The organism is Acidihalobacter sp., assembly GCF_037381185.1.
Classification (GTDB): Bacteria; Pseudomonadota; Gammaproteobacteria; order DSM-5130; family Acidihalobacteraceae; genus Acidihalobacter_A.
This window is the reverse complement of sequence record NZ_JARRQY010000020.1, coordinates 1-57,671: the sequence shown is the minus strand read 5'-3', so window position 1 is coordinate 57,671 and position 57,671 is coordinate 1. Positions and strand designations below refer to the sequence as shown.

Genomic DNA, 57,671 nt, shown 5'->3' with positions numbered 1-57,671 from the left:
ATGCCCCGAAGTTGGTGGAGCAGGGTGCGCTATGCGTCGAGGGACTCGACGAGAACATCATCAACGACATGCGCAAGAAGGGCATGGAACTGGGCGCCATCCGTTTGCTGCCCGGTGGCGATGCCTGGCTAATGGTCGAATTCGGCGGCGAGACCCGCGAGGAGGCGCTGGACAGGGCGCAGGCCGCGCTGGCCGGTCAGCGCACGATAGGCGCGCTGACCGGCGGCGAAGTGTTCGCCGACCCGCGCGACCAGCGTGTCGTCTGGTCGATTCGCGAGAACGGCGCGGCGGCGACCAATGCGGTGCCCGGCGAGCCCGAATCCTATCCAGGATGGGAGGACGCTGCAGTCGACCCGGAACAGGTCGGCGACTATCTGCGCGACTACCGCAAGCTGCTGGAGCGCTACGGCTACCGCTCCTCGCTCTACGGCCATTTCGGCGACGGCTGCATCCATGGTCGGGTCACTTTCGATTTGCATTCGGAGCAGGGGCTCGCGCAGTGGCGGGCCTTCATGGAAGAGGCCACCGATCTGGTGGTCAAGTACGGCGGTTCGCTGTCCGGCGAACACGGTGACGGCCAGGCGCGGGCCGAACTGCTGCCGCGCATGTACAGCGCCGAGATCATGCAGGCCTTCCGCGAATTCAAGGCGATCTGGGATCCGCACAACCGTATGAATCCCGGCAAGCTCGTCGATCCATACCGGCTCGACGAGAACCTGCGTACCGGCCCCGACTACCGGCCGGCCGATCCGCCGACCGTGATGTCCTTCTACCGCGACGAGGGCAGCTTCGCGAAGGCCGCCGGGCGCTGCGTCGGCGCCGGCAAGTGTCGTCGGCACGAGGGGGGCGTGATGTGCCCGAGCTACCGCGCGACCCGCGAGGAGCGCGATTCGACGCGCGGTCGTGCACGCATGCTGTTCGAGATGGTGCAGGGCGATCCGCTGAGCGGCGGCTGGGACGATCCTCACGTCAAGGAGTCGCTGGACCTGTGCCTGTCCTGTAAGAGCTGCCGGGCGGAATGCCCGGTGCAGGTCGACATGGCCAGCTACAAGGCCGAATTCCTGCACCACTATCATCAACATCACCGGCGTCCGCCGCAGGCCTATACCATCGGCCTGATCCATCAGTGGGCGAGGATCGCCGGCCGCCTGCCGTGGCTGGTCAACGCGCTGACCCGCGCGCCCGGCATTTCCCGTCTACTCAAGGCGGTTGCGGGCATTGCGCCGCAGCGCAGCATTCCGCTGTTCCGACGCCCGTTCAACCGCAGCTTCCGCGCGCAAGTCCGGGATGCTGCGAACCGGGGCAAGGTGGTACTGTGGCCGGACACCTTCAATAACCATTTCCATCCGCAGACGCTGGATGCTGCGGTGAAGGTGCTCAATGCCGCCGGTTTCGGGGTCGAAGTGCCGCGCGGCTTCGTATGCTGCGGGCGGCCGCTATACGACTTCGGCATGCTGGACTCCGCGCGCCACCGTCTGGAACACAGCATGCGGGTGCTCGCTAACGCCATCGATGCGGATACGCCCGTAATCGGTTTGGAGCCTGCGTGCGTCGCGACCTTCCGGGACGAGTTGTTGAATTTTTTTCCGGATGACAAAAGGGCCCGGCGATTGAGCGAACTGGTGTTTCTGTTGCCGGAATTTCTCGAAAAACAGGGTGGTTATTTCAAAGGTATGCAGGGCAAAGCCCTGGTGCACGGACACTGCCACCAGAAGGCGGTTATGGGCATGGGAAGCACGGAATCCGTGCTATGCGATGCCGGACTGGATGTGACCATGCTCGATGCGGGATGCTGCGGCATGGCCGGCGCCTTCGGCTTCGATGTGGAGAAGTACGAAGTCTCCATGAGCATCGGTGAGGAGCGGCTGCTGCCGGCAGTGCGCGGTGCGGCGGACGAGACGCTGATCATCGCCGACGGCTACAGCTGTCGGGAACAGGTGTTCCAGGCTACGGGCAGACTGCCGTTGCACAGTGCGGAGGTGTTGTTGCGTGCGCTGGAAGGCAGCGGGGCGAGCGAATAGCGGCTGTGATAGTGTCAGGCGGACGGACACCCCGGAGAATGCCCGCCGCCTACTCATCTTCAAACCAGTTGTCCGCTCTGGTAGTCACGAAACGCCTGCTCGATTTCCTCGCGCGTGTTCATGACGAACGGTCCGTACTGGACGATCGGTTCGCGCAACGGTTTGCCGGCCAGAAGCAGAAAGGCCGCGCCGTGCTCGCCCGCGCTTATCTCCACGGTGTCGCCGGGCGTGAGCACGCCGGCGTCCTGCGCCTCCAGCGTATGCGCGGCTTCGGCCGGTCCGATCCGGATGGAACCTTCGAACGGATAGACGAAGACGTTGTGTCCGGCTTCCACGAGGTGGATAAACGTCCCGCCGGCGGGCAAGCGCACGTCGAGGAACAGTGGTTCCGTGCTCAGGCCCTGGATCGGCCCCGCGACCTGCTGCTCGCCCACGTTCGCGGTGCCGGCAACCACCTTGATCTGTCCACCGCCGGGCAACGGGGCGCTCGGGATCTCCTCGGGCTGAATGTCGCGGTAACTGGCCGGTTTCATCTTCTCCCGTGCGGGCAGGTTTACCCAGAGCTGAAAGCCGCGCATCCGTCCGCTTTCCTGCTGAGGCATTTCGGAGTGGATCACCCCGCGGCCGGCGGTCATCCACTGCGCTCCGCCGCTTCTGAGGTCGCCGCGGTTGCCGAGGTGGTCCTCGTGCAGCATGTGCCCGTCGAGCATGTAGGTGACCGTTTCGAAGCCGCGGTGCGGATGATCTGGAAAGCCGGCGATGTAGTCGTCGGCGTTTTCGGAGGAGAATTCGTCCAGCATCAGGAAGGGGTCGACGCGTGCGCCCTGAGTCTGTCCAAGGCTCCGCCTCAGCCTGACGCCGCCGCCATCGGTGGTCGGCATGGAGCGAATGATCTGCTGTAGTGTACGGGGTGTCATGGGGAGATCCTCCGTCAGAGGAGCGAAGATCAGGCCACCAGGTTGGCGAGGCGCTGTTCGGCTTCGGCCAGTGATGTCTGCTTGCTGGATTCGTCGATGTTGAGGCCTTCGGCGTAGACGAATTCGACGTCCGTCATGCCCAGAAAGCCGAGAAAATCGCGCATGTAGCCGGTCTGGCTGTCCAGTGCTGTGCCTGCATAGTACCCACCGCGGGCGGCGAGCACGTATACCCTCTTGCCCTGCAGTAGCCCTTCGGGCCCGTTCTCCGTGTAGCGAAAGGTCATTCCGGCGCGGGCGACGTGATCGAAGTAAGCCTTCAGCGTAGAGGGAATGCCGAAGTTGTACATTGGCAGACCGATGACGACGACATCCGCTTCGCTGAGTTCACGAATCAGCATGTCGGAGAAGTCGACCACCTCCGTCTGTTCGGGCGAACGTGCGTCCGCCGGCGTCAGAAATGCCTGGAAGCGGTCGGCGTCAAGGTGCGGAATCGGCTCGCGGGCAAAGTCGCGGGTTAGTATTTCACTGTCGGGATTGCGGTCGCGCCAGGCAGCGACGAACTGGTTGGCGAGACGGCTGGACTGGCCGTCGCTGGAAAAGAGACTGGCATTGATCTGCAAGAGCTTTTTCATGGTTTCCGTTTCGTATGGTTGAATGATGCAATCTATTAAGCTATCTACTGATAAAATAATAAAATAGAAATATCTGTTTTAATTTATCTAATTATTGGATATGTCAAGAATCCCACGCATCTCCCTGGAACATTGGCGTAGTCTGCAGGCCGTAGTGGATTCGGGGGGATACGCACAGGCCGCTGCGGCTCTGCACAAGAGCCAATCGGCCGTGACCTATGCGGTGCAGAAGATCGAGTCGCAGTTGGGCGTCAAGATTTTCGAAATCGAGGGGCGCAAAGCGGTGCTCACGCCCACGGGGCAAATGCTATACCGCCGGGCTGTGGCGTTGGTCGAGGAGGCTCGAGAGCTGGAGTGTGCGGCACAGCTGTTGTCGGCCGGCTGGGAGGCCGAAATTCGCCTGGCCACGGAGATCCTGTTTCCACCGCGGCTGTTGCTGGACAGTCTTGCGCGCTTCAGGACGGAAAGTCCAGGTACGCGTATAGAGGTCATAGAGTCGGTGTTGGGCGGCACCACCGAAGCGCTGCTACAGGGACGGACTGATATTGCGATTAGTCCACGCGTACCACCGGGGTTTCTGGGGGATCCGCTGCTGCGGATGCGTATAGTGGCGGTGGCTCATCCGGAGCACCCTCTGCATCGTGTGGGCAGGGAATTGACCTATCGGGATCTGCGCGCGCATCTTCATGTGGTGGTGCGCGATTCCGGCGTCAAACGCGATCTTCAGGAGCTGTCGGTGGAGGTCGAGCAGCGTTGGACCGTCGGGCATCTGGCGACGTCCATAGAGGCTGTGCGCTCGGGCTATGGTTTCGCCTGGCTGCCCGAAGAGCATATTCGCGACGAACTGGCAGCGGGTACGCTCAAGCGTCTTCCTCTGCGGGAAGGGGCGGAGAGCGTAGCTGAGCTGTTTCTGGTAGTGGCCGAGCCGGATCTTGCCGGTCCCGGGGTGCGTCGTCTGACGGCGATTATCCGAGAGGCTGTCGGGGCGAGTTGAAATGACCTGTGATCGCCTTTTGTAGAGGCGATGCTCCGGTGAGGTCTGGATCGGTCGGATTTACTGCATCTCCCGACCGGTAGAGGGAGCTTACAGTGATGCCGGCTGGACGAAACGTCGCTTGGTCTTCGTGGTGTGCTTTTTGATGAAGTCCGACACCAATCCGATGGTTTCGATAATGCCTACGGCCAGAGGATTGCTGACATCGACGGAAACCACGTTGCCGCGAACGCTGACGCGAATCGGACTTTCGGTATCGCAATGTGTCAATCGGCGCGCCGTTTCTTGGGCTTGCTTCTCGTCTTCCAGTGACAGCGTCAATAAGTTGTACATAGCAGTTTGTCTCAGTGAAGCGCCTGTCCCGACAGTGACGCTCTACGGTACGGGATGACAGGAGGATTGAGTCATTCCGAATTTCATTCGGGAGGGGGAAACAAAAAGGGCCTGGCGATTTACGCCAAGCCCTTATGTCATCTGGCTCCCCAGCGCGGACTCGAACCACGGACCCGGTGATTAACAGTCACCTGCTCTACCAACTGAGCTACTGGGGAATTGCGAGACCGCGAATGGTAGAGAAGCGCTCCGGTTTGGTCAAGATGCTGTAACACGTTTTTGCCGATCTCGCTTCGCACCTTCCGCAGGGTCCGGGGCGGTGGGATAGACTGGCGGTTTGTATCGGCAGCGGAAACGGTGCCCTCCTCGGGTGGATGCGAATGAGCGATCAGTTTCAGCTTGAGACGGATTATGTGCCGGCCGGCGACCAGCCGGCGGCGATCGAAGCGCTGATGGACGGTCTGGAGGCCGGGCTGGCGCACCAGACCCTGCTCGGTGTGACCGGCTCGGGAAAGACCTTCACAATCGCCAACGTCATCCAGCGTCTGAAGCGGCCCACGGTAATCTTGGCGCCGAATAAGACGCTTGCGGCACAGCTCTACGGCGAGATGCGCGAATTCTTTCCGCACAACGCCGTGGAATATTTTGTCTCCTATTACGACTATTATCAGCCGGAAGCCTACGTGCCGGCGAGCGATACCTTCATAGAGAAGGATGCCTCGGTTAACGATCATATCGAGCAGATGCGGCTGTCGGCGACCAAGGCGCTGATGGAGCGTCGCGATGCGATCATTGTCGCCACGGTGTCGGCGATCTATGGTCTGGGTGATCCTGGGTCGTATCTGCGCATGGTGTTGCACCTCGACCGCGGCGACCGTATTGATCAGCGCGAGTTGCTGCGCCGGCTGGCGGAGTTGCAGTACACGCGCAACGACGTGGAACTGCAGCGCGGCACCTACCGGGTGCGGGGCGAGGTGATCGACATACGCCCGGCGGAGTCCGGCGACGAAGCGGTGCGAGTCGAGCTGTTCGACGACGAAATCGAACAGCTGTCGTATTTCGATCCGCTGACCGGCGAGATCCTGCGTCGCGTGCCGCGACTGACGATCTATCCCAAGACGCACTATGTCACGCCGCGTTCGACGCTGTTGGAGGCGGTCGAGGAGATCAAGGTGGAGCTGAAGGAGCGGCTCGCACAGTTTCGCGACCAGGGTAGGTTGGTGGAGGCCCAACGCCTCGAACAGCGGACCCGCTTCGATATCGAGATGATCATCGAGCTGGGCTATTGCTCGGGCATCGAGAACTATTCGCGCTATCTGTCCGGGCGCGGGCCCGGTGAGCCGCCGCCGTGTCTGCTCGATTATTTGCCGGCGGACGCGTTAATGGTCATCGACGAGAGCCACGTCACCGTACCGCAGTTGGGAGCGATGTATAAAGGTGACCGCTCGCGCAAGGAAACGCTGGTCGAGTACGGTTTCCGTTTGCCCTCGGCGCTGGACAACCGGCCGCTGCGTTTCGATGAGTTCGAGCGCCTGACGCCGCAGACGATCTATGTTTCCGCCACGCCGGGGCCGTACGAACAGGAACACGCCGGCGCGGTCGTGGAGCAGGTGGTGCGGCCTACCGGCTTGGTCGATCCCGGAGTGGAGATCCGTCCGGTTGCCGGTCAGGTCGACGACGTCATGTCAGAGATCACGCAGCGAGCGGCGCGCAACGAGCGGGTGCTGGTGACGACCCTGACCAAACGGATGGCTGAAGACCTGACCGAGTACCTGCACGAGAACGGTGTGCGCGTGCGCTATCTGCATTCCGATATCGATACGGTCGAACGCGTGGAGATCATCCGTGATCTGCGCCTGGGAGAGTTCGACGCGCTGATCGGCATCAACCTGTTGCGCGAGGGGCTGGACATGCCGGAAGTGTCGCTGGTGGCCATACTCGATGCGGATAAGGAAGGCTTCCTGCGTTCCGAGCGTTCGCTGATCCAGACTATCGGCCGCGCGGCGCGCAATCTGCACGGCAAGGCGATTCTGTATGCCGATTCGGTGACCGGCTCCATGCGCCGCGCGCTGGACGAAACCGAACGCCGTCGGGACAAACAGTTGAGTTTCAATGCGGAACACGGCATCACTCCGAAAGGCGTGGAGAAACGTATCGCCGACGTCATGGAGGGCGCTTATGCGGGGAGCCCGGCGGCGAGTGCAGGGCGCTGGGCCAAGGTGGCGGAAAAGCAAGCCGGCTATGCCAACCCTGCACAGGCCTCGAAGCGCATCGAGCAGCTCGAGAAACAGATGTACGAGCACGCGCGCAATCTCGAATTCGAGCAGGCGGCCCGTTTGCGCGATGAGGTGCATCGTTTGCGCGAAGAGGCGTTCGGCGGCGACAGCTGAGGCGTCTGTCGCCGTCGGGCAACAGTGTCATCCCAATAAAAAATTAGTAAATCATAATAATCTGAACTTATTGCTTGTCAGCGCGACATGGGAGGGCATTATGAGCGGTTTGCGGGGCGGCGCTTACTCGCCGATGTATTTTTTGGCTTCGCTGGGCGCCGGAGGATTGGCGGTATCGTTTTTCATCTACCTGATGTTCATGGTGGATCATCCGGACACGCCGATGGTGACATTCGATCATCTATGGCCGCTGCTTGCGGATGGGCCGTTGGCGGTTCGTGCGCTGGTCGGTGCCGCGATGTGCGCCATCCTGGTCCTTGCGCTGGTGCACTTTCGATTGTTGCTGTGGAATCTGGGCATGCATGCGCGTTTCAGGCGCACCGAGGTGTATCGCGAGTTGCGCAATTCCAATCACGAGGTGACGCTCATGGTCATACCTCTGACGTTGGCCATGAGCATCAATCTGGCGTTCGTCCTCGGGGCGGTGTTCGTACCAGGGCTGTGGGCGGTGATCGAGTATCTGTTCCCATTTGCGATCCTTGGCTTTCTCGCGGTGGGAATCTATGCCTTGCGGGTTTTCACTGATTACCTGACGCGTCTGTTCATCCGGGGTGATTTCGACTTCGTCGACAACAACAACCTGAGTCAGATGATCGCGATCTTCGCCTTTGCCATGGTTGCCGTCGGTCTGGCGGCGCCGGGGGCGATGAGTCATCACGTTGAAATCAATGCGATCGCCATATTTCTCTCCATCTTCTTCGCCAGTGTTGCGGTGCTGTTAGGAGGGGTGAAGTTCGTGCTCGGTTTCAAGTCCATCATCAGGCACGGCTTGAACGAGTCTGCCTCGCCCAGCGTATGGCTGGTCATTCCCATTCTTACTTTGCTCGGCATTACTTTCGTACGTTTGTCGTTCGGCCTGGTGCACGGCTTTGATGGAGACATGTCGAGACATCACCTGTTCGTGATGGGCTCTGTGGTGGTCTCGCTGGAGATGTTGTTCGGTCTGCTCGGTATGGCGGTCATGCGCCGAATGGGGTATTTCCGGGACTATCTGCATGGTGAGAAACGTGATCCGGGGAGTTACTCGTTGATCTGCCCTGGTGTCGCGTTCTTCGTCTTCGGCATGTTTTTCATCTACTACGGCCTGGGGCGGCTCGAGCTTGTCGAGCGCTTCAGTCCACTGTACTTCGGTTTCCTGCTGCCGCTGGTCTACGTGCAGATCAAGACGCTGTTTACGTTCTTGCACCTCAATCGGCGGTTCTTCGGCGGTACGGGTTTGCGTCCGGGCAGAGCGGCGATCGATGCGATTTGAAAGAGGGTCTTGCCGTTTTTGAATGGCTCGGATAAGATTTGCGCTTCTTCAGGCGCGTAGCTCAGTTGGTTAGAGCACCACCTTGACATGGTGGGGGTCGTTGGTTCGAGTCCAATCGCGCCTACCAACGCTTCGAAAAGGCTGTCGGTGTCGACGGGGAGGTTTCCCGCGATGCCGCAGCCTTTTGTTTGTGGCCGATGGCCCCTCGTATAGGTCATCCATGGAGACTGCCATGCCAGTTATCACCCTGCCTGACGGCAGCGAGCGCCGTTTCGATCACCCCGTAACCGTAGGCGAAGTCGCCTCCGATATTGGTGCCGGTCTGGCCAAGGCCGCGCTGGCCGGTCGTGTCGATGGCCGTCTGGTCGATCTGTCCCGTGTTATCGGGAATGATGCGCAGGTGGCGATCGTCACCTCGAGAGACGACGACGGTCTTGAGATTCTCCGGCATTCGACCGCGCATCTGCTCGGTCAGGCGGTGAAGGATCTGTTCCCGGAAGCGCAGGTCACTATCGGCCCGGTGGTCGACAACGGTTTCTATTACGACTTTGCCTATTCGCGTTCCTTCACGCCCGAGGACGTGGCGGCCATCGAGGCCAGGATGCAGGAACTCGCCGCGCAGGATCTGCCGGTGACGCGTAGCGAAATGCCGCGCGAGGAGGCGATTGCCTTTTTCCGCGATATGGGTGAGGAGTACAAGGCGCGCATCATCGAGGACATCCCCGCCGGCGAGACCTTGTCGCTCTACAGGCAGGGCGAGTTCATCGATCTGTGCCGCGGTCCGCACGTGCCGAGCACCGGCAAGCTGGGTGCGTTCAAGCTGACCAAGCTGGCCGGTGCCTATTGGCGCGGTGACGCCAGCAACGAGATGCTGCAGCGTATCTATGGCACCGCCTGGGCGGACAAGAAGGCGCTGAAGGCCTATCTGCGCCAGCTCGAAGAGGCCGAGAAACGCGATCATCGCCGCATCGGCAAGCAGCTCGATCTGTTTCATGTCCAGGAAGAGGCGCCCGGCATGGTGTTCTGGCACGCCAAGGGCTGGAGTATCTGGAATACGGTCGAGCAGTACATGCGCCGCGTCTACGTCGAGTGCGGCTACCAGGAGGTGCGCACTCCTCAGGTTGTCGACGTGTCGCTGTGGAAGCGCTCCGGGCATTGGGGGAACTACAAGGAACATATGTTCTTCACGGAGTCGGAAAAGAGGGAATACGCCCTCAAGCCGATGAATTGCCCGGGGCATGTGCAGATTTTCAATCACGCCTTGCGCAGCTACCGCGATCTACCGCTGCGCTACGGCGAATTCGGCGCCTGCCACCGCAATGAAACCTCCGGCGCGCTGCACGGCATCATGCGCGTACGTGGCTTCACCCAGGACGACGGCCACATTTTCTGCACGGAGGGCCAGATCGAGGAGGAGGTCGCTACCTTCCACGAGCAGGCGATGAAGGTGTACGCCGACTTCGGTTTCGACGACGTTGCGGTGAAGATCGCCTTGCGTCCCGACGTGCGGCTCGGCTCGGACGAGGATTGGGACAAGGCCGAGGATACGCTGCGCAACGCCTTGCGCCGCTGTGGCGTGGAGTGGGAGGAGCTGCCGGGCGAGGGCGCCTTCTACAGTCCCAAGGTCGAGTACCATCTCAAGGATGCGATCGGGCGTGCGTGGCAGGTCGGCACCATTCAGGCCGACTATCACATGCCGCTCAAGCTGGATGCAGAGTACGTTGACGAGCATTCCGAGCGCCAGACGCCGGTGATGCTGCATCGCGCTATCCTCGGTTCGCTTGAGCGTTTCATCGGTATTCTGATCGAGCACCACGAGGGGCGTTTCCCGTTCTGGCTGGCGCCGATCCAGATCTCGGTGATGAACATCACCGACCGACAGGCAGCTTATGCGGAGGAAGTGCGTGAAATCCTGAGGAAACAGGGTCTTCGCGCCGTTTCCGACTTGAGAAACGAGAAGATTGGCTTTAAGATTCGCGAGCATACGCTTCAGCGTATCCCGTTCCTGTTGGTGGTCGGCGATCGTGAGGCGGAAGATCGTACAGTTGCCGTGCGCACACGTGCAGGGGAAGACCTCGGCTCGATGAGTTTGGAAACACTGCTCATGAGGCTATCCGAGGAGCCCGTGCCGTCTGCGTTTTGATTGTTTATTGGAGGGGTAGCGTATCAGCGCGCAGAAGAATGTACGCCTGAATGACGAGATCACGGTCAGGCAGATCCGGCTGATCGACGCCGAGGGCGAAAATCGCGGAGTCGTCTCGATTGAAGAGGCGCGGGCACTAGCCGAAGAGGCCGAGTTGGATCTGGTCGAAATCGTCCCAACGGCGCAGCCTCCGGTGTGCCGTATCATGGACTACGGCAAATTCAAGTTCGAGCAGAGCAAGAAGGCGTCCGTCGCCCGCAAGAAGCAGAAGCAAATCCAGGTGAAAGAAGTGAAGTTCCGACCTGGTACCGACGTCGGGGATTATCAGGTGAAGATGCGCAACCTGACTCGGTTTCTCGAAGATGGAGATAAAGCGAAAATCACGATCCGCTTCCGCGGCCGTGAAATGGCGCATCAGGAAAGAGGCATACAACTGCTGCAAAGAATCGAGGCGGATCTCGGCGATCTGGTCACGGTCGAGCAGCGGCCTAAAATGGAGGGGCGCCAGATGGTTATGGTCGTAGCCCCAAAAAAGAAATGAATCGTGCAGCCGCGCATTCGGCTCACGTGCTGTAGTGGAGTAGTAATTCAATGCCAAAACTGAAGACCAATCGTGGCGCGGCCAAGCGCTTTTCTAAGACGGCCTCCGGCCGTTACAAGCGTGCCCAGTCGCATCTCAACCACATTTTGACCAAGAAGAGCACCAAGCGTAAGCGCCATCTGCGTGAGCCGTCCCTCGTGGCCGAGTGCGACACGCCGGCAATCAAGCGCATGCTCCCCTACAGCTGAGCCGGATCGAGAGGATTTAGATATGCCCCGAGTAAAACGTGGTGTTACCGCGCACGCGCGCCACAAGAAAGTTCTGAAGAAGGCCAAGGGTTACTATGGTGCCCGCAAGAACGTCTACCGCGTCGCCAAGCAGGCCGTCACCCGTGCCGGTCAGTACGCCTACCGTGACCGCCGCCAGCGCAAGCGTCAGTTCCGCGGCCTGTGGATCGTGCGTATCAATGCCGCCGCACGCCAGTTCGATCTGTCGTACAGCCGCCTGATCGACGGTCTGAACAAGAGCGGCATCGAGATCGATCGCAAGGTGCTTGCCGATCTGGCCGTGTACGACATCGAAGCGTTTGGCAAGATCGCCGAGAAGGCCAAGGCTGCGCTGTCCGCCTGAGCCCTGTAGCGATGGCCTGCGGTTCGTCCGCAGGATGCGGTAAAAGGGGAAAGGCGGGCCTTTCCCCTTTTCGTTTGTGACTACCGGAAGCGTCTGTCGAGACGGTTTCCGGGCAAAGCTGGCGAGACGTTCGTGAATCTGGATGCCTTGAAGCAGGAGGCCGTCGAGGCCGTGCAGGAAGCTCCCGACCTGGGTGCGCTGGATGCGCTGCGGGTACGCTACCTGGGCAAGAAAGGGCTGTTGACCGAACAGCTCAAGTCGCTAGGTGGTCTGCCGCCCGAAGAGCGGCCGGCGGCCGGGCAGGCGATCAACGACGTAAAGCAGTTTGTCGCCGAGGCCATCACTTCGCGGCGCGAAGTGCTCGAGCGCAACGCGCTTGAAGCTCGTTTGCAGCACGACCGCGTCGATGTGACGTTGCCGGGGCGTGGCCGATTGATCGCCGGTCTGCATCCGCTGACGCGGACGATCGAGCGCATGACCGAACTGTTTGCGCAGGCCGGTTTCGAGGTTGCCGAAGGTCCGGAAATCGAAGACGAGTTCCACAATTTCGAGGCCTTGAACATCCCCGCGCATCATCCGGCCCGCGCGATGCACGACACTTTTTATTTCCCTGATGGTCAGGTGCTGCGTACGCACACCTCACCAGTGCAGGTGCGTTTCATGGAATCGCGCACGCCGCCGCTGCGCGTGATCGCGCCAGGGCGCGTGTACCGCTGCGATTCCGATCTGACGCATAGCCCGATGTTCCATCAGGTCGAAGGTTTGGCGGTGGGCGAGGGCATTACCTTTGCCGATCTAAAAGGGGTGTTGGGAGATTTTCTGCGCGCCTTCTTCGAGCAGGACGACTTGCAGACACGCTTCCGACCGTCCTATTTCCCGTTCACCGAGCCTTCGGCCGAAGTGGACATCGAATGCGTTCAGTGCCACGGCAGCGGGTGCCGCGTGTGCAGTCATACCGGCTGGCTGGAGATCCTTGGCTGCGGCATGGTGCATCCCAACGTTTTCGAGCAAGTCGGCGTTGATGCGGAGCGCTACACCGGGTACGCATTTGGTATCGGTGTGGAACGCTTGGCGATGCTGCGCTACAGCGTTCCGGATCTGCGCATGTTTTTCGACAACGATCTGCGTTTCCTCGGGCAGTTCGTCTGAAATAATCAACACTTGAGAGTTTTTCACCAGCATGCGAATCAGTCATTCCTGGCTAACAGAATGGTTGCCTGAGTCGGCGCTCGACGCCCAGGCGTTGGGCGACCGTTTGACCATGGCGGGTCTGGAACTCGATGCGCTGGAGACAGCGGCACCCGCCTGCAGCAACGTCGTGGTCGGTCGCGTGCAAAGCGTCGCGCAGCATGCCGATGCGGACCGTTTGCGTGTCTGTCAGGTCGACGACGGCAGCAGTGAGACTTTTCAGGTCGTTTGCGGCGCGCCCAACGTCGAGGCCGGCATGATCGCGCCGTTCGCGCGAGTCGGTGCAGAGCTGACTGGCGGTCTGAAGATCAAGGCGGCGCGCCTGCGGGGGGTGGAGTCCCAGGGCATGCTGTGCTCGGCCGCCGAGCTGGGCCTCGCCGAAAGCAGTGACGGGCTGATGGCGTTGCCAGCGGACGCTCCGCTCGGGCAGGACATCCGCAGCTATCTGGATCTGGACGATTCGATTCTCGAAGTCGACTTGACGCCGAATCGTGCGGATTGCCTGTGCATGCGCGGGGTGGCCAGAGAGGCCTCCATTCTGACCGGGACTCCTTTGTTGGAGTTGGCCCCGCCAGCGGTCGCGGCCCAGGCCGCGGACACATTTACGGTGACTCTCGAGGCCGAAGATGCCTGCCCTCGCTATACGGGGCGCGTCGTGCGCGGAATCCAGCCGGGTGCGTCGGCGCCATTGTGGATGCGCGAGCGTCTGCGTCGTGCGGGGGTGCGTAGCATCAGCGCCGCGGTCGATGTCACCAACTACGTCATGCTTGAGTTGGGTCAGCCGATGCATGCCTTCGATCTGGCCAAGCTGGACCGGGAGATCCGCGTGCGCCTTGCAGCCGAAGGCGAGAAGGTGGAGTTGATCGACGGCCAGACCGTTACCGTCGAGGCCGGGACGCTGCTTATCGCCGACGCCTCCGGACCGCTTGCGGTCGCCGGCGTGATGGGCGGTGCAGACAGCGCCGTTTCCGATGCAACCGTCGACGTGTTTCTGGAAAGCGCCTATTTCGATCCACAGTCGATCAGCGGCCGGGCGCGTTCGCTGGGGCTGCATACCGAGTCCTCGCACCGCTTCGAGCGCGGTGTCGACCCGCAGCTACAGATCGCCGCGTTGGAGCGCGCCACGCAGTTGTTGATGGAAATCGCAGGCGGTTCTCCTGGGCCAGTGGTCGAAGCCAGTGCGCCGGCCAAGTTGCCGCAGCGCGAGCCGATTGCGTTGCGGCGTGAACGCATAGGCCGTCTGCTTGGGCTGGAATTCGAGGATGCGCAGGTCGAGGGTATTCTCGTTGGGCTTGGTTGCATCGTCGAGGCTCAGGCTGAAGGCTGGCGCGTAACACCGCCCAGCCCGCGCTTCGATTTGTCTATTGAAGCCGATCTGATCGAAGAGCTGGCTCGCGTGCGCGGCTATGACGAGGTTCCTGAGCACCGTGCGCCAGTGCAGCCGCGCATTATGCCGAACGGCGAAGCCAAGGTCGGCGTCGCGCGCCTGCGCGAGTGTCTGCGTGCGCTCGAGTATCAGGAGGCGATCACCTACAGTTTCATCGATGCGGACTCGGCGAAGCTGTTCGCGCCCGGGGAGAAGGCCACGGCGCTGGCCAACCCGATCTCGAGCGAACTTGCCGTGATGCGTCCGTCGTTGTGGCCCGGTCTGGTGGCGGCGCTGAACTATAATCGCAAGCGGCAGCAGCCACGTGGACGCTTGTTCGAGACCGGCCTGCGCTTCGTGCGTCGTGACGGACAACTACTGCAGCAGCCGATGCTGGCCGGAGCGGCCTTCGGCAGTGTGTTTCCCGAACAATGGGGTAGCGAGGCTCGCCAGGTCGACTTCTTCGATATAAAGGGCGACGTGGAAGCGCTATTGGCGCGGATTGGCATTCGTGCCAACTATGCGGCGGATGAACATCCCGCCCTGCATCCCGGACAAAGCGCGCGAGTGGTGCTGGACGGGCATAATATCGGTTGGGTCGGAATGTTGGGGCCCGAACTGGAGCGCAAGCTCGAACTGGAGCTGCCCGTAGGCCTGTTCGAGCTGGATATCGAGGCCATGAGCCAGGGCAAGGTGCCGCACTTCGAAACCTTGTCGCGTTTCCCGGCAATGCGGCGGGACCTTGCCGTGATCGTGGAAGAGGATGTTGCCGCCGGCGATGTGCTTGCCGCGATCGAGGCTTTGAAGGTTCCGGAGGTGCGTGAAACGCAACTTTTCGACGTGTATGCGGGAAAAGGCATAGAAAACGGATATAAAAGTCTAGCTTTTGGATTGATTTTTCAGGGGTTTTCCAGCAGCCTTACAGACGACGAGGTAGAGACTATACTCAGCCGGATCATGGAAGAACTCAGCCGGCGATTCGCTGCGAAACCGAGGGGGTAGGAACAGATGGCTTTGACTAAGGCGGACATGGCCGAACGCCTGTTCGAGGAAATGGGTCTGAATAAGCGCGAGGCCAAGGATTTCGTCGAACTCTTCTTCCATGCGTTGAGCGAGGCGCTAGAGCGCGGGGAAGAAGTCAAGCTATCGGGTTTCGGCAATTTTACCCTGCGTGACAAGAAAGAACGTCCCGGACGCAATCCCAAGACGGGCGAGGAAATTCCGATTACGGCGCGGCGCGTCGTGACGTTCCGTCCGGGCCAGAAGCTCAAAGCGAGGGTCGAAGCCTATGCTGGAGGCAAGTAACAACAGCGAATTGCCGCCGATTCCCACAAAGCGTTACTTCACTATCGGTGAGGTTAGCGAATTGTGTGATGTCAAGCCGCACGTGCTGCGCTACTGGGAGCAGGAGTTTTCCGCGCTCAAGCCCGTCAAGCGCCGCGGCAACCGCCGTTATTACCAGCGCCAGGACGTCATCCTCATTCGCCAGATACGCAGCCTGCTATACGAGCAGGGCTATACTATCGGCGGCGCACGGCAAAAGCTCGAAAGCGCGGAATCGAGGGCCGACAACAGCCAGAGCCAGCAGATCGTTCGCCAGTTGCGGATCGAGCTGGAGGAATTGCTGCACGAACTCAAACGTTCTTAAGGACCTGCTCCGGTAGGCTCAGTCCGTTAACAGGCTGTTGAAATTCTACTCATGCTGCACGATAGCGCGTCGGAATCGAACTCTTGTGCTCATTTGCACTTCGTAAACAGCGCTTTCGCGACCGATTCTTCACTTCTCTCGCGCTCGCCTGAGCAACAACAACCTGTTAATTCCGCATATCGCAAGTGAATGATGCGCGGTACGTCGGCGCGTGATAGAATTCGCGCCTTTTCAAGCACAGTCGTTTTCCTTGGTGGGAGTCATAGATGTCTTTGTCCGCTGAAGACAAGTCCAATATCGTTGGCAAGTTCCAGCGTGACCCGTCCGACACGGGTTCGCCGGAGGTTCAGGTTGCGTTGTTGACCGCGCGCATTACTTACCTGACCGATCATTTCAATACCCATAAGCACGATCATCATTCGCGCCGTGGTTTGCTTAAGCTGGTCAATCAGCGCCGTAAGCTGCTTGACTACCTGCGCGGCAAGGACCAGCAGCGTTACCAGGCTCTGATCAGTGAGCTTGGCCTGCGCCGCTGATAGTCGTGTCGGTGGCCGCCGCAAGCATGGGTAGTTCCCGTCATGCGGCGAAGTGCATATCAGGTATTCGTGCGAAGGAGCGAGCACTGCGAAGCAGCGCCCGCCCTTCGCTGTCGTTTTTTTGAAGCCTGTTAAATCCGCTGCCGCCGTGTGGCGGTCAACAGTCAGGAAGTGGGAACGTGTCAGCCATAAAAAAATCCTTCCAGTACGGTGACCACACCGTAAGTTTCGAAACCGCCGAGGTCGCCCGTCAGGCCGACGGCGCCGTCATCGTAAATATGAGCGATACCGTGGTCCTGGTGACCGCCGTGGCGCAGAAACAGGCGGTGCCGGGGCGCGATTTCTTCCCCCTCACGGTCAACTACCAGGAACGCACCTACGCGGCTGGCCGCATTCCCGGCGGCTTTTTCAAGCGCGAAGGGCGCCCCAGCGAGAAGGAAACGCTGACTTCCCGCCTGATCGACCGGCCGCTGCGGCCGTTGTTCCCCAAGGGCTTCCTCAACGAAGTCCAGGTCATCGCCACGGTGATGTCCGTCAATCCCGACGTCGATCCGGACGTGCCGGCCATGCTTGGCGCCTCCGCCGCGTTGGCGATCTCCGGCGTGCCCTTCAACGGCCCCATCGGCTGCGCCCGCGTCGGCTACAGCGACGGCGCCTACCTGCTCAACCCGACGTTCTCCCAGCTCAAGGAATCGCAGCTCGACCTGGTTGTCGCCGGTACCGAACAGGCGGTGCTGATGGTCGAGTCCGAGGCCAAGGAACTGGCGGAAGACGTGATGCTCGGCGCCGTCATGTATGGACACGAGCAGATGCAGGCCGCGATCCAGGCGATTCGCGAACTGGCTGCCGAAGCCGGCAAGCCCGCTTGGGACTGGCAGCCGCCGGCGACCGACGAGTCGCTGCTCGAAGCCGTGCGTACGAGCTGCGAGGCCGAGCTGACTGCCGCCTACCAGATTCAGGACAAGCTGGCACGCCAGAGTCGAGTATCCGAGCTGCGTGAGCAGATTGTGGCCGAGTTCGCGACCCAGGCTGAGGATGCCCCCAGCGCGGATGCGGTGGCCGGCGTGTTCGGCAAGATCGAGAAGGCCTTGGTTCGCGGCCGTATCATCGCCGGTGAGCTGCGCATCGACGGCCGCGATACCCGCACCGTGCGCCCGATCACCGTACGTACCGGCGTGCTGCCGCGTACCCATGGCTCCGCGCTGTTCACCCGCGGTGAAACGCAGGCTCTGGTGGTCTCCACGCTGGGTACCGAGCGCGATTCGCAGATCATCGATGCCATCGAGGGCGAGCGCCGCGAGCGATTCCTGCTGCATTACAACTTCCCTCCGTACTGCGTCGGTGAGACCGGCATGGTCGGCTCGCCCAAGCGTCGCGAGATCGGCCACGGCCGCCTGGCCAAGCGTGGCATCCAGGCCGTGATGCCGGAGGAAGGTTCCTTCCCCTACGTGGTGCGCGTGGTTTCCGAGATCACCGAATCCAACGGCTCCAGCTCGATGGCCTCGGTCTGCGGCACCAGCCTGGCGCTGATGGACGCCGGTGTGCCGCTGAAGGCGCCGGTCGCCGGTATCGCCATGGGCCTGATCAAGGAGCAGGACGGTTTCGCCGTGCTCAGCGACATCCTCGGCGACGAGGATCACCTCGGCGACATGGACTTCAAGGTGGCGGGTACGTCCGATGGCGTGACCGCGCTGCAGATGGACATCAAGATCGATGGCATCACGCGCGAGATCATGGAACAGGCGCTTTCCCAGGCACGTGACGGCCGCATGCATATTCTGGGTAAAATGGCTGAGGTGCTTGACCAGCCGCGTACCGAGATGTCCGTCTATGCGCCGCGTTACATCACCATTCGTATCAATCCGGACAAGATACGCGACGTGATCGGCAAGGGCGGCGCGACCATCCGTGCGCTGACCGAGGAGACCGGCGCCACCATCGACATCAACGATGACGGTACCGTGCGCATTGCCTCCGTGGACAAGGCTGCCGGTGAGGAAGCACGTCGCCGCATCGAGGAAATCACCGCGGACGTCGAAGTGGGCCGGATCTACGAAGGCCGCGTCGCCAAGATCATGGATTTCGGTGCTTTCGTGACCATTCTGCCTGGCCGGGACGGTCTGGTGCACATCTCGCAGATCTCCAACGAGCGTGTCGAGAGCGTCTCCGACAAGCTCAGCGAAGGCGACAGCGTGCGCGTCAAGGTGCTGGAGGTGGACAAGCAGGGTCGTATCCGCTTGAGCATCAAGGCTGTTGAAGCCGCTTGAAGTAAGCGCTTCATCTGATTGAAAAACGGGGGCTTTTGCCCCCGTTTTTCGTTTGGCCGAAGAATTTTAGCCCAGGTTACGAGCCAGCCAATGTGCCGTGTGAGGTCCAAGCCAGTCCTCTGTGCGGCCGGGAAAGCGACCGGCGGCGAAACCGACATGCCCGCCGCTCGGCGTGAGCTGGAGTTCTACGCCGGAGGGCAGTTCGGCGTTCGAAGGAATGGCGCAGGGTTCCAGAAAGGGGTCGTCGGCGGCGTGCACGATCAGCGTCGGCCGCCGGATGTACGGCAGCCAGGGGCGACAACTGGAGCGCCGGTAATAGTCCTCGGCGCTGTGGAAGCCGTGCAGGGGAGCCGTGAAGCGGTCGTCGAAAGCGCGCAGGCTGGGCGCGGAGTCAACGATGTGCCGCGGTATGGGCATGTCGCGCTGGGCGTATTTGCGCGCGACGCTGCGACGCAGGGAACGCAGCAGAGAGCGTTGATAGACTCGCGAGAATCCTCCCTCCAGTCTCTTGGCGGCGGCTTCGAGTTCGAACGGCACGGAGACGGCGGCGGCGCAGCGCAAGGGGTTGCGTTCGGCGCTTTCTCCTAGCCATTTGAGCAATACGTTGGCACCCAGCGAATAGCCGATTGCAGCGAGAGGGCGCTGCGGTTGCTGCTGACGCAGATGTTCCACCACGAACTCCACATCGGCCGTATCGCCGGCGTGATAGCCGCGTGCGAGTCGGTTAGGTTCGCCGCTGCAGCCGCGAAAGTGCATGACGACCGCCTGTAGTCCGAGCGGCTGTAGGCGACGCAGAAGTCGCTGTACGTAGGCCGAGCCGCTGGACCCTTCCAGGCCGTGAAGGACCAGTACGAGTCCAGGGGCATTGCGCTCCGCCGTCCAGTCGAGATCCAGGAAGTCACCATCGGGTAGTTCCAGGCGCTCCCGGCGCAGGGCCAGACTGCGGTAGGGGCGGACCAGATAGGGCCACAGTGTCTGCAGATGGGGGCCGGGCAGCCACCAGGCCGGTCGGAACGGACTTTGAGCGCAGGGTTTCATTTCGCCGTGAACAACGGTAGTTCGTGGCGTCGGGCGTTGGCTGCGAGAAAGGCGGCCCGTCCTGGCTGCTGTGCATCCAGTTCGGCAGCGCACGCGGAGGGCTCCTCAAGCAGGGTGGCGAAGAAGAGTTCGAGTTCCAGCGGATCGACGCGCAATGGCCCGAAAGGTCCGCTTTGATCGGGTTTCCAGAACAGCCGTGGCGACCAGCCGGCTTGTTTGACCCGCGGACGCTCGAACCACTCGCGAAGCTTCGCTTCCAGTGCATTTTCCCTGTCGGCACTCATTGCGCGGGCTCCGTGGGTACGCGTACCTTGGGCTCGAGTGCCGCGCGGGTGTCGGCGGCATACAGTTCGGTGCTCAATTCGTCGACCAGCCCGTGCCGCGCACGCAGACGCGAGACCTCATCCGGCGTCAGGGCCGCGAGGATCAAGCGCTGCAGCTCGTCGCCACTCAGTTCCAATACGAGCCCCGCACGCCGATTGCGGTAGCCCGGGTTTCGCGACAGTTCGCTATGGGTGCATGGCTCGCCGAGTTTGAGCGGACGACCGCCGCTGTACGCTCCGGCGCAGGCGACCATGAGACTCATGCTGTCGGAATATGTCAGGGGAGGCTGATCCGCGCTCTCGATGGCGGCGTAGGGTTCACTCACTCGATGCTCCTGTCACGGCCTGCGTTGGCGCTATTTTAACGCCGAGACGGCGCTTACAGGCGTCGGATGTGGCGCAGCTTCACATAGCAGAGAGCTGCCATCAGGGCGTCGTTGAAGGGATCGTGCTGCCGGAATACCGGAAGTTGCAGCTCGCGCAGCATGTGATCGAAGCCGAGGTTCACCGGTCGCTGGGGAATGCGGCCAATTTTGCGGTCGAAATACATGCCGGAGACGTCGATCGTCGGATTGGGGAGCGGAATACCCAGGATAGGCCTGACGTAGCGGTTCAGTACGCTCAGGTCGAAATCGATGTAGTAGCCGACCAGCGGACGGGGGCCGATGAATTCGAGTAGTGCGCACAGGGCGTCATCGATGTTCTGCCCCTTGGCGACGTCCATCGCACGCAGTTGGTGGATGGCAATGGCGTCGGTGCGCATTGCCGTTTGTGGCTTGATGAGCAGTTCCAACGCGCTATGCATCAAGAGGCGGTCGCCTTCGATGGGAATGGCAGCGACGGCTATGAGTTCGCAGGCGGCCGCATCGAGCGAGGTCGTCTCGCAATCGATCGCCACGGCCTGTTCCGGTGACGCATCGCCGAGCAGAAAGCGGTAGGCGGGGTCACGCAGGCGTCGGCGATACCACGCGCGCTGCAGGCGCCGGCGCAGTTGCTGCGGTGCGTTCACGTGATCAGGTGAAGCCTGAAATGGTGGGAGACGAAGCGTTTGAACGCGTCCACCACGCGCAAGGCATCGCGTAACAGCTCACGCTCCAGCGAATCGAGTTGGCGCGGATCGAGCACGTTGGCTTCGCTGTCCGGCACTGCGTGCGCCAACTGGCGGTGCAGGCGGAAACCGCTCATGACCTCGAGGGCTTCGCCGAGATCGTCGGCAAATTTCTCATCGAAACGATGCAGTTGGGCCAGTGCTTCGATGCGGTTCCAGGTATTGGTTTCGGTCAGGCCGGCTTCCAGCGCCAGGCAGCGCATGCCGTGTACGATGGGAAATATCCCGCCTTTCTTGATGTCCAGGCCCTCGCCGTTCGCGTTGCGCGAGAGCACAAAGTGTGCAAACAGGCCCAGCGGCGTCGCGAAGGCCAGTGTGGCCTTGGCGAAATGCGCCAGGCGGGCCGGTTGGTCGCGCAACGCGCGGGAAAGATGAGCGCGAACGTCGTCGAGAAGGCTGGCGTCGCCACCTACCGCTGCGGCATCACTGAGTATCGAGAGCTGCAACATGGCGTCCGGCGAGTGGTGCAGAACGAGCATGTCGATGTCGGACAGCCACTCGCGCTGCGCCTTGCACCACTGAGGGTTGCTCAGCATGACGCCGCCGGGGCAGGGTGGAAAGCCGAGTTGTTGCAAGGCCTCGGCATACTGCAGGGCGAACGCGCGCGCGGCCGTCTCGTCGGCGCCGTCGCGCAGAATCAGGCCATTGTCCTGATCCGTGCGGAAGATCTGCTCTCCACGGCCTTCGCTTCCCATTACGATCAGGCAGGCATCGCTCGCAAGTTCGGGCGGCGCCAGCATCGTGAACAGTTTGCGCATGAGCTGCTGGTTCAGTTCGCATACCAGGCGCGCGATGTGGCGGGGATGGGCTCCCTGGCGCTCCAGCGCCCGCACCGTTTCGGAGATGCCTTCGGCCGGTTCGCGCAGGGCCTCGACCGTGCCGGCGGCTTCCATGCGATTGATCAGCATGAATGACTGGGTCGACAGCATGCCGAGCAGATCGAGCTGCTCGAGCATGCCGAGTACCTCGTCAGCGCGTGTGATGACGACGCGCCCGATCCGATGGCGAGTCATCAGCAACAGGGCGTTGAAGACGAAGTCTCCCACCTCGACGCCGATCAGGTCGAAGCGGGCCAGGCTGCCGATGGCGTGCGCGCGCTCGACGCCTTGAGCGGCGACGGCCCGGGCGATGTCGGTGAGCGTGACGATGCCGGTGCGCCCCTTGTCGCGCACAAGCGCGGCGCGGGCGTTTTCGCTGATCAAGACCGCGGTGGCTTCGGCAATGCTGTCGGCGGCGTCGATGCGTATGGCGGAACGCACGTCGTGTGCGCAAATGCGAGCCATCAGCGGGCCCGAACTCTCCTCGGCCCGGTGGCGTTTGCGCAGCCCAAGCAGGCGGGACGCAAGGCTTGCCTCCACGTGGTCATGCAAAGGCGGGCAACGTTCCCCTAGGCGCAGGAATACGCTGCGCGGCAGGGTGTAGCACAGCGTTTCCTCGTGGGTGCTGAGGCGGCAGTCGTGCGTGCCGCGCAGGAGGGACGCTGCGCCGACGAGATCGTCTGGCCCGTAGACCGCGAGCGCCGTGCCCGACTCGTCGTATTCGTCAACGCGTCCCTTGATGACGATCCACAGGACCTCGGCATTCTCTCCCGGTTGGGCGAGAGCATGTGCCGCTGGGAAGTACTCCACGTCCAGTGCATCGGCGGCGCTTTGCAGATCCTCGGATCCGAGACGGTCGAACGGGACGATCTGACGCAGAAAGTGGACCTGGTCGGCGCGATGGTTCATGTCGGCGATGGTTTGGTGCCGGGGCGGCCGTGGCTGCCCCGGCACGCGCCGTCAGTGGGAAGCCGGCACTTCGGCGCCGATACCCGTTTGCGAACGTACGAACTGCGCTTCGAAGTCGCCGCGCTCCCGTATGCCCTGCTCGCTGCGATCGGTGACGGAGAAGAACCAGATGCCGACGAACGCGACGGTGACCGAGAACAAGGCGGGATACTTGTACGGGAAGATCGCCTCGGCGTTGCCGAGAATATCCTTCCACACCGTCGGCCCGAGGATCACCAGTATCACGGCGGTGGTCAGGCCGGCGACCCCGCCCAGGAACGCTCCGCGCGTGGTCAGGCGGCGCCAGTACATCGACAGGAACAGCACCGGGAAGTTGGCGCTGGCGGCGATGGCGAAGGCGAGGCCGACCATGAAGGCGATGTTCTGCTTCTCGAACAGAATGCCGAGCATGATCGCGATGATGCCGAGCACCACGGTGGCGATCTTGGAAACCTTTATCTCCCGAATTTCGTCGACCTTGCCGCCCTTGAATGCATTGGCGTAGAGGTCGTGCGAAACGGCGGAGGCGCCGGCCAGCGTCAGGCCGGAGACCACTGCAAGGATGGTGGCGAAGGCCACGGCGGAAATGAAGCCGAGGAACAGGTCGCCGCCGACCGCGTTGGAGAGATGGATCGCCGCCATGTTGTTGCCGCCGATCAGGACTCCCGCGGCATCGAGGTACTGCGGATTGGCCAGCAGGATGATGGCGCCGAAGCCGATGATGAAGGTCAGGATATAGAAGTAGCCGATGAAGCCGGTGGCGAAAAATACCGAACGGCGTGCCTGTTTGGCATCGGCAACGGTGAAGAAGCGCATCAGGATGTGCGGCAGGCCGGCGGTGCCGAACATCAGTGCGATGCCCAGCGAAATCGCGGAGACGGGATCGGAGACGAGGCCTCCGGGCGCCATGATGTTGCCGCCTGCATCGCTGCGCACCTGGATCGCGGCTCCGAACAGGCTTTCCAGGCTGAAGCCGAAGTGCCAGAGCACGGCGAGAGCCATGAATGTGGCACCCGAGAGCAGCAGCACGGCCTTGATGATCTGCACCCAGGTGGTGGCGAGCATGCCGCCGAAGGTGACATAGAGAATCATCAACACGCCGACCATGACCACGGCGACCTCGTAGGGCAGACCGAACAGTACCTGGATGAGTTTGCCGGCGCCTACCATCTGCGCGATCAGGTAAAGGGCCACGGTAGCCAGGGCGCCGAAGGCCGAAAGCGTCCGGATACGGCGTTGACCGAGGCGATAGGAGGCGACGTCGGCGAAGGTGTAACGGCCCAGGTTGCGCAGCCGTTCGGCCATCAGGAACAGGATGATCGGCCAGCCTACAAGAAAGCCGATGGAGTAGATCAGCCCGTCGTAGCCCTTCAGGTACACGAGGCCGGAAATGCCGAGGAAGGAGGCGGCCGACATGTAGTCGCCGGCGATGGCCAGGCCGTTCTGCAGGCCGGTGATCCCGCCGCCCGCGGTGTAGAAATCCTTCGCGGTACGGGTTCTCTGCGCAGCCCAGTACGTGATGACCAGGGTGGCGAGCACGAATACCACGAACATGCTGATCGCGGCGTAGTCCACCGAGCGTTGCCGAACCGGGCCGGAGATGGCTTCCGCGGCGAGGACCGAGGCCGGGGCGCATGCAAGAGCCAGAGCTAGTAGCGACTTTCTCATTTCACATCCTCCACGATCTGCTGCACGAGAACGTCGAACTCGCGGTTGGCGCGACGCACGTAGATGCCGGTCAGAATGAACGCAACGAGGATGATGAGGATGCCGATCGGGATGCCCCAGGTGATCACGCTTGTTTCACTGAGCGGCGTGCCCAGCAGTCCGGGGTTGAATGCGATGACGAGGATGAAACTGTAGTAGATCACCAACATGACGATGCTCAGCGTCCAACCGAATCGGCTGCGTCGCCGCACCAGCTCCTGATAGGCCTGGTTGGCCTGAATGCGTTGCAGTAGTTCCTGCTGCATTGGTCTTACCCCCAAGTGTTGTCGTTATGATGCTCTTATATGGCCGTGCGCCGGTGTATGCCCCACCGGCGCACGGGTACTGCTCTTCGTTCAGCCCAAAACGAGATGCCTCTGCTGCCTTGTGATCGAACCGCCAAGCCCCCCGGCAAGGGCGGTTCGGGCAGGTGAGAGGCCTTAAGCCTTGCCCTGCAACTGGAGAATGACCCCTTCATTCTCCAGTGTGGAGGTGTCCGAAGTGATCTCCTCGCCCTTGGCGATCGAGCGCAGCAGGCGGCGCATGATCTTGCCGGAGCGGGTTTTGGGCAGACCGTCGGAGAAACGGATCTCGTCCGGTTTGGCGATCGGCCCGATCTCTTCGGCGACCCAGTCGCGCAGGGTGCGGATCATGTCCTCAGCGGCATCCCCGACCGGGCGGTCGCCCTTGAGGATGACGTAGGCGACGATCGCCTCGCCCTTGACCTCATGCGGACGACCGACCACGGCTGCCTCCGCGACCAGTTCATGCGCGACCAGTGCGGACTCGACCTCCATGGTCCCTAGGCGGTGGCCGGAGACGTTGAGCACGTCGTCGATGCGCCCCATGATCCAGAAGTAGCCGTCAGCGTCCTTGCGGGCGCTGTCGCCGGCCAGATAGTAGCGGCCGCCGAACATGCCCCAATAGGTCCTGCTGTAGCGTTCGTCGTCGCCCCAGATGGTGCGCAGCATGGAGGGCCATGGCTCCTTCACCACCAGGTAGCCGCCACGGTCGGCTTCGGTGATGGACTCGCCGTGTTCGTCGACCACGTCCGCCATGATGCCGGGAAGCGGCATCGTGCAGGAGCCCGGTTTGGTGGCCATCGCGCCCGGTACCGGAGCGATCATGTGTCCGCCGGTTTCGGTCTGCCACCAGGTGTCGACGATGGGGCAGCGCTCGCCGCCGATCACGCGGTGATACCACATCCACGCTTCCGGATTGATCGGCTCGCCGACCGTGCCGAGCAGACGCAGCTTCGACAGGTCGTAGGCATTGGGGAACTGATCGCCGAGCTTCATCAGCGCGCGAATGGCGGTCGGAGCGGTATAGAAGATGCTGACGCCGTGATCGGCGCACAGTTTCCAGAAACGGCCGCCGTCGGGCACCGTCGGTGCACCTTCGTACATCAGCTGGGTACCACCGATCGCGAGTGGGCCATAGGCGACGTAGGTATGGCCGGTGATCCAGCCGACGTCGGCAGTGCACCAGAACACGTCCTTGTCGTGCATGTCGAATACCCACTTGCAGGTGAGCATCGAATGCAGCAGGTAGCCGGCTGAGGAATGCTGAATACCCTTGGGCTTGCCGGTCGAGCCCGAGGTATAGAGTAGAAACAGGGGATGTTCTGCGTCGACCCATTCGGGCTCGCATTCGTTCGGCTGTCCGGCGATCGCATCCGCCCAGGTGACGTCGCGTCCCTCGACCATGGGCACGCCGTGCCGGGTGCGTTCGAACACGATCACTTTTTCGATGCTGGGCGTTCCGTGCTCGACGGCCTTGTCGACCGCCGCCTTGAGTTCGACGACCTTGCCACCGCGATGGCCGCCGTCGGCGGTGATGATCATGCGGGCCTGGGCATCGTTGACGCGGTCCTTCAGTGCCTCGGCAGAGAAACCGCCGAATACCACTGAATGAATGGCGCCGATACGTGCGCATGCCTGCATGGCAATGACGGCTTCGGGCACCATCGGCATGTAGATGACGACACGGTCGCCGCTACGGATGCCCTGTGCCTTGAGCGCATTGGAGAACTGCCCTACGGCGGCGTGCAGTTCGCGGTAGGTGTAGGTCTGAGTATCACCGGGTTCGCCTTCGAAGATGATCGCCGTTTTGTTGCCACGTTCCTCCAGATGGCGGTCAAGGCAGTTGTAGCTGACGTTCAGGACACCGTCGTTGAACCAGCGAAAATGCGGAGCCTTGCTGCGGTCCAGCGTGGTGGTGAAGGGTTGTTTCCAAAGAATCTCCTCTCGTGCCCGTTCGGCCCAGAAGCCTTCATAGTCGCTGCTTGCCTGTTGACGCAGTTCTGTAAGGCGCTCCGGAGTGATGCGGGCATCTCTTGCGAACGCTTCGGGGGGCTGGAAATGTCGGTCCTCGTGCAGTACTGATTCTATGTTTTCGCTCATAATGCTCTGTTCCTTCAGCTGCGATTTCGAGTGTAGTCCTGTGCTCCTCAACCGTTCGAGCGTAGCAGAAAATTAGAAGGCTAGCGGCAAAAGCTCCATTCGGGTGTCGACTATCCGCTACGGGAATAATAGCCATAACTATGATATGGCTATTTCAGTCCTCAAGCCGAATGATGCCGCGATGCGGAACGTGTTTCACGTTCCATGCCTCGATCGCCCAGGTGAGAGTCTCGCGTGGAGTGGCGTGGAGCAGGTCGGGTGGTGGCTTCTGGTCCAGGAAGGTGAGCGCGCGCCACAGGTTTTCGCTCGGAGTACGCTGCTCGAGCGCGGGAGCATGAGTCTGCTTGCTTAGTTTCTCGCCACGGGAGTTCGCCGCGATGGGCAGGTGGAGATAGCGAGGATTGCGCAGGCTGAGAAGCTGCTGCAAGTGAATCTGCCTTGGCGTTGAATCGAGCAGGTCCGCGCCGCGCACGACATCGGTGATGTTCTGTTCGTCGTCATCGACTACTACGGCGAGTTGATAGGCGTAGAGTCCGTCCGCGCGGCGTACGATGAAGTCGCCGGATGTTTCCTGCAGCCGCTGCTGCTGCAGTCCCTGCAGCAGATCGTCGAAGTGGATGAGGTGTTCGTGAGTACGTACCCGTAGCGAGCGTGGCCGTCGTGACGAGCGTGCTCCGGTGCGGCAGGTGCCGGGGTAGATGATGCCGTAGGGACCGCGCCTTCCGTGCGAGGCGATCTCGCTTCGGGTGCAACTGCACTCGTACAGCCAGCCGTCGTCGCGTAGACGCTCCAGCGCGGCGTCGTAGGCATCGCTGCGTCCACTCTGGTAGAGAACTGATCCGTCCCACTCGAGTCCGTGTCGTTCGAGCGCATGCAGGATGGCGTCGGCTGAGCCGGCAACTTCGCGGGGAGGGTCGATGTCCTCGATGCGCAGCAGCCATTCGCCATTGGCCTGGCGGGCGCAGAGAAAGCTGCCTAGTGCGGCGATCAATGAGCCGAAGTGAAGGGGGCCGGTGGGGGAGGGGGCGAAGCGGCCATGATACGGAAAGGGGGATGCGGGCGCCGCTTGTGCGGCGCCCGCTGAAGTGAGCGTGACGACGCTCACGCCATCTGCTTCTCCTTGATTTCCTGCAGCGTTTTGCACTCGATGCACAAGGTCGCGGTCGGGCGTGCCTCGAGACGGCGAATGCCGATCTCGGCGCCGCAGGACTTGCAGAAGCCGTATTCGCCAGAATCGATGTCGGTCAGTGCTTCGGCGATCTTCTTCAGCAGCTTGCGCTCGCGGTCGCGGGTGCGCAGTTCGAGGCTGAATTCCTCTTCCTGCGTGGCGCGGTCGGAAGGATCGGCAAAGTTGGCGGCTTCGTTCTTCATGTGTTCGACCGTACGGTCGACTTCTTCCATCAGCTCTTTGCGCCAGGCCAGGAGGATTTCTCGGAAATGCTCGAGCTGCGCGTCGCTCATGTATTCCTCGCCTTCCTTGGGCTCATAAGGCGCAATGCCGGCGACAGGGGAGCGTACGGGGGTGTTGGGGCTCTGCTCGCTTGCGGCCATCTTGTTTACTCCAGCATGTGGCGTCGTTGTATCGGCGTTTTTGCGCCGCGGGGTCAAAAGGACGATTAAGTACCAAATGACGCCCCGTTGCGCAAGAGAGAAAGAAGTCTACGGCGCTGAGTTGCGTAGTTCGGGAACGCTTCTCCGGCGCGCATTCGCTCAAGACGGTCTGCGCGTCGCGCATTGTTTTAGTATGCGCTTTTCCGCGCCGCACACCCGAGGTAGCTATCCATATGTCGCTGCAAGCGTTGATTTTCGATGTAGACGGGACTCTCGCCGATACGGAACGCGATGGCCATCGTGTGGCGTTCAATCGGGCTTTCGATGAGGTCGGGCTGGATTGGGAGTGGTCCGTGGAGTTGTACGCGGATCTGTTGTCGGTCACCGGTGGCAAGGAACGAATCCGTTACTATCTGCAGCGCTACCGGCCCGATTTCCAGCTGCAGACAGATGGCGATCTCGCCGCCTTCATTGCTGATTTGCATGGACGCAAGACCCGTCATTACCTGGCGCTGCTCGAAAGCGGCAGCATTCCGTTGCGCCCGGGCGTGGAGCGCCTGCTGGAGGAGGTGCGTGCGTCGGGGATGCGCTTGGCCATCGCCACTACGACGACGCCGGAGAACGTCGAGGTGCTGCTGCGCGCGACACTCGGTGAGGACGCGATCGGCTGGTTTGAGGTTGTGGCGGCGGGCGACGTCGTCCCAGCCAAGAAACCGGCGCCGGACATTTTTTCCTATGCGCTGGAGGTCATGCGCTTGCCGGCCACTGCCTGTCTGGCCTTTGAAGATTCGCAGCACGGCCTCGTTGCGGCGCGCGATGCCGGCTGTCGTACGCTGGTGACGGTCAATGACTATACGCGCGGGCAGGATTTTTCAGGCGCCTGGGTCGTCGTCGATCAGCTTGGCGAACCGGGGCGGCCCTGCAAGGTACTGCAGGGCGATTTGGCCGGAGCCGCGTGGGTGTCGTTGGAAGGGGTGCGGCGGTTGTTCGATCGCCAGTAGCCGTTTGCCGCATCAATAGCCACCCTCGGGTTCGATTTTCTCGACGCGGCAGAATAGACGACCGCGCGCCAAGCGCAACTCGATCCGATCATCGACGTGCGCACGATCGGTGTTGCGTAGCGGTTCGAGGCTCCCGGGCGCGAGGGCGATGGCGTAGCCGCGTTGCAGCGTGGCAAGCGGGCTTACCGCGGTCAACGTTCGGCTCAGGGAGGCAAGCCGTTTGTGTTCCCTGTTTATGCGTTCCTGCATGGCCCGATGTAGTTCCTGGCGGAGTCGTTCAAGCCGTTTCGTCTGGGCGGATAGCGTCAACGCCGGTGAACGGGCGCTCAGTCTGGCCTGCAGGGTCTGCAGGCGGCTGCTGCGCAACTGCTGTTGCCGCGCGAGGCTCTGGTGCAGGCGCAGTTCGAGTTCATCAATGCGCTGGGCATGCTGCTGCAGCCTGCGCAGGGGGTGTTGGCGCGCCAGTCGTCCCTGTAGCGATTCCAGCATCCGTTGCCGCTGTCCGACGCGGGCATGCAGACGCAGTCTCAACGATTCGGCCAGCGAACCGAGGCGGTGCAGGAGTTGGGTGGCGTCCTGGCTCACCAGTTCGGCTGCGGCGGATGGGGTCGGTGCGCGCAGGTCGGCGGTGAAGTCGGCGATAGTGATGTCAGTCTCGTGCCCGACGCCGCAGACCACCGGAATCTCCGAGTCCGCAATTGCCCGGGCCACCGCCTCCTCGTTGAAGGCCCACAGATCCTCCAGCGAGCCGCCGCCGCGCACCAGCAGTAGGGTGTCGCAGCGCTGTTCGTGGTTGGCGCGGGCAAGGGCCGCAATGATCGACGGGGCGGCACCGGCGCCTTGCACGCTGACTGGGTAGACATAGACGGGCAGAGCTGGGAAGCGCCGTGCCAGCACGCTGAGAACATCCCGCAGTGCAGCTCCGGTGGGTGAGGTGATGACGCCGAGACTGTGCGGATACGCGGGTGGCTGCCGCTTTCGTTCGGCATCGAACAGGCCCTCTGCGGCCAGGCGGTTCTTCAGTTCCTCGAAGGCGCGGCGCAGCGCGCCTTCGCCGGCTTCTTCCAGGTGTTCGACGATGAGTTGGTAGTCGCCGCGAGCCTCGTACAGGCTGACGCGTGCGCGAGCGAGGACCTGCAGGCCGGCCTTCGGAGTGAAACCCAGATGCCGGTTGCGGTTACGGAACATTGCGGCTCGGACCTGCGCATGCGGATCCTTGAGCGTGAAATAGAGATGCCCCGACGCCGGGCTGGAGACGTTCGACAGTTCTCCTTCGACCCAGATCAGGGGAAAGCGTGTTTCCAACAGCCCCCTGGCTTCGAGGTTGAGACGGCTGACGGTGTAGATTTCTCGTGTGGACGTGTCATTCATGCATCATATGTTAACCGTCTTGATCGTCGTTCTGTTGAGTCCGAGCGAAACGTGGGCCATCGAGTCTATGCGCTGACGGTGTTGGCGGCATAGACATCATCCAGCAGATGCAGGTCGGGCGTCGTTTTTGCGAGCTGGTCGAGGGTTGGCCTGACGAAATCGCGCGTTATGGTAGGCATTGCCGAGGCTCAATCGGGTTCTGAAAACCCTTATAAATTGTAATGATGTGGCCTGGGATCCAGCATGCGGTATCAGCACCTTGCATGGTCGGGTCGAATAGGAAAAGTTTTTCCAGCGTCTGCAGGTATCGATGGAGTCGAGCATCGTGGCGCTGACCACTACGATCGAAATGTGCGCCCCCCACACAGTCGGCCATTAGCGCAGGGTGGCCGAACCGGTCAAGGCCGTGGCGCACGAACTGGCCTGGGACGAGGAACATGTCCGGGCTCTGTACCTGGCCGGCTTGGTCCGCGATATCGGCAAGATCGCCATCTCGGCCGAGATACTGAGCAAGCCGGGCCGCTTGAGCAGGGTTGAATTGAGTTTGTCCGGACCCATGTCGACGCCGGCTACAACATCCTGAAGAATATCGAATTCCCCCGGTCGATTCCGGACATCGTGCACCAACACCACGAGCGCTTCGACAGCTCGGGTTATCCGCTCGGGCTGAAAGGTACTTCCGTACTCCCCGAGGCATGCATCCTGGCGGTGTGCGATGTAATCGAGGCGATGACCATGTGCCGGCCTATGGCCCGGCCTGCGTCGAGGCCTGTTGCATGTTGTGCGAGGAGCACTTTCGCTTCGACTGGGGCAATGTCGGGCGGCCAGTGGGGAGTGTTCCGAATGCACGTTTGGCGGTAACGGCAGCCTGTTAACCGTTTTGTTACCGGATGGAGAGAGAATTCGGCGCTCGGCCGTTGCTTGACTTCCCTTTTGAAGTTTACCCGAGCCTTTCGAAAATATATAATTGACGGTTTACTTTTCGACGGGGTTCCACCATGCGAATCGTTCAGGAAGCGCTTACATTCGACGACGTGCTTTTGCTGCCCGCGCACAGCCGGGTGCTGCCGCGAGATGCGTCGTTGCGAACGCGCCTGACACGTACGATCACGCTCAATATCCCGCTGGTATCGGCGGCGATGGACACCGTGACCGAGGCCCGTCTGGCCATCGCCATGGCGCAGGAAGGCGGCATCGGCATCATCCACAAGAATATGACACCGGAGCAGCAGGCGCAGCAGGTCCGCCTGGTCAAGAAATACGAAAGCGGCGTGATTACCCAGCCGATCACCGTTTCTCCCGGCACCAGTATCCGTGAAGTTCTGGCGATCACCCGGGCCAACGATATCTCGGGCGTGCCGGTGGTCGACGGAGAAAGCCTGGTCGGCATTGTCACCAGCCGCGACATGCGGTTCCAGGATAATCTCGATGCGCCGGTCAGCAGCATCATGACGCCGCAGGAGAAACTCGTCACGGTGAAGGAAGGCGCAGACCGCGAAGAAGTCCGCCGGCTGCTGCACAAGTACCGCATCGAGAAGGTGCTGGTGGTCAACGGCAACTTCCAGCTGCGCGGCATGATCACCGTGAAGGACATCCAGAAGTCCACGGATTTCCCCAACGCCTGCAAGGACGAGCACGGCCGCCTGCGCGTCGGTGCCGCGGTCGGTACGGGCGAAGGCACTGAGCAGCGCATCGAAGCGCTGGTTGCGGCCGGCGCCGACGTGCTGGTGGTCGATACTGCGCACGGTCATTCGCAGGGCGTGCTCGACCGCGTACGCTGGGTCAAGCAGACCTATCCCGACATGCAGGTCATCGGCGGCAACATCGCCACCGGTGAGGCGGCCCGTGCGCTGGTCGAGGCCGGTGCGGACGGTGTCAAGGTCGGCATCGGCCCGGGCTCGATCTGTACCACGCGCATCGTCGCGGGCGTCGGCGTGCCGCAGATAACGGCAGTGGACAACGTCTGCCGTGCGCTTGAAGGTACAGACGTTCCGCTGATTGCCGATGGAGGCATCCGTTTCTCCGGCGATCTTTCCAAGGCGATCGTGGCCGGCGCCTACAGCGTGATGATTGGCAGCATGTTCGCGGGCACGGAAGAGGCCCCCGGCGAGGTCGAACTGTTCCAGGGGCGTTCCTACAAGTCCTACCGCGGCATGGGTTCGCTCGGCGCGATGCAGCAGGGTTCGTCTGACCGCTACTTCCAGGAGGAAGCGTCGGCAGTGGAGAAGCTGGTGCCTGAAGGCATCGAGGGCCGCGTGCCGTACAAGGGGTCGATCAGCGCCATCATCCACCAGCTCCTCGGCGGACTGCGCTCCAGCATGGGCTACGTCGGCGCGGCCGATATCGAAACCATGCGCACCGAGCCCGGCTTCGTGCGCGTGACCAACGCCGGCATGCGCGAAAGCCATGTGCATGACGTGGCGATCACCAAGGAAGCGCCGAACTACCGCATCGATTGACGGCGCTGCGCCCGGCACACGGGCGCTCGAGACAGTGCTTCGATGCACCCGTGGGACGGCCGCGACTCCCGGACAGGGAGCCGCGGCCGTTGTTTTCCGATCTCCTGCAGCGTGAGCGGCCATGACCCAGAGCATCCATTCCGACAAGATCCTCATCCTCGATTTCGGTTCGCAGTACACCCAGCTCATCGCCCGCCGCGTACGCGAGGTGGGGGTTTACAGCGAAATCCATCCCTGGGACATGGACGAGCAGGCGCTGAGGAATTTCGCGCCCGCCGGGATCATCCTCTCGGGCGGCCCCGAGTCGACCATCGGCGATGATGCTCCGATCGCACCGCAACTGGTGTTCGAGCTGGGCGTGCCGGTGCTGGGAATCTGCTACGGCATGCAGACCATGGCGGCACAGCTCGGCGGCGAGGTCGAGACCAGCGATCATCGCGAGTTCGGCTATGCCCAGGTCCGCGCCCGCGGTCACACGGACTTGTTGCGCGACATCGAGGACCACACCAGCCCGGAAGGCTATGGGCTGCTCGACGTCTGGATGTCGCACGGCGACCGCGTGCGCACCATGCCGCCGGGTTTCAATCTCATGGCGAGCACCGAGAGCGCGCCGCTGGCCGGCATGGCCGACGAGGAGCGACGCTTCTATGGTGTGCAGTTCCATCCGGAGGTGACCCATACGCGTCAGGGCACGCGCATCCTGGGCCGTTTCGTGCTCGACCTGTGCGGCTGCCAAGCGCTGTGGAACGCCGGCAACATCATCGAGGACAACATCGTCCGCGTGCGTGAGCAGGTCGGGTCCGACCACGTCGTCCTGGGTCTGTCCGGCGGGGTGGACTCGTCCGTGGTCGGCGCTCTGCTGCACCAGGCCATTGGCGAACAGCTCACCTGCGTGTTCGTGGATCATGGCCTGCTGCGCCTCGGCGAAGGCGATCAGGTGATGCAGACCTTTGCCCAGCACATGGGCGTGAAGGTGATTCGTGTCGACGCGGAGGAACGCTTCCTCGAAGCGCTGAAAGGCGTCGAGGATCCGGAGGAGAAACGCAAGATCATCGGCCGGCTGTTCATCGAAGTGTTCGACGAAGAATCGGCTAAGCTCGACGGTGTGCGCTGGCTGGCCCAGGGCACGATCTACCCCGATGTGATCGAGTCGGCCGGCAGCAAGACCGGCAAGGCGCATGTAATCAAGTCGCATCACAACGTCGGCGGTCTGCCCGAGGACATGAAGCTCGGCCTGGTAGAGCCGCTGCGCGAGCTGTTTAAGGACGAAGTGCGCAAGATTGGCCTCGAGCTGGGGCTGCCCTACGAGATGGTCTACCGGCATCCGTTCCCGGGGCCGGGGCTGGGCGTGCGCATCCTGGGCGAGGTCAAGAAGCATTACGCAGACCTGTTACGCCGCGCCGATGCGATCTTCATCGAGGAACTGCGCCGTCACGGGCTTTATGACCAAGTCTCGCAGGCCTTCGCCGTATTCCTCCCGGTCAAGGCGGTCGGGGTCATGGGCGACGGTCGCAAGTACGACTACGTGGTTGCGCTGCGCGCTGTGGAGACCATCGATTTCATGACCGCGCGCTGGGCGCATCTGCCCTATGAGTTCCTCGATCTGGTCTCGCGCCGCATCGTCAACGAGATCGACGGCATCACCCGCGTGGTCTACGACGTGACCGGCAAGCCGCCGGGCACCATCGAGTGGGAGTGAGGTGAATCCCTACCTCATTGATTCGATTTGGTAATTTCAATGCCATTGATGGATGTTCGCGCATCATCGATGGCATTTTTCGTGGAACGGTTGGTTGCTATTCTTCAGTTTGGGAAAATGCCAGGACATATTTCTCCAGTGGCGCATGGTATCGAATTTAGCCAGCTGAAGTGACTGCCGAATCGACCGCAGGATAAGGTGACACCGTAGCGTCAATCCAAGTCACTCCTCAAGGCACTCTTAGCACCGCAGTTGTTTCCCAATTTTCCGAATTTGCACGCGGAATGTTTGAGTCATCGTGTTGGGGTGCGGGGCGATCTCAAGTTTTGGCAGGCGAGTGGTTGGACTGCCATGTTCCCGGTGTGACATCGAAATTCTCCCGAAATAGCGTAATGAACGCGCTGATGCTTTGATAACCGCAATTAAGCGCCACGGTCGTGACCGGCAGGCCGCGCGACAGTTGTTCGAGTGCGCATTGAAGACGCATTTGCTGGCGCCACTGCCCCAGGCTCCAGCCAGTTTCATCGGCGAATCTCCGCGTCAGCGTGCGGCGCGACATGTTGCACCGCTGTGCCCAGTCGTCAAGATCGGCTGCATCGGCAGGTTGCTCTAGCAATTTCCTCACTAGCGCCTGCAGGCGCGGGTGAGTGGGCATGGGCAGAAAGCCGGTCATCGGTGCAAGGCGGCCAAAAGCATGGGCAAAGGTTGCCAAGTAATGGCTTCTTGCTGTGCCCCCCTTTGGCAGTTCATCCAGCAAGGCTTGCATTAGCGGCGTATTGCGCACTACGGTCAATGCGGCAGGCATGGAGGCTTGAGATCCGGTCTCATCGAAATAGTGGCTAACCGCCTCCAGCGGACCATAGCTTGCTGCGGCGTGTGATTGCCATGGCGGCACCCAGCCCAGGCAGCCGGGAGGTAGCACCCAACGGCCGGATGCTGTCTGCACGTTGACAACACCGACCTGTACGGAGAACAACTGCCCTTCGGCATGACAGTGCTGCTGGTCATGCAACTCTTTGCCGTTTTTGATGGAGCGAGTGACAAGCAATTCCATTTGATGTCCCATTTGAGATATTTATTTGTATTTTATCGATAGCAGGCCATCTTGAATACGCCCAAACTGTCCATCCGTTTCTTTGTTTGGAGACAGTGATGCAATTCCTGCTTGATACAGACATGACACCAGCCCAAGTTTTGGCACATCTCGATCCGAAACTGCGTGCGATTGGCGACTCGCTGATGCAGCGGCAGCCCGCTTGCGCCGTCGGCGATGCCCTTGCGCTCAGGCGCACCCTCGACCACGCATGTGCATGGGCGCATGCCGCGCTGGAGCCGCTGTTGCTTGAGCTTGATCCCGCCTTGCCCTTGGCGCAGCCAGGCATACGTCCTCAGCAGTTGCGGGCGGAGTACCCGGCCTATTGGCTGTTCGATCCAATAGACGGTGCCGTGCAGTATCTTCATGGATTGCCGCTGTGGACCATGACGCTGGCCTTGCTGGTGGATGGTCGCCCGGTGCTAGCCTGGGTGTATCACGCCGCACTTGGCATGCTGTATTGCGCGTCGCAGGGTGGTGGTGTGGCTGGCAACACCAAGTCGTTGTCAGTCACACCGCAAAGCGACTTGGCGATGGCCTTCCTCGGCACCAGTTTTCCCAACTACCCACCGCGCCCGCAGCAAGAGGTGGGGGCCTTCCTGCGCCGGCTCTCCTCCGTGGTGCCGCTAGTGCTGGCGCAGCGCTGGATGGGGCCGGCATCGCTGTCACTGTGTCAACTCGCGGCTGGTCAATTGCACGGCTATTGGGAGCAGGGCAGTTCTCTCTACGACTGGTTGCCAGGTATGTTGATTGCCAGCGAGGCTGGAGCGATTGTGACGGGGCTCGATGGTTGTGAATTGAATTGGATGAGCGACGGGATTCTGGCCGTGACGCCGTTGTTGCAGCCAGCCTTGCTGCAGGCACTTGATGGAGCCGTGGGGGTCTGACCGACATCGAACACATGGAAACTTCTGTGCGACGCTGAGTAACTTGGGGGATCAGGCAGATTTTCACCCCCGAACGGCGGGTTGCACCTGCTTTGGTTGAACGTCAAATACCCTCTATGGGTTGAGCGCCGCATGAGATTTGCTGGACATGGCACTTTTCATGGCATCGAACGTTGTTATGAATGCAAGCCTTTGCCGTATAAAGACTTTTTCAGCTCATTAACGACTGAGTGGGGGTGGTTTTTCCTATTTAACTCATTGATTTAATTGATGTAATGTATTATGCGTTAGTTTCACACTCGCAATGAACCGCCCCGGTTTTCGCAGAGGTTGTTTGGTTGAAATTACGCGGTAACAAGGGTTTTATCGAGTTGTCACGTCTTATCGACAGATCATGCTACTCAGTACGGCAGGTCATGCCAAGCGCGTCAGCACTGCCTCCACATCGTCGAGAAAGCTAGTCCAGTCGCCATCTTCGTCAATGCCATTAATGCGCAAGAGGAACAGTCCCTCGACGGCTAGGAAGGCCACGCGTGCCGCTTGTGCATTCGACGATGCGCCGGCTAGACGATCAAAAATCCCCCGATACCAGTCGCGTGTTTCTTTCAAATGCTCAGGATTTTCCAGATAGCTGACCATCAGGCCTGCAATTTTCGCGTCCATCGCCTGCTGTGAGGTTCGCGTCGCCGCGATGTAGCTTCGGATAAAGTCGACCGGACCATCCGTCGCCGCGTCGTCCAGCATCGCGTCGAACCGGCTTGTCCAGCGATCAATCAGGCTGCGCACCAAGTCATCCCTGCTGGCGAACGAATACTGCACGCCGCCCTTGGAAATGCCCGCCGCCTTTGCCAAAGCGCCAATGGTCAGTGCGGAGCCGCCTTGCTCGCGCACCAACTCTTCGGCCACGTCCAGCAGTCCGTCACGGGAGATGGTTGGTTTTCTACCCATTGTCTTTCTCTTTTAACCCCACTACCATCTTATTTAAATACGATTGTATTTATAATTTAAAGAACGCGTAAATCATAGGTGAACTTGTGCTTTATTGCTCCTCGAACCCCAGGCATTGGCTGATTCTGCTGGCAGTAATGCTGGCATTCCTGCCGGTCGTTATCGACATGACCATCCTGCATGTCGCTGTCCCCAGGTTAACCCAGGCGTTGGGCGCGTCCAACAACCAAGTGTTGTGGATCATCGACATATACCCGCTGTTGATGGCAGGTTTACTGGTGCCCATGGGTACGTTAGCCGATAAGGTTGGCAACCGACGCATCTTGCTGATCGGCTTGGTGATCTTCGGGGTTGCCTCAGCCGTGACGGCCTTTGCGCCTACTGCGCAGATGCTGATTGGCGCGCGCGTTATGCTGGCGTTGGGGGGATCAATGATCATGCCGTGCGTGCTGGGCATTATCCGCCGTACCTTCGAGGACGATAAGGAGCGAGGACTGGCGCTCGGGCTATGGGGGACAGTGGGGGCTGCCGGTGCGGCGGTTGGCCCGCTGATAGGCGGTGCGCTGCTGGAGCATTTCTGGTGGGGCTCGGTGTTCCTGATCAACGTACCTTTGATGCTCGTCGTAGCCCCGGCCTGCTGGCTACTGCTGCCGTGTCAGGAGCAGACCACGCCCGGTCATTGGCCGATTGGCCAGGCCTTACTGCTGGTTATGGGCATGGTTGCGGTGGTGTATGCAGCCAAGACGGGGTTTGGTGGCAATCAGCCCCTTGCCGTGGTGTTGCTGACGTTGGTCTTCGGATTGGCAATGCTGGTGCTGTTTGCTCGAAAGCAGTTACGCGCAGCTGCGCCCATGTTGGACCTGTCCTTATTGGCACACCCTGCCATCGTCGCCGGTATCATCATGGCGGTGGTTGTCAGCGGCGCATTGGCCGGGGTCGAACTGACTCTGGCGCAGGAACTGCAATACGTCCTGGATAAAACACCGCTTCAGGCCGGGATATTCATGATCCCCATCATGGCTGCGGCGGCAGTGGGCGGTCCGGTTGCGGGTTGGCTATCTGCCCGGTATGGGCTGCGGCCAGTGGCCAGCCTGTCTATGGTAGTCGCAGCGCTGTCGCTGGACGGGCTTGCCGTGCAGGATTTCCATGCTCCGGGACTGCTCGTGCCGGTGCTGCTGGCACTGCTTGGTTTAGCTCTCAGCATTGGCCTGACTGCATCATCCATGGCTATTATGGGCTCGGTCGATGCAAGCAAGGGCGGTGCCGCAGGTTCGCTGGAAGCGACAGGGTATGAACTGGGCACAGGCCTCGGCATCACTCTCTTCGGTGTATTCATGTCGGCTATTTTCGGGCGTAACCTCACGGCACCTGTTGGGTTGCCCCCTAATCTCGCAGATCAGGCTGCCGTTTCGATGGGCAATACGTATCTGGTCGCGCAGCAGCTTTCTGATGATCAGGCTGCCGCATTGGTCGCTGCGGGCAAGGCGGCTTTTTCGACCACACACTCAGTGCTGCTTCTGACGGCTGCCGCATTGATCGGGGGACTGGCCGTTCTGGTGTTTTTCCTGCTGGCAGGAATGCGTAAAGGTACTGTTCGACATTAGCGCTTGCAGAGATCGCGACCGGTTTGCCAAGTTCGGACAAACCCCATATTCACAAGGTCGGATTAACAATGGAAGCCAAGGGAAGCTGGTAGATCCGTAAATAACGGGATCAGGAACCGAGAGCAGCAGGCAGCTGCCTCGCACCCTGCCATTCTCGCGACGTTTTTCAATGATCTGGAGCTACCGGCAGTTCGCTCAGGCCTGTCGTGCGAGCGACTTTGCTGCCCGGTCCTGTTGCCTTGGCAGTTATACAGCGAGTGGATCAGGAGCAGTGTGGGACCGCTTCCTGATCTCAGCGAACGTCCACCCCGACGATCGCCGAGCTTTCGCTGCGATAGGGTAGGCGCGCCTGGAAGCTGTGATGGCCCTTCTGCAACGGCCAGAACACGGTATAGGGCGGGCCGGACAGCCGGTAGGGTTTGCCGTCGACGTACCACACCACCTGACCGACCTCGGGTTCGACGTCGACCCGCAGGGTCAGGGTGTCCAGGTCGTGCGGGGTATCGGGGTTGCGCATGAGGTGGAGCGTGTGCGCGGGCGACTGCAGGGTCAGCCTGACCGTCCGCTCGGTGCTTCGGAAGCGCATCAGGCGCGCCGCATCGAAGTCCATCGGCAGATTGGCGATGTGATGGGCGTCGGCCCAGGGGCGCAGAAAGGCCGGCACCTTGAGGTAGATGTGCGGCCGGCCGTCGCCTGCCCGCCGCGGATGCAGCGGATTGCCCCACAGGCGCAGATAGCGGTCGTCGGGCGGCGGCGGTTCCGAGGCCGGAAACCATTCCTTCAGGGTCGGTTCGCAAAGCCCGTCGGCGCGCATGCCGGTGTAGGCGCACACCTGATAGGGACGATAACCGGGCGGTGGCGGGAAGCTGAGGTCGTTCAGGCCCTGGTAGCCACCGTCCAGATGCATCAATACCCGCTGGGCCAGGTCTGCGGCACTGGCCGCCCCGCCCAGTTTGTGCATGGGTAGCACGTCAGGCCGCCCAACCCAGACCCCGACCAGGTAGTCGCGCGAATAGGCTACCGCCCAGGCGTCGCGGTAGCCCTGCGAGGTGCCGGTCTTGATGGCGACCGGGAACGGGAATTCGGTGGTGCCCATGCGCGGGAAGCTGGGCAGCCGGGCCATGGGGTCGGAGAGGAACAGGGATACTTCGCGGGCGGCGTCCAGCGACAGTAGGCGTCGGCCGTGGCCGGGTTTGCCGTTTCTGACCCAGACCAGGTTCTTGAGCATGCCGTCGTCGGCCAGCACGCCGTAGGCACGCACCAATTGCTCCAGGCTCAGCGGCAGGGTACCGATGGCCATGCCTGCGCCGTAGTAGTCGGCCGGCTTGCTGTCGTCGTGTAGACCGAGCCGGCCGAGGAAATCGTATGTCTCGTCCAGGCCCACTGCACCAACCAGCCAAGTGGCCGGTACGTTGCGCGAGTTGGCCAGGGCACGGCGCGGCAGCATGGGGCCCAAATAGCGCAGGTCGATGTTGCTGAAGCCGTTGGCGAAGGCCGGCAGGTCGTACAGCACGGTGCCTGGCGTGATCGTGCCGCGGTCCAGGGCGTGGGCGTATACGAACGGTTTGAGCGTGCTGCCGGGCGAGCGCGGCAACTGGGCGTAATCGATGGCGCCGTGCGGACTGTCGAAGTAGCCGGCTGAACCGAGCCAGGCCAGCACCTGGCGCGACTTGCGACGCAGCACGATTACCGCGGTCTGCTGGGCGCCGGCGTCGTGCCACCTAGCCAGCATCCGGTCGGCCAGACGTTGCAGGTAACGCTGTAGACCCAGGTCCAGGCTGGTGTACACGATCGGGTTGTGCCGATCGCGGCGCAGCACGTGCTCCAGCTTGATGATCGCGTGCAGCGCGTACACTGGGCGTAGCGCCTCATGCGGGATGCGCAGCCGGGCGATCTGCAGCTTGGCCATGGCGTAGTCGGGGCCGTCGATTACACCGCGCGCGTGCAGCCTGTCGAGCGCCTGCTCGCCGCGCCGGATCGCCCGCAGCCGGCCTTTGCGCTGGAACGGGTTGGTCACGCCGGGGGCCTGCGGGATGGCCGCTAGAAACGCGATCTCCGCCCAGCTCAGATCCTGCACCGGCTTGCCCAGGTAGAGCCGGGCGGCATAACCGATGCCGTGGATGTCGTTGGCGTAGGGTACCAAGCGCAGGTATTGGCGCAGCACCGCGCGGCGACCGTAGCGGGCGGTCAGGAACAGGGCGGTGAAACTCTCCACCAGCTTGCGCCCGAAGGTGCGCGGGCCGGGATTCTGCATCCGCGCTACCTGCATGGCGATGGTCGATGCGCCGGACACCTTGCGGCCGGCGCGCAGATCCTGCCAGGCGGCGCGCAACAGGGCCATCGGGTCGACGCCCGGATGCTTCCAGAAGCGCTTGTCCTCCAGCGCCAGAGTGGCGGCGACTACGCGCGGCGGCAGCTTGGCGAGCGGCCAGTAGCCATAGCCCTGGCCCGGATCGGCGCTGGATTGGGCCAGGAAGCGGCCGTGCCGATCGTACAGCAGAAGGGTCGGCGACGGCGCCTTGAAGTGGGCCAGAGTGTAGGCGTAGCCCGCCACTCCGGCCAGGGCCGTGAAGACCAGCGCAGCCGTGCCGAGCAGGCAGCGGCGCCACGTCCGCTTCACTTCGTGGCTGGCTCGATGACCACCTGCGCGCCGTTGCCGTTACCGTAGGTCGCGTCGCGGTACATCATCTGCGCGTAGGCGGCCGGTTCGCTGTAGCGGCCCGGTATGGTGGCGCGGGTGCGGAAGTAGAAGTCGTAGGTCCCTTTGGGCAGGCTGTCGTAGTAGTAGGCCATGTGATCGTCCAGATAGGCCACGTAGGTGGGTGTCAGGGTCAAGCGGCCGCTCGGCCTGGCCTCCGGTGGTGCGGTCGCCAGGGCCGGGTTGAGCGGCTCCATGCCGGCGGCGATGGGCACTACCACGGCAACGTAGTGGCGCTCCTCGGGGTTGACCAGGGTGACGTGCTGCTCGATGACGTCGCCAACCCGAAACTTGAGCGTGCGGCCGGGCCGGTCCAGCTTGATATGCGCGGCCGGGACGCCGTCATCGGCTGCGACCCGCAACAGCTCGCGGTTGACCACGAAGCCCTGTGCCAGGGCCGGGGTCTCGCTGCCGGGCTGTTTGGGCAGGTAGCGCGTCACCGCGCGCACGGCCAGCGGGCGGCTCCCGTCGTTGCGCACCCGGATGGCGCCGGCACCGACGGTGTCCACGCGCACCAGCGGCGTCTTGCCGCCCACCTGCACGATCTTCTGGTGGCCGTTCAGCGTCAGCGTCGTCGGCTCCGCTGGTCCGCCCGAGCCGGCCGTGAGGTACTCGCTCAGGGCCAGAAGGGCCGCTGCGTCGGCATTGGTACTGCCCCAGCCGTTGCCTCTTCCCAGGGTGGTCAACGCGTCGAGCAGCAATTGCTTGCGCTTGGCGTCGTTCGGCTCGCTGACTTCCACCGCGCGCAGCACCGCGCTCACCGTGCGCGTCTCGGACGGCAGGATCTCGGCCGGTGTCGTCTGGGCGGTCGGTTGCAGGCCGCCGTAGATCTTGCGGCCGTGATATAAGCGGGTGACGATGCCGTCCCACAGTTTGCGGTCCAGCGCGGCGATGGTCTGCGGTTCGGCCGAATTGGAGCGGGCCAACACACGGGTCAATTGGGCGGTGCTTTCCAAGTCCAGATAGCGGGCGTGGCGCGCCAGTTCGGCCGCATAGGCCGAATCCAGCTTGCCGGCGTCGGCCAACGCGCTCAGAGCCATTACCCGTTCGGCGTAGGCGGCGCCGTCGACGAAGTGGCCGTAGTCTGAACGCAGCGCCTGTCTGAGCGCATCGGTCATGCGGCCGAACAGCTTATCGTCGATCTGGAAGCCGGCCCGGCGTGCCTGGATCATGAACTCAACCGACCAGGCGGTGAGCGACACGTAGCCGCGGCCGCCGGGCCAGAACGCCGCCAGGCCGTCGTCGCCGACCACGCCGCCGATCCAGTGCAGGGTCTGCTTCACCACCCGCTCGCGTTCATGGTCGTTGGTGGTCTGGCCGAGTAGGGCGTCCAGCTTCCTGGAGGCCAACATCACCCGTGCCCGGCTGATGCGCTGTTCGGTGCAGCCGTACGGATACTGCATCAGATAGCTGATCCCGGCGGCCATGCGCACCAGGGCCGGCTGGTCGCTGATCTGTACCAGCCGGTGCAGGGTGCCCGGCCGCACCGGACCGTCCACGGCGGTCAGGGTTATCGATTCGCCGGGCTTCAGGGTCTTGATTTCGCGCTGGATCATCGGGCGTCGGTCCGATCGGATCGGCAGCTTGACCGAGAATGCGTCACGGGCGCGGTCGGCGCTGCGCTCGACCCCGAGGGTAACGCTGACCTTGTTCGACTTCGGCTTGCCGTCGGCGCCATAGGCAAGGGTCGGCACCGATACGCGGTAGTCGATCCGCTGCGGCTGTCCGGTCTGCCAGTCGAACGACTGGTCGGTCGGCCCGGCCAGTTTGAGGCCCTTGACCCGGATGCTGGCCCGGCCGGGGCCGCCCTTGCCCTCCACCACGCGGCCGATGGCGGCGGCGATGAAGTGGTCCCCCGGCCGCACGAAGTGCGGCAGAGAAGGCTGTACGATCACCGGCAGGCGTACCTCGAGCATGCCTTTGGCGTAGCCGAAGCGGTCGGCGCCGCTCACCATCTTGGCGCGCAGCCTGAAGTTGGTCAGGTTGTCGGGCAGCGTGAGGTGCACAGTAGCGTTGCCGTCCGGACCGACCTCGATCGCCGGGTTGTAGTAGGGCACCGGCCGGAAATCCTTGCGGATGGTTACCTTGTCAAGCAGCGAGGCGCGCTGTTTGGCGCCGCCGCCGCCTCCCGGCAACTCCAGGAACGGCAGCCGGCCGAGCGTCAGATTGCGGGTGTCGCGCATCTTCACCCGGCTACCCCGATCGACAATGAAGTCCGGCAGCGGGTCCAGGCGCTGTTCCTTACCTAGCGCCAGCGCCGCCTGGTCGACCAGCCACAGGGTCACCTCGCCGGGCAGCGGCTTGCCGCGGTAGTCGTGCAGGTGCAGCTTGAGCGTGATCTTGCTGCCGGGAAGCGCCTGGTGCGGATAGCTCAGGTCGGCTTCGACCCGATGGTCACGCGGCGAGACGGTGACCCACTTGGTGGTGGCCAGGGTGGCCGGCTTGCCCAGGTCGAGAGTGTCCGAACGCGGCGCGGCGTCCTTTTCCGGCACCCTGCCGCGCATCAGCAAGTAGTGGACCGGTACGCGCGGCAGGTAGTCGCCGCGTATCTTGAGCTTGAACACTGCCGAGCCGTGGTGTACCGCCAGCCACCGGTAAAGATTGTGGCCGTCCGGCTGTTCGACCACCGCCAGGGCGTGAGCCTCCTGGAACGGACTTTCCAGAATCAGCTTGGCGGTCTCGCCCACGGCGTAATTGTGCTTGTCGGTGGCTACGCTGAACACCCGGGTCGGCGGTCGCGACCAAGTCACCGCTTGGGCGCCACCGGCGAACAGGTCTACGCGCAGCACCTGGCTGCGTCCAAGGCGGTCCTGGGAGGTGATTTCCACCACGTACACCCCGGCTTCGTGGATCGGCAGTCTGGGCTGGATCGGCTTGGTGCCGCTGAGATAGGTGTGGCGGTAGATCTCCTTGTCCACCACGTCGGTGACGTAATGGGCGTCGCCCTGGGTGAAGTCGCTCGCCTGAAGATGCGAATGCCACTGGCGATGCAGCAGGCGCAGGCGAATCTTCTGGCCCTTGAGCAGTTTGCCGTCCGGACCGACCGCAATAATCTCGGGCTTGATCTGGGTGGCCTTGGGCAGGTAGCGCGCCAGCTTCATTCCCAGCACGAAGGCCGGCAACACCTTGACTTCTCGGGTGTTGGTCACGGTCTGGTCGTCGGCACCGGTCACCGTGCTCTCGATCACGTAGCGGCGCGGCTGGGCGGTGGGCTCGATGGTCGGATCGAGGTCCAGCTCGGCCATGCCATGCTTATCGCTGGTGGCGGTCTTGTTCAGCACCGGCGTGGAGTGGAACACGCCCTGGCCGCTGAAGCGGGCATCGGTCGAGTACAGATAGCCGGGGCGCTTCTTCGGGCTCCAGTTGTAGGGGAACTGGGTGACCCGCCAGCGCACCGGCCGGCCGGCGGCCACGCCGCCGGCGTAATACCGCGCGTTCATCAGTACCTTGAAGGGGCGGTCCAGGCTGGCCACGACGGGGCCGTTCAGATTGACCTCGAAGCGTGGTAGGCGATAGGCCTCCTTGCGGAAGCTGACCGGAGCGCAGCGGCCGGCGTCATTTTGAAAATAGGCCTGGTAGCGGCCGGTCGGCAGTTTCTTCTCGTCGAACAGATGATAGAAGCTGCCGGCGCCGGTCAGCTTCAGCTTGTAGCGCCATTCCTTGTCGCCGGGGCCGTCCACCACCAGGGTCCCGGCGCCGTGGGCGGCACCGATCTCACCAGCCCGGACTTCGCGCACGTAGCCCTTGATGTGCACCGCCGCGTCCGGCTTATACACCGGGCGGTCTGTGAAGGTATGGCAGGCCTGGGTATTCTGTGGCCGGCGCAGGCGCAGGTCGCCCAGCGTCCACTGCAGCCAGGAGGCGCCGTCGGCGGTCCAGTGGCCGTGCTCGAACACCGGCGGCGGCCTGCTCGGATCGAGCACCAGCACGTCGTTGCCTTTGCGCACCACGATGCGATGGATAGACGCGTTGGTGCCCCAGCCCGGTGCCGGCCAGCTGAATTCGCCATTGGCGTTGCTGATGCCGCTGGCCAGGGTGGTCCAGTGGCCTTTCCGACTGCCCTGGATTACGATCTCGGCGCCCGCCACCGGTCGGCCGCTGCGCAGCGAGGTGACCACAAAACGGACCCGGTCCGATTCATCCACCGTGCTCAGCGCCAGGTCAGTCACCTGGACCCGGATCCAGGCGCGTTCCGAACTGCCGTTCAACTGGCGGATGCCGACCAGATAGGTGCCCGGCGCGTCCTTGCCGCTGATCCTGGCCAGATAGGGCTTCAGGTCCAGGCCGAAGCGGGCGCTGTGGCCGTCGCGCCTGAGCGGCAGCTTGACCAGGGTGGACACGCTGGGCGAGCCGAGCGTGCTGAGCTGGGTCTTGAGCGTGCTGTACGGGATGTTGAAATTGTTGTTGTCCCAGGGCGCCGGCCGCTCGCCCGGGCCGGGGGGCAGGCGGGATTCGTCCACCACCACAGGTCGGTCCGGGAATGGCCAATAGGAACGGTTCAGTGGGGCGATTCTGTCAATGCGCAGATCCAGGCGCCGGAAACCGCGTCCTTCGACCGGGACCATCTGCGGCCCGTAGCGTTCGACAATGCCCTGGCTGGTCTTCCAACGCAGGAAGTCGGCGCGTTTGGGGAAGTACAGATACAGCTTGCTCGGGCCGTCCATGGCGAGCGCCCGGCCGCGTTCGTCCTTGAGCGTGCCCGGCTCGACGTCGACCCGATACAGGGTGTCGTCCTTGAAGTCGCCGGTGATGGTCAGCTTGTCGCCTGCGTTGACGTAGCGCAGGCCGGCCACGGTCGGAGTGAAGCGCACCAGATTGCGCCCGAGTACCGGGTCGATCGCTTGCGGCCGTGCGGAAAACACCAGGTCGACCGCGCGCCGGCCGTCCGGGCATCGCAGCGCCTGCTCGCGCCCGTAGCGCGTGCCCTTGCGGGTGAGCGGATAGTCACGTCTGCCGCAGCCGACCGCGGTCGCCTGGAACGGCGTTTCGGTGGCAAAACCGATGTCGTAGAACGAACTGTCGGCGCGATCGTCCAGCGACAGGCGCATGTGCACGTTGACGCGGGTTCCCTGGGGGATCGGCTGATGGAACTCGATCACGTAGCGCGCGGAATCCGAGGGCTTGCTGCGCGCGAGCGGCTTGATGTCGTAATCGCCCGGATCGAGCCGGTGTGCGCCGACGCCGCCGACCCCCGGGTAGGGTCGCAACTCGACGGAGATCATGCGCGCCAGGGCGGCGACGTCAACCGGCTCGGCGAAGGTCAGCGTGATGCTGTCGAACGGCGCCAGGCCGCTGGCGCCGTTCGCCGGCAGGCTCGAGATCGGTGGCGCGAACAGGGTGCTCAGGGTTTGCCCGTGGCCGTCGAAGCGCCAATGGAAACGGGTCAGCGGCGGCCAGGGCTCGGCCGGGCGGAACTGCAGAGTGTGTGCGTTGAGCCAGGTGTAGGCGCCGGGCTGGGCTGGGGTGACCGTGACGAAGCGCTGCGGATGGTTCTCCGGGCCACCCTTGGCAGGTCCCAGGTCGCGGGAAAAGAACAGGGTCACCGGATCCCAGCGGCGCAGGAAGTGGTCGGGCACCATCACCGCCCCGGCCGGCTGCGCCGGCGCGGCAGTCGGTGCAGTCGCCGACACGGAAGGCAGCGGCCAGCAGAGCAGCAGCGCACACAGGAAGGTGAAGACGATCCTCGTCGACATGGGCTGGGTTCCTTTCACTCGGCCTTGAGTCCGGCGGCCTTGAGGTAATGGCGGAGCACATCGGGCGGCGGGCCGTCACCGCGCGATTTGGCGCCGACCAGCGCCGCCTGCACCTCGACCGTGCCGCCGCCGGCCGGCGCCTCGACCCGTAGGAGGTAGTCGCCCGCGGCCAGATGTCGCATCAGCAGCAGGCCGTGGCCGAGTTCACGACCGCCTGCGTCGAGCAGGCTGCAGCCGACTGTGTCGACGGAGGCCTTGACACCGACGCCGACCGTGCGCGCCTTATCGAGGTGGAAGTGATACAGGCGCGAATCGCCCGGTGCGAGCATGCGGGGCGCGCTCAGGCCTTCGGCCAGCGGCTCGGCGGCGACTTGACGCAGGCTGACCGTGCCGCCTGGCGCGGTGGTGGTGAGGCCGTCGAACAGCAGGGTCGTGGCGCCTTTGGGCAGATACAGCGGCAGGTCCGCAGCGGCTGTGAACAGGTGCAGGCGCTCGTGCCGGCCGGGGCTGCGCACCCTCACGATCAGGGGTGTGTCGCTATGCAGGACCACGGCGCCCGGCGCAGCCTGGTTCAGGCGCACAGCCGTGGCCGCGGCGACCAGCTTGACGGCGGCCGGCAGGCGCACCGGGCGCGCGCTCGATTGACCGTCGGCCGTGCTCTCGCCGGTCGCGTCCGTCAGCCAGGCGAGCACGAAGCCGGGCTTGTGTCGGAACAGCACACGGGCGTCGTCGTGCAGCAGCGGTGCAGCGCCGTGCAGGATGCGTCCGGAAGCCTCGATCACGCTCAGGCCGTCCACCGGCCCTGCCAAGTGTAGGCGCCGCCCGGCGGCCTTTTCCGCCGCACTCAGGTGTACGGTCAGCGCTCGCTGGCCGGAGGCGGCGAAGTGATAGCGGCCGAAGCGCCCCCCGCCCAAGGTCGACGCGGACGACGCGGACGACGCCGGCAACGCGAGCAGGGCGGCCTGGCCGGGTGCAGCACGCGTGTTGTAGAGCACCAGGCCGTCCGCCCGGCTGTCGACCTCGAAACTGCGCGGGGCCGCGCCGCTCCAGAGGCTGGCGAGCGTATTGCCGTGCCGGCGCAGTTCAGCGGCAACCCCGGCCGGCAGGGCCAGGCGCAGGTGCTCGGATCCGCCCGGAAGGCGCAGCCGGAGACTGGATCGGGCCGCCAGCCTGAGGTCGTGGCTACCGCTCGCCAATGTGCGCGCGGGTGCGGTGTCGAAGCGGTACAGGTGCAGTTGCAGCGGCAGGCCGACCTTGCCGTTTGCGCTATCCCACAGGCGCACGGCGGCGGGATCGGCGCTATGGCGCAGCCAGACGGCGCTGTGCCCGGCGACGGCGACCCCGGCCATGGCCGGCGCGGCGCCGGCCGGCCGGATGCCGGGGGTGCCGGTGGGCGACTCGACCAGCACCAGTTGCGTGCCCGTGCCGGACGACGGCGCCAGGTCGAGGGTGACTCGGGCGTGCGGCGCCAGCCCGAAGGCCAGCGGCCGCTCGCGGCCGAGCACCATGCGCCGGGCGGCCAGCCGGCCGGCACGGCCCTTGGGCAGGTCGCGGGCCAGCCATAGCATCGATCCGGCTGCGGCCTTGCGGCCCGACGCCGGCGTCTCCAGGACGTGCCCGGCACCGTTGGCCCAGAGCACGCCGGCGGCATCGCTCAGCGCGAACTGGCCGGGTCGCGCCAGGCGCACGGCGGCCACTCCCAGGGGGGGATCGAAGGTGTTGAAGCGCTTCAGGACCACGCCACGGGCCAGCTTCGAGCCTGCCTGGGCCGGCACCGCCAGCGCGCGGCCGGTCAACGCGAGGGGACCACCGGCGCGCTCCAGCTTCCAGACCCGCAGGCGGTATTCGCCAGCGGCGGCGGCCGGACCGAGCGGCATCAGCAGGCGTGGCGAGGCTCCGGTTTGCTGGCCTACGCCCAGCCAGTGACTGTTCTGCCTGTGCTCCAGGGCCAGTCCAGCGCCGCCGCCGGTATGGGCGGCGAATGCCCACAGTCGGCCGGGCGGGGTTGCCGGCAGGGCGTAATAGTGCACGTCGGCATCGCCGATCCTGAGGTGCGCCGGCAGGGGCAGCGGGACGGCCGGATGCACGACGGGCAGGCGCATGCCGACCGTGGTGGTGGCGGTGTCTGTGCCCACGGGGTCCACCTGCAGGCGATAGCGGCCCGCAGTCAGACGCCGGCTGATGAGGAAGTTCCAGTCGTCGGCCCGGTCGTCGTTTTCCGCGACCAGATCGCCCTGTGCGTCGTACAGCTTGGCGCGTACGTCCCGGTTGCCGAACGAGGCGAGTTCGACCGGTGCGGCGGCGCCCACGGAGACCGTGAGCGAGGCCGGCGCCCGCAGCGTACGCGTCTCGCCGGCGACCAGCTCCTTGCTATGCAAGGAGAGTTGATAGTCGAAACGGTTGTTCGGCCGTACGCTCGCGGTCTCCAGCAGGTAGTGCCCGGCGGCCAGCTTGCCTTTCCAGGGCCTGCCGCCGATCACTTCGGAAATCGGTTTGCCGACGGATAGCAGGGGGGGCGGGCACCGGCGCGAAGCGTGTGATCACGCGCACATCGACCGGCTGAGGCAGAATCACCAGCCGATAGTCGCCGGGTTCGAAATGTTGCAGGAAATTGGCGGGAACGCCGGGTTTGACCAGGGGCCAGCCGGCAGCGTCCTCCAGGCGGGCACGGAATCGCCGGCCCAGGCCCATGGCATATAGCCGATAGTAGCCGGCTTTGGCGACGTGGAAGCGGTACAGCAGTCCACTATCGGCCGGTAGCGAACGGCGCGCCCGGATGCCAGGCATCAGCTCGCCGCCGTCGATCGGTGTCTTGCGCGTCAGGCGCAGGCCGAACGGACCGCGGCTCTTGCCCAGCGGCCGGGTGGACAACTGGTATTCGCCTTGCCCCAGGTACTGGGCGATGAGGAAATTGCGCCCGATCCCGTTGGCCGATCGGCGCTCCAGGCTGGTGACGGTGCGGGTGCGCAGGTTGCCCTCGGTGCGCAGCAGGCCGGTGCTCTCCAGGCGGTAGAAGGCCGGCTTGTCGACGCGCACATCGACCGTGGTGGTCTGGCTGCGGTCGACATTGAAGAATCGGGCCTGGGAGGCGTCCAGTAACGGGAAGCGGGGGCGGTTGTTCAGGATGGTGGTCGGGATTGGCGTCAGCGGCGTCGTGGCGCTGAGTCGCCTGGGTGCTAGCGCCAGGCTGCACTGCAGCGCCCGGTCGGCGGGGTTCTGCAAGGCGATCCTGTACCTGCCGGGCCGCAGTTCGGCCTGTTTGCCCACGGCCCGGCCGTTCACCGTCAGTGGCAGCAGGCTGCCGTCTTCGGCCACGGCGCTGAGGCGGCCCGTTTCCGGGATTCGCACGCGGATTCGGAAGCGGGCGTGGGCCGCCAAGCTCAATGGCAGGGGCTGAGCGAGGTCAATCGGGAGGCGACGCACCAGCAGGGTGTGGGTCACGCCGGGCTGTTCGTTGAGGGCGATGCGGTAGTCGTCAAAGGCTTTGAGGTGCACGCGGGCGCTAAAGCCGGTCTGCGCCGCGTTCATCTCGGGTGCGAGAACGCCCTCGATCCCGGTGGGTACCGCGCTCAGGGTGACGATGCCCTTCCCGTTGGCGCCGTGCACGGGACGCAGGGTCAGTTTGTAGTAGCCGGGATCGAGTCTTTGGGCCAGTGTGCCGGTCGTGAACTCTGGCGCCTGGTAGTCCGCAGGGCGCTGGGTCAGGAGCGGCTCCAGGCGCAGCTTCGCGCGTACGCCCTCGGCCGTGAAACGATAGTTGCCGGATTCTCGTACCTTGAAGAACAAAGTCGCCTCGTCCAGCAGGTTGAAGCGCCGCCGCCAGCCGGTGCCCCGGTCCAGCGGAATGGCCGAATCGGCCACTACGGTTGAGTGCGTGCCGAACAGTCCGCTGCGGCATTCACCGTATATGCAGGTCATGACCGCGGTAAGGTCGATGGCGTCGCCGCCGTAGCCAGATTGCAGGGTGCCCACCCAATAGTCGCCCGGCGAACTGATCCGGGCCGAGTCCCGCCTGTGGAAATATTGCAGCACGTAGGGCTTGCCGGCCTCCCGGCGCACGCTCAACAGACGTTGGCCGTAGTGCTGCGGAACGCGCAGTTCGGCCACCGGCGGCAGGCTCTTCTTGTCTATGTCCGCGACGCGGTCCGGCGCGGCGAACGGCTGGCGGGCGCTGTAATCGGCGACTCCCAGCGAGGCCTTTTCCGCCTGCGGCAGCTCGAGGCGGAAATAGTCGGTCCTGCCCGGCACCCGCCAGCGGTCGACGCCGAACGGGCCCGCGATGTGACGACGGCGGCCGGCCTCTGGCAGGAGCGGGATGCCGAGGCGCAGGTACAGCGGATGCTTGGCCGAGCTTCGCGCCCAGGGCTGGGCCGGGCCGCCATAGGCAGTGAGGCGGTACAGGCCGGGCTCCAGGCGGACCGTCAGCAGACGCTCGGCCAGCGGTTTACCTGGTGTCGGCGTCGTTACCTGGGCGACCGGTTTGGCATCGACCAGCCAGTTGCCGTCTTTCCACAAGCGCAGGTCGGCCAGATTGCGACCGGCGGCCTCGATCGCCACGCGGCGTGCCTTGTCGATCTGCAGCCAGTAGGAACGCTGCTGCAGATCGCCCAGCGAACTGCGCACGATGCGGTACTCAGTCAAACGCGGGGCGGGGTAGGGGTTCAGTTCGCGGGCGCGCACCGCCTTCAGCGCCACTTGGTCGTTGCCTTTGGCGCTGGCGATGGTCCGCAGCAGATAGTCGCCTTTCTCCAGAAACAGGTCCAGCCGGCCGTCCTGTTTGCCCGGCCGGCCGGCGACCGGACCCGGCCCGGCCATACGGCTGACCAGTTGCAGGGCCACACCCTGGGCGCTGTGGGCCAGGATCGTGTAATGGCCGAAGGCGGCCACGTGCAGTACCGTCTGTGCGTCGCCGCGTGCCGGCAGCTTGTCCCGGTCGAGCCGCGGCGCCAGAGGAGCCGTATGGGCAAAGGCGTTGACGGTTGCGAGCCACAGCAGCGGCAACATGCACAAAGCCGCTCTGCTACCGGAAATCTTCCGCAATCTCATTCGCGTCATCCGCTGATCCCCATCGCCCTTTCTTCTTTATCGATCAGCCACGAAATTCAGTCCGCAAAATGAGGAGCGCGAAACAAAGTGCGCCATCGGGCGGAAAAATGAAGAACATCAATTTAGTCACGTTAACGGTGCTCAAAAACAACCGCCCCCTGGTTGCGCATGGCCGAGATCGAGGTGGCAGACCCGAATGGCTTTTTGTTACTTAAGTTATGCACAGCAATATTGGAGTTGACGACTAATAGATACCAGTACAGTTGTAGGCCGCAAAGCGCCAAACTTGTCGTCTGCGGTTGGAGCAGGATCTGCATCCAGGCATGCTACCTTCGCGGCTATCTGCCAGCAATAGCCTCACTGAGAATATGGCAATGATGGCTTCTTCAGTCCGCTCGTCAACGAGGCCATGCTCGTAACCGTTGACGTCTGTCATCCGCGCAGAACCGGGGCGGGCACCAACTGGCGAAGAACTACGTTGCCGATCGGAACTGCTTCGAGCTGTTCATCGAGTCGCCCGGTGAACCTTGACGGCTGAACGGGCGCTGCCATTGTCGGGGCGAGGTCAAATTGCGGATATTTCATGCAGGTGCGCTCGCCGTCGCTTCGGAGCGAAGTTGTCGCTGAGGCCAAGCGCGATCGTTCGTCGGGATATATATTTATTGCTTCGGCTCCGAATGACACGCTGATCTAATGATGAAGCCGCAAGGCGCACAGCACAGCGGGTTGTCCTGCGCAGACATTTAATCAGCGTGTCCTTGAAATAGGTGTTATTTAGGGGGCGGAGCAATAGGTCAGGGAGCAATAGTGCTCCGGGACAATAGCCAGGCAAAGGAGGTTTACAGCCATGGAATACCGCCATCTGGGTGCTTCAGGTTTCAAGGTTCCCGCACTGAGCTTCGGCACCGGAACCTTCGGCGGCAAAGGTGAGTTCTTCGGCGCATGGGGCAATACCGACGTCGCCGGGGCTCGGCGCCTGATCGACATCTGCCTTGACGCGGGCGTGACGATGTTCGACAGCGCTGATGTCTACTCCAGCGGTGCCGCTGAAGCGGTGCTTGGCGAGGCGATCAAGGGACGTCGCGACCGCGTGCTTATCTCCACCAAGGCTACTTTCCGGTTCGACGACGATCCCAACAGCGTCGGTTCGTCGCGGTTTCATCTGATCCGCGCTTGCGAGGCTGCGCTCAAACGTCTCGGCACCGACTACATCGATCTGTTCCAGTTGCACGGCTTCGATGCCATGACGCCGGTGGAGGAGACGCTCTCCACGCTGGACGATCTGGTGCGGGCCGGGAAGATACGCTACGTCGGTGCTTCCAACTTCTCCGGCTGGCATCTGATGAAGTCGCTTGCCGCAGCCGACCGCTACGGCTACCCGCGGTACGTCGCACATCAGGCCTACTACTCTCTGGTCGGGCGCGACTACGAATGGGAATTGATGCCGTTGGGACTGGATCAGGGCGTCGGCGCCGTCGTATGGAGCCCGCTGGGATGGGGGAGGCTAACCGGCAAGATCCGCCGGGGTGCGTCACTGCCGGCGACCAGCCGCCTGCACAAGACCGCCGAGGAAGGACCTCCGGTGCCGGAAGAGCTGTTGTTCAGGGTCGTCGATGCGCTAGACGAAGTCGCCGCTGAAACAGGCAAGAGCGTGCCGCAGGTCGCGCTGAATTGGTTGCTGCAGCGCCCGACCGTATCCACCGTGGTGATCGGAGCCCGAAACGAGGAACAGCTGAAGCAGAACCTTGGGGCGGTTGGCTGGAACCTCACACTGGAGCAGGTCGCGAAGCTCGATACTGCAAGCGAGGTCACGCGGGCTTACCCCTATTGGCATCAAGCCGGTTTCACTGAACGAAATCCGCTTCCGGTGTGAGCGCCGTTGCAGGAGGACTGTTTGTGCTCGCAGGCTTCCATGTTTTGTTTGCCATCGAGCAAGCGCTGTCGACGGTGTTACATTAAATGCGATGCGTGTCAGCTGATGCGCATGTACAAAGCAACCGGACCGTCTCTTGTTCTATGATTCGGTTTTTCGCATGGTCCTTGTTCAAGCCGTACGGTTTGTCGGGATTTCATGCACGCGGCACGCAAGATGACTATCGGAAGCTACACGTCGTGTCATCGGAGACGAGTATCGAGTAAACGGTTGTGCCCATAAAAACTACGATGCCGCTTCTGCCTGATGCCGAATGCGAAGACGATGTACGTTGGATCCGCAGCGCGCTGTCACTGGCGGCGAAGGCCGAGGCGGAAGGCGAGGTGCCGGTCGGTGCGCTGGTGGTGCGCGGGGGCGAAGTGCTGGGCGAAGGCTGGAACCGCCCCGTCGCGGCGCGTGATCCGACCGCGCATGCCGAGGTCAATGCCCTGCGTGCCGCGGCGCAGGCTGTCGGTAACTACCGTCTTACCGGGGCGATTCTCTACGTTACCCTGGAGCCTTGTCCCATGTGTGCGGGAGCGATCCAGCACGCGCGTATCGAGCGAGTGGTGTTCGGGGCCTACGATCCGCGTGCCGGCGCTGCCGGCAGCCGCTTTTCCATATTGCAGTCCCCCCATGCGTTGCGTCGAGTAGGGGTCCGCGGCGGCGTACTGCACGAGGAATGCTCGGAACGCCTGAAGGCGTTTTTCCGTAAGCGCCGCGGGTAGTGGGGCGATAATTTCAGTTGAAAGCATGGTGCAACGCAGTAATCGCCTGTGTTGTACCCGCAATCGTATCCCTAGAGGCTGGGCGGCATGGCCTGCAGGGAAGTGGGTAAGGGTTGATTCAACGCCTGGCCGTTCTTGTGGCTGGCCAGCCACATGAGAATGTCGTAGTAGCTGCGGATGTTCTGAACGTATAGTACGGCCTCGCGGCCACGAGCGTAGCCGTTGGCCGTACGGCTGTACCACTTGCGCTGGGTGAGCAGCGGCAACACATCCTTCACTTCGGTCCAGCTGTTGGGATTCTTGCCCAGGCGCTTGGCGATGTCGCGCGCGTCCAGGACATGGCCTATGCCGACGTTGTAAGCGGCCAGCGCGAACCATGTGCGGTCGGGCTCCTTGATCGAAGCAGGCAGCCAACCGCGCAGCTTGACCAGATAGGCCGCGCCGCCCATCACACTTTGTTCGGGATTCAGGCGGTTCGTGATGCCGATGTGCTTGGCCGTATCCAGCGTCAGCATCATCAGGCCTCGCACGCCCGTTGGTGACACGGCTTTCGGGTTCCAGTGCGATTCCTGATAGCTCTGTGCTGCGATCAAGCGCCAGTCCAGATCGTATTTCTTGGCGGCGGCCTTGAAGATCGGGATCAGTGCCGGGAGGCGTTCCTTGACGTGCTGCATGAATGTGAAGGTGCCGACATAGTCGAAGCCGCGAGCATGGCCGTAATAGCGCTCGGTGATGCGGTGCAGTACTCCGTTCTTCTCGATTTTGGCGAAAAAGCGCTTGGCCGCGTCGTAAAGGCTCTTGTCCTGTCCTTTCTGCATGGCCCAGGCCAGCTCTTGCGGTTTGCCCAGGTTGAAGGCCACTCCGAGCTGCGGGTAGAAGCGGCGGTTGAGCAGGAAGTCGTTGGAGTCGTCGATGGTGTAGTCGACCTTGCCTTCGGCAACACGATAAAGCAGTTCCTCGGCGCTGGTGTCCTGGACGGTGCTCCATTTGAGGTCGGGATACTTCTTGCGCAAGGCCTGCAGGCGGGAGGAGAAACTGCTGTCGGCCAGCACCACCAGTTGTTTGCCGATCAGGTCTTTCACGTCGCGCGGGCGTGGTTGTCCCGCTCTATAGATCACCTGCTGGGTGATTTGCTGGTAGGTGGGGCCGAACTGAACCACGTTCTCTCTTGCAGGTGTCTTGGTGAGTCCTGCTGCGGCCATGTCCACCCGGCCATATTCGACCATGGGCAACAGGCCCGACATATTGTTGGGGAACACCCATTTGACCTTAACGCCCAGGTACTTGGCGAAGGCCTCCACGAGATCGTATTCGAAACCGGTCGGGCCGTCGGGGCCCTCGTAATAGGTGGTAGGGCCGTTGCGGGTGACGACGACCAGCGTTCCGGAGGCCTGGATACGCGCCAGCGTGTCCGGCGGATTGCGAGAGAACACGAAATACAGCGTACCCGCCATGATCAGCACGAAGATCGACACCTCGATCTTTCGAATCAGCCGCCGCCGCATCAGCCTGGAGTTGCGTCTCTTAGCGGAGGGCCTCATGAGTCACTATTTTTGCGAGTTGTCATAGGGTGTATCTTAACCCTTTCTTCTTGGGGTGCCTGCTTGGTACACTACGCGCCCTCCGGAGAGGTACCGAAGCGGCCACAACGGCACCGACTCGAAATCGGTTGGGGGCTTTACCGCCCCACGTGGGTTCGAATCCCACCCTCTCCGCCAT

At 62.8% G+C, this 57,671-nt stretch carries 43 protein-coding genes and 3 tRNA genes (1 of these 46 running past the window's edge); 24 read left to right on the top strand and 22 right to left on the bottom strand.

Annotation, left to right across the window (positions count from 1 at the left end; genetic code table 11):
• Positions 1–2,021: the 3' portion of an FAD-binding and (Fe-S)-binding domain-containing protein gene (locus tag P8014_RS08765; RefSeq protein WP_337816933.1), read on the top strand. Its footprint begins 892 nt before the window's first position; the window shows 2,021 of its 2,913 coding nt (coding positions 893–2,913); the start codon falls outside the window, past its left edge; its stop codon occupies positions 2,019–2,021.
• Positions 2,022–2,080: 59 nt separating this feature from the next.
• On the opposite strand, the gene P8014_RS08760 is transcribed toward P8014_RS08765, so the two are convergent.
• Together P8014_RS08760 and P8014_RS08755 are read right to left on the bottom strand one after the other, a co-directional pair.
• Positions 2,081–2,938: a pirin family protein gene (locus P8014_RS08760; RefSeq protein WP_337816932.1), complete on the bottom strand. Its 858-nt coding sequence runs from the start codon at positions 2,936–2,938 to the stop codon at positions 2,081–2,083.
• Between the two features lie 29 nt (positions 2,939–2,967).
• On the bottom strand, positions 2,968–3,570 hold the full coding sequence (locus P8014_RS08755) for an NAD(P)H-dependent oxidoreductase (RefSeq protein ID WP_337816931.1): 603 nt from the start codon (positions 3,568–3,570) through the stop codon (positions 2,968–2,970).
• A gap of 100 nt (positions 3,571–3,670) precedes the next feature.
• Here P8014_RS08755 and P8014_RS08750 point away from each other — a divergent pair, with 100 nt between their 5' ends.
• The gene (locus tag P8014_RS08750) at positions 3,671–4,564 is read left to right on the top strand and encodes a LysR family transcriptional regulator (protein WP_337816930.1); all 894 of its coding nucleotides are present in this window, start codon (positions 3,671–3,673) and stop codon (positions 4,562–4,564) included.
• Between the two features lie 90 nt (positions 4,565–4,654).
• Here the strand turns inward: P8014_RS08750 and P8014_RS08745 are convergent, their stop codons facing one another.
• Positions 4,655–4,897 carry a hypothetical protein gene (locus P8014_RS08745; RefSeq protein WP_337816929.1) on the bottom strand — a complete coding sequence of 81 codons (243 nt, stop codon included), beginning with the start codon at positions 4,895–4,897 and terminating at the stop codon, positions 4,655–4,657.
• Between the two features lie 142 nt (positions 4,898–5,039).
• Positions 5,040–5,115: transfer RNA gene (locus P8014_RS08740), tRNA-Asn, on the bottom strand.
• A gap of 162 nt (positions 5,116–5,277) precedes the next feature.
• Here P8014_RS08740 and uvrB point away from each other — a divergent pair.
• The 13 genes from uvrB (at position 5,278) to pnp (ending at position 18,918) form a co-directional block, all read left to right on the top strand.
• Positions 5,278–7,287, top strand: coding sequence for an excinuclease ABC subunit UvrB (gene uvrB / locus P8014_RS08735; protein WP_337816928.1), 2,010 nt, complete (start codon positions 5,278–5,280; stop codon positions 7,285–7,287).
• Entirely contained in the window at positions 7,241–8,599 is a 1,359-nt protein-coding gene (locus P8014_RS08730; RefSeq protein WP_337816927.1) for a hypothetical protein, read from the top strand. Before uvrB ends, P8014_RS08730 begins: the two co-directional genes overlap by 47 nt.
• 50 nt (positions 8,600–8,649) lie before the next feature.
• Positions 8,650–8,726 (top strand) — tRNA-Val (locus tag P8014_RS08725).
• A 105-nt stretch (positions 8,727–8,831) separates the two neighbouring features.
• Entirely contained in the window at positions 8,832–10,742 is a 1,911-nt protein-coding gene (thrS, locus tag P8014_RS08720) for a threonine--tRNA ligase (protein ID WP_337816926.1), read from the top strand.
• A 22-nt stretch (positions 10,743–10,764) separates the two neighbouring features.
• The gene (gene infC / locus P8014_RS08715; RefSeq protein ID WP_337816943.1) at positions 10,765–11,283 is read left to right on the top strand and encodes a translation initiation factor IF-3; all 519 of its coding nucleotides are present in this window, start codon (positions 10,765–10,767) and stop codon (positions 11,281–11,283) included.
• Positions 11,284–11,333: 50 nt separating this feature from the next.
• Complete coding sequence (gene rpmI, locus P8014_RS08710) at positions 11,334–11,531, top strand: 50S ribosomal protein L35 (protein ID WP_337816925.1); 198 nt, start codon at positions 11,334–11,336, stop codon at positions 11,529–11,531.
• 22 nt (positions 11,532–11,553) lie between these two features.
• The gene (gene rplT, locus P8014_RS08705; RefSeq protein WP_337816924.1) at positions 11,554–11,913 is read left to right on the top strand and encodes a 50S ribosomal protein L20; all 360 of its coding nucleotides are present in this window, start codon (positions 11,554–11,556) and stop codon (positions 11,911–11,913) included.
• Positions 11,914–12,045: 132 nt separating this feature from the next.
• Positions 12,046–13,062, top strand: a complete 1,017-nt coding sequence (gene pheS, locus P8014_RS08700; protein WP_337816923.1) for a phenylalanine--tRNA ligase subunit alpha — start codon at positions 12,046–12,048, stop codon at positions 13,060–13,062.
• A gap of 31 nt (positions 13,063–13,093) precedes the next feature.
• A complete protein-coding gene (gene pheT / locus P8014_RS08695; RefSeq protein ID WP_337816922.1) occupies positions 13,094–15,469 on the top strand; it encodes a phenylalanine--tRNA ligase subunit beta in 2,376 nt (791 codons plus the stop codon).
• Positions 15,470–15,475: 6 nt separating this feature from the next.
• A complete protein-coding gene (gene ihfA / locus P8014_RS08690) occupies positions 15,476–15,772 on the top strand; it encodes an integration host factor subunit alpha (protein WP_337816921.1) in 297 nt (98 codons plus the stop codon).
• A complete protein-coding gene (locus tag P8014_RS08685; protein ID WP_337816920.1) occupies positions 15,756–16,115 on the top strand; it encodes a MerR family transcriptional regulator in 360 nt (119 codons plus the stop codon). The genes ihfA and P8014_RS08685 overlap by 17 nt, the downstream gene beginning before the upstream one ends.
• 266 nt (positions 16,116–16,381) lie before the next feature.
• Positions 16,382–16,651 (top strand): 30S ribosomal protein S15, encoded by a 270-nt coding sequence (gene rpsO / locus P8014_RS08680; RefSeq protein WP_337816919.1) that lies wholly within the window; start codon positions 16,382–16,384, stop codon positions 16,649–16,651.
• Between the two features lie 179 nt (positions 16,652–16,830).
• Positions 16,831–18,918 (top strand): polyribonucleotide nucleotidyltransferase, encoded by a 2,088-nt coding sequence (pnp, locus tag P8014_RS08675; RefSeq protein ID WP_337816918.1) that lies wholly within the window; start codon positions 16,831–16,833, stop codon positions 18,916–18,918.
• A 66-nt stretch (positions 18,919–18,984) separates the two neighbouring features.
• On the opposite strand, the gene P8014_RS08670 is transcribed toward pnp, so the two are convergent.
• The 10 genes from P8014_RS08670 to dksA form a co-directional block, all read right to left on the bottom strand.
• Entirely contained in the window at positions 18,985–19,956 is a 972-nt protein-coding gene (locus P8014_RS08670) for a hydrolase (protein ID WP_337816917.1), read from the bottom strand.
• Positions 19,953–20,240 carry a hypothetical protein gene (locus tag P8014_RS08665; RefSeq protein WP_337816916.1) on the bottom strand — a complete coding sequence of 96 codons (288 nt, stop codon included), beginning with the start codon at positions 20,238–20,240 and terminating at the stop codon, positions 19,953–19,955. Before P8014_RS08665 ends, P8014_RS08670 begins: the two co-directional genes overlap by 4 nt.
• Positions 20,237–20,605: a hypothetical protein gene (locus P8014_RS08660; protein ID WP_337816915.1), complete on the bottom strand. Its 369-nt coding sequence runs from the start codon at positions 20,603–20,605 to the stop codon at positions 20,237–20,239. Before P8014_RS08660 ends, P8014_RS08665 begins: the two co-directional genes overlap by 4 nt.
• Positions 20,606–20,658: 53 nt before the next feature.
• Positions 20,659–21,288: a 3'-5' exonuclease gene (locus P8014_RS08655; protein WP_337816914.1), complete on the bottom strand. Its 630-nt coding sequence runs from the start codon at positions 21,286–21,288 to the stop codon at positions 20,659–20,661.
• Positions 21,285–23,114, bottom strand: a complete 1,830-nt coding sequence (locus tag P8014_RS08650; protein ID WP_337816913.1) for a putative nucleotidyltransferase substrate binding domain-containing protein — start codon at positions 23,112–23,114, stop codon at positions 21,285–21,287. The genes P8014_RS08655 and P8014_RS08650 overlap by 4 nt, the downstream gene beginning before the upstream one ends.
• 51 nt (positions 23,115–23,165) lie before the next feature.
• Complete coding sequence (locus tag P8014_RS08645) at positions 23,166–24,821, bottom strand: cation acetate symporter (RefSeq protein WP_337816912.1); 1,656 nt, start codon at positions 24,819–24,821, stop codon at positions 23,166–23,168.
• On the bottom strand, positions 24,818–25,126 hold the full coding sequence (locus P8014_RS08640) for a DUF485 domain-containing protein (RefSeq protein ID WP_337816911.1): 309 nt from the start codon (positions 25,124–25,126) through the stop codon (positions 24,818–24,820). Before P8014_RS08640 ends, P8014_RS08645 begins: the two co-directional genes overlap by 4 nt.
• Before the next feature lie 174 nt (positions 25,127–25,300).
• Complete coding sequence (gene acs, locus P8014_RS08635) at positions 25,301–27,262, bottom strand: acetate--CoA ligase (RefSeq protein ID WP_337816910.1); 1,962 nt, start codon at positions 27,260–27,262, stop codon at positions 25,301–25,303.
• 154 nt (positions 27,263–27,416) lie between these two features.
• Positions 27,417–28,367, bottom strand: a complete 951-nt coding sequence (gene gluQRS / locus P8014_RS08630) for a tRNA glutamyl-Q(34) synthetase GluQRS (protein WP_337816909.1) — start codon at positions 28,365–28,367, stop codon at positions 27,417–27,419.
• Positions 28,364–28,813, bottom strand: coding sequence for an RNA polymerase-binding protein DksA (gene dksA / locus P8014_RS08625; protein WP_337816908.1), 450 nt, complete (start codon positions 28,811–28,813; stop codon positions 28,364–28,366). Before dksA ends, gluQRS begins: the two co-directional genes overlap by 4 nt.
• Before the next feature lie 233 nt (positions 28,814–29,046).
• Here dksA and P8014_RS08620 point away from each other — a divergent pair, with 233 nt between their 5' ends.
• A complete protein-coding gene (locus P8014_RS08620; protein WP_337816907.1) occupies positions 29,047–29,814 on the top strand; it encodes an HAD family hydrolase in 768 nt (255 codons plus the stop codon).
• Positions 29,815–29,826: 12 nt separating this feature from the next.
• Here the strand turns inward: P8014_RS08620 and xseA are convergent, their stop codons facing one another.
• Positions 29,827–31,185: an exodeoxyribonuclease VII large subunit gene (gene xseA / locus P8014_RS08615; protein WP_337816906.1), complete on the bottom strand. Its 1,359-nt coding sequence runs from the start codon at positions 31,183–31,185 to the stop codon at positions 29,827–29,829.
• Positions 31,186–31,570: 385 nt separating this feature from the next.
• Between xseA and P8014_RS08610 the strand changes: the two genes are divergently transcribed.
• The 3 genes from P8014_RS08610 to guaA all read left to right on the top strand — a co-directional run bounded on the left by P8014_RS08610 (position 31,571) and on the right by guaA (position 35,343).
• Positions 31,571–31,768, top strand: a complete 198-nt coding sequence (locus tag P8014_RS08610; protein WP_337816905.1) for a hypothetical protein — start codon at positions 31,571–31,573, stop codon at positions 31,766–31,768.
• Between the two features lie 415 nt (positions 31,769–32,183).
• Entirely contained in the window at positions 32,184–33,644 is a 1,461-nt protein-coding gene (gene guaB / locus P8014_RS08605; protein ID WP_337816904.1) for an IMP dehydrogenase, read from the top strand.
• Between the two features lie 121 nt (positions 33,645–33,765).
• A complete protein-coding gene (guaA, locus tag P8014_RS08600) occupies positions 33,766–35,343 on the top strand; it encodes a glutamine-hydrolyzing GMP synthase (RefSeq protein WP_337816903.1) in 1,578 nt (525 codons plus the stop codon).
• A gap of 319 nt (positions 35,344–35,662) precedes the next feature.
• Here the strand turns inward: guaA and P8014_RS08595 are convergent, their stop codons facing one another.
• Complete coding sequence (locus P8014_RS08595) at positions 35,663–36,397, bottom strand: helix-turn-helix transcriptional regulator (RefSeq protein WP_337816902.1); 735 nt, start codon at positions 36,395–36,397, stop codon at positions 35,663–35,665.
• A 98-nt stretch (positions 36,398–36,495) separates the two neighbouring features.
• Between P8014_RS08595 and P8014_RS08590 the strand changes: the two genes are divergently transcribed.
• Positions 36,496–37,323, top strand: a complete 828-nt coding sequence (locus tag P8014_RS08590; RefSeq protein WP_337816901.1) for an inositol monophosphatase family protein — start codon at positions 36,496–36,498, stop codon at positions 37,321–37,323.
• Between the two features lie 414 nt (positions 37,324–37,737).
• Here the strand turns inward: P8014_RS08590 and P8014_RS08585 are convergent, their stop codons facing one another.
• Positions 37,738–38,271, bottom strand: coding sequence for a TetR/AcrR family transcriptional regulator (locus tag P8014_RS08585; RefSeq protein WP_337816900.1), 534 nt, complete (start codon positions 38,269–38,271; stop codon positions 37,738–37,740).
• Positions 38,272–38,408: 137 nt separating this feature from the next.
• Between P8014_RS08585 and P8014_RS08580 the strand changes: the two genes are divergently transcribed.
• Entirely contained in the window at positions 38,409–39,875 is a 1,467-nt protein-coding gene (locus P8014_RS08580; protein ID WP_337816899.1) for an MFS transporter, read from the top strand.
• Positions 39,876–40,167: 292 nt separating this feature from the next.
• Here P8014_RS08580 and P8014_RS08575 read toward each other — a convergent pair whose 3' ends face one another.
• The 4 genes from P8014_RS08575 to P8014_RS08560 are packed head-to-tail and all read right to left on the bottom strand — an operon-like array spanning position 40,168 to position 53,270.
• A complete protein-coding gene (locus P8014_RS08575) occupies positions 40,168–42,495 on the bottom strand; it encodes a transglycosylase domain-containing protein (protein ID WP_337816898.1) in 2,328 nt (775 codons plus the stop codon).
• Positions 42,492–48,266: an alpha-2-macroglobulin family protein gene (locus tag P8014_RS08570; RefSeq protein WP_337816897.1), complete on the bottom strand. Its 5,775-nt coding sequence runs from the start codon at positions 48,264–48,266 to the stop codon at positions 42,492–42,494. The genes P8014_RS08575 and P8014_RS08570 overlap by 4 nt, the downstream gene beginning before the upstream one ends.
• Before the next feature lie 14 nt (positions 48,267–48,280).
• Positions 48,281–50,644, bottom strand: coding sequence for a hypothetical protein (locus tag P8014_RS08565; RefSeq protein ID WP_337816896.1), 2,364 nt, complete (start codon positions 50,642–50,644; stop codon positions 48,281–48,283).
• The gene (locus tag P8014_RS08560; protein ID WP_337816895.1) at positions 50,637–53,270 is read right to left on the bottom strand and encodes a hypothetical protein; all 2,634 of its coding nucleotides are present in this window, start codon (positions 53,268–53,270) and stop codon (positions 50,637–50,639) included. The genes P8014_RS08565 and P8014_RS08560 overlap by 8 nt, the downstream gene beginning before the upstream one ends.
• Before the next feature lie 889 nt (positions 53,271–54,159).
• On the opposite strand from P8014_RS08560, the gene P8014_RS08555 reads away from it, so the two are divergent.
• Together P8014_RS08555 and tadA are read left to right on the top strand one after the other, a co-directional pair.
• A complete protein-coding gene (locus P8014_RS08555) occupies positions 54,160–55,185 on the top strand; it encodes an aldo/keto reductase (RefSeq protein ID WP_337816894.1) in 1,026 nt (341 codons plus the stop codon).
• 290 nt (positions 55,186–55,475) lie between these two features.
• A complete protein-coding gene (gene tadA, locus P8014_RS08550; protein ID WP_337816893.1) occupies positions 55,476–55,952 on the top strand; it encodes a tRNA adenosine(34) deaminase TadA in 477 nt (158 codons plus the stop codon).
• A gap of 71 nt (positions 55,953–56,023) precedes the next feature.
• On the opposite strand, the gene mltF is transcribed toward tadA, so the two are convergent.
• A complete protein-coding gene (gene mltF, locus P8014_RS08545; protein ID WP_337816892.1) occupies positions 56,024–57,427 on the bottom strand; it encodes a membrane-bound lytic murein transglycosylase MltF in 1,404 nt (467 codons plus the stop codon).
• A 150-nt stretch (positions 57,428–57,577) separates the two neighbouring features.
• On the opposite strand from mltF, the gene P8014_RS08540 reads away from it, so the two are divergent.
• Positions 57,578–57,670 (top strand) — tRNA-Ser (locus P8014_RS08540).
• Position 57,671: the final 1 nt, after the last annotated feature.

What these genes read in the sequence shown, in the direction of transcription:
- P8014_RS08650 (WP_337816913.1), bottom strand. Translation starts at nt 23,114, where the DNA reads ATGAACCATCGCGCCGACCAGGTCCACTTTCTGCGTCAGATCGTCCCG.
- P8014_RS08730 (WP_337816927.1), top strand. Translation starts at nt 7,241, where the DNA reads ATGAGGTGCATCGTTTGCGCGAAGAGGCGTTCGGCGGCGACAGCTGAG.
- P8014_RS08570 (WP_337816897.1), bottom strand. Translation starts at nt 48,266, where the DNA reads ATGTCGACGAGGATCGTCTTCACCTTCCTGTGTGCGCTGCTGCTCTGC.
- P8014_RS08750 (WP_337816930.1), top strand. Translation starts at nt 3,671, where the DNA reads ATGTCAAGAATCCCACGCATCTCCCTGGAACATTGGCGTAGTCTGCAG.
- P8014_RS08685 (WP_337816920.1), top strand. Translation starts at nt 15,756, where the DNA reads ATGCTGGAGGCAAGTAACAACAGCGAATTGCCGCCGATTCCCACAAAG.
- P8014_RS08620 (WP_337816907.1), top strand. Translation starts at nt 29,047, where the DNA reads ATGTCGCTGCAAGCGTTGATTTTCGATGTAGACGGGACTCTCGCCGAT.
- acs (WP_337816910.1), bottom strand. Translation starts at nt 27,262, where the DNA reads ATGAGCGAAAACATAGAATCAGTACTGCACGAGGACCGACATTTCCAG.
- P8014_RS08640 (WP_337816911.1), bottom strand. Translation starts at nt 25,126, where the DNA reads ATGCAGCAGGAACTACTGCAACGCATTCAGGCCAACCAGGCCTATCAG.
- guaB (WP_337816904.1), top strand. Translation starts at nt 32,184, where the DNA reads ATGCGAATCGTTCAGGAAGCGCTTACATTCGACGACGTGCTTTTGCTG.
- P8014_RS08585 (WP_337816900.1), bottom strand. Translation starts at nt 38,271, where the DNA reads ATGGGTAGAAAACCAACCATCTCCCGTGACGGACTGCTGGACGTGGCC.
- P8014_RS08645 (WP_337816912.1), bottom strand. Translation starts at nt 24,821, where the DNA reads ATGAGAAAGTCGCTACTAGCTCTGGCTCTTGCATGCGCCCCGGCCTCG.
- P8014_RS08590 (WP_337816901.1), top strand. Translation starts at nt 36,496, where the DNA reads ATGCAATTCCTGCTTGATACAGACATGACACCAGCCCAAGTTTTGGCA.
- P8014_RS08670 (WP_337816917.1), bottom strand. Translation starts at nt 19,956, where the DNA reads ATGAAACCCTGCGCTCAAAGTCCGTTCCGACCGGCCTGGTGGCTGCCC.
- P8014_RS08595 (WP_337816902.1), bottom strand. Translation starts at nt 36,397, where the DNA reads ATGGAATTGCTTGTCACTCGCTCCATCAAAAACGGCAAAGAGTTGCAT.
- thrS (WP_337816926.1), top strand. Translation starts at nt 8,832, where the DNA reads ATGCCAGTTATCACCCTGCCTGACGGCAGCGAGCGCCGTTTCGATCAC.
- uvrB (WP_337816928.1), top strand. Translation starts at nt 5,278, where the DNA reads ATGAGCGATCAGTTTCAGCTTGAGACGGATTATGTGCCGGCCGGCGAC.
- P8014_RS08560 (WP_337816895.1), bottom strand. Translation starts at nt 53,270, where the DNA reads ATGTTGCCGCTGCTGTGGCTCGCAACCGTCAACGCCTTTGCCCATACG.
- P8014_RS08760 (WP_337816932.1), bottom strand. Translation starts at nt 2,938, where the DNA reads ATGACACCCCGTACACTACAGCAGATCATTCGCTCCATGCCGACCACC.
- rpmI (WP_337816925.1), top strand. Translation starts at nt 11,334, where the DNA reads ATGCCAAAACTGAAGACCAATCGTGGCGCGGCCAAGCGCTTTTCTAAG.
- rplT (WP_337816924.1), top strand. Translation starts at nt 11,554, where the DNA reads ATGCCCCGAGTAAAACGTGGTGTTACCGCGCACGCGCGCCACAAGAAA.
- P8014_RS08580 (WP_337816899.1), top strand. Translation starts at nt 38,409, where the DNA reads ATGCTGGCATTCCTGCCGGTCGTTATCGACATGACCATCCTGCATGTC.
- rpsO (WP_337816919.1), top strand. Translation starts at nt 16,382, where the DNA reads ATGTCTTTGTCCGCTGAAGACAAGTCCAATATCGTTGGCAAGTTCCAG.
- P8014_RS08755 (WP_337816931.1), bottom strand. Translation starts at nt 3,570, where the DNA reads ATGAAAAAGCTCTTGCAGATCAATGCCAGTCTCTTTTCCAGCGACGGC.
- P8014_RS08745 (WP_337816929.1), bottom strand. Translation starts at nt 4,897, where the DNA reads ATGTACAACTTATTGACGCTGTCACTGGAAGACGAGAAGCAAGCCCAA.
- guaA (WP_337816903.1), top strand. Translation starts at nt 33,766, where the DNA reads ATGACCCAGAGCATCCATTCCGACAAGATCCTCATCCTCGATTTCGGT.
- P8014_RS08555 (WP_337816894.1), top strand. Translation starts at nt 54,160, where the DNA reads ATGGAATACCGCCATCTGGGTGCTTCAGGTTTCAAGGTTCCCGCACTG.
- xseA (WP_337816906.1), bottom strand. Translation starts at nt 31,185, where the DNA reads ATGAATGACACGTCCACACGAGAAATCTACACCGTCAGCCGTCTCAAC.
- dksA (WP_337816908.1), bottom strand. Translation starts at nt 28,813, where the DNA reads ATGGCCGCAAGCGAGCAGAGCCCCAACACCCCCGTACGCTCCCCTGTC.
- pheT (WP_337816922.1), top strand. Translation starts at nt 13,094, where the DNA reads ATGCGAATCAGTCATTCCTGGCTAACAGAATGGTTGCCTGAGTCGGCG.
- P8014_RS08665 (WP_337816916.1), bottom strand. Translation starts at nt 20,240, where the DNA reads ATGAGTGCCGACAGGGAAAATGCACTGGAAGCGAAGCTTCGCGAGTGG.
- ihfA (WP_337816921.1), top strand. Translation starts at nt 15,476, where the DNA reads ATGGCTTTGACTAAGGCGGACATGGCCGAACGCCTGTTCGAGGAAATG.
- tadA (WP_337816893.1), top strand. Translation starts at nt 55,476, where the DNA reads ATGCCGCTTCTGCCTGATGCCGAATGCGAAGACGATGTACGTTGGATC.